We start from the raw sequence: 57,671 nt of genomic DNA on the forward strand, positions 1-57,671 counted from the left end.
GATCAAAACAACAATGAAACGAAACTGACTGACCCATTGAAAAAATTGAAAGGCTTTGACCGTGTGTTCTATAAATATTTGATTTCTGGTCAAACCTATACGTTTGATTTGTCTGTGATGGATCGTGAAACTGAAAAAGAGTTCCAAGACCCGAATGGAGAAATCGTTACAGGATCAATTACAGTGGTTGCAGGAGTTGATGGTGAAGTGACTTCGACCATCAATGCAAAAGAATACTATGAAAACCGTGCTAAAGAAGAAGCGGAAAAAGAAGCCGATAGTGAAAAAGAGAAAGAAGAAAGCAACGATTCGGATGAATCAAAAGAAACGATTAAACCCATGGCTGCAGAAGAAATTGTGGATGCAGAAGTCCCAGCAGCAGAAGAGGAGCAAGAAGAAGCAACGGAATTCTCAGCACTGAATGAGGTTGAACTACTTGAAGGCTATGTCGATGTGCCATTTGAGGCGGACTTGTCAGCAGCGAATGGAAAAATCTTGGTCGCTTATGAGCAGCTTTCAACCAATGACACCCCAATTGCGGAAGAGAAGACGATTGATAATGAGAAACAAACAGGGAAAGTAAGAAATCCTAAGATCGGGACAAAGGCGCTGGTCAATGGTGAAGTAGAAGTAACTACTGACGGCAAAGTAACATTAACTGATGAAGTCGGGTTTGAAGATTTAACGCCTGGTGTGGAATATGGACAAAAAGTTATCTGGATGGACCCACGGACAAAACAACCCGTCATGATCGATGGGAAAGAGTTGACTTCAACCATCAAATTTACGCCAAAAGAATCAACAGGATCGGTTACGGTCACGATTGAAGATGTGGCAGTTCAACAATTATTCGGTAAGGACAATAAGATTCAATTGGTTGCTTTTGAGGAAACAACGTCCAATGATGAGGTTGTGGCTTCTGAGAAAGACTTCAACAACAAAGGCCAAACCATTACTATCAATAAACCCGTTGAGCCATTAAAACCAATGAGTCCAATAAAAACATTGCCTCAAACTTCTGGCTCACTAGGCGACTCAACAATCTGGTTAGTCTTAGGTCTTGTATTGATTGCAGGAGCTGTTTTTGTGGTCGTGAATAAGAAACGTCAAAACAAGAAATAAGAATCTTTCAAAGCGTCCTTTCTTTAGGGCGCTTGATTTTTTCTAAGGAGGAAAGCGTGAAAAAGATATGGGGAATCGTTCCTTTTTTATGGATTCTTTTGGGACTCATTGTTTTTGGGGCAAGCTATTACGGCTATCAGTTATTGCTTCATGCGAATGAGCAGGCAGAACAACTAACCTATCCTATTGAATACAATGGTGAAACGAAAGAAAAGCAGAAACGAAAAATAAAGAATGCCGTTTATTGTCCACGCCAAATTAAGCCCGTTACACCAAAAACTTATGCGAAAGCTCAATTACGCTATACAGAAATCGTGAACCAGTGGGGCATAGGTGCCTTGTTTATTCCGAGTGCAAATATTCACTCAAAAATTCTTGCCGGAATGGCGAATCAAAACTTGATGGTCGGTGTTGGAACCTACTACAAGGATCAACAATTATCCAGAGGTAATTATGTTCTTTTAGCTCACAATTTGGTCCAAGGAGGCGGAACTCTTGGAAACTTACCAAAGACTTCTTTGCAGGAAATCATTTATGCAACTGACTTTACGAATGTGTATGAATATCTAGCAACAAAAAATGACGTAGTGAATGAGACTCGTGGTGAGTTGTTGGCAATTCCAGATGAGGATGAACCAGCAGTTTTGACGCTTATTCGATGTGAAGGTGGGATCAATACGCCCAATCGTGCGGTTGTTCAAGGAGAATTTCTAAAGGAATATCCAGTAAGTGAAGCCAGTGATTCAATCAAACTGGGTTTAGGCCTAGTTGAAAATTATTCAGTCAATGACGATTCAGCGGTTAGCTCACAAAATAGTTCTAATAAACCTGCGTATCCATCAAAAAAAGACTGGAAGCAGAAGAAGCACCCCCCGATCTATTCGCCCATTCAAGCGTTGTGTATTTATCTATTTACGCTATTGAATGAAGTACCTGTGTTCATGGGTATCAGTTATTTGATGGGGCTTTTGGTTTTCACACATATAGCCACTCACAAACAGGCGGAGTTTTAACAACTACTTTTACACGAAAGGGGAACAAGGATGATTTGGATTCTTTTAGCTTTTATGGCAGGAGGCACAATAGGTGCACTGTTTATGGCAATGTTAAGCGTTGGGAAATATGACGACATCATGAACAATAGAATGGATGGGAAGGATGAGTAAATGAAGAAATTTTCAACCGTTGCTTCGGCGGTAATGCTTAGTTTGCAAGCATTTCTTTCAACGCCCTTAACGGTATTTGCCCAAGAAGGTCAATCGTTAAAGGCAAGAACAGGGCAGGTACAACGGGCAACGAAAGCTACGGATACAACCGACACAACTGAAACGAGCAGTGAATCAATCAAGGAGTCAACCAAAGAATCAACTACTGCAACATCAAATGAAAGTAGCACGATTTCGAGTAGTCAATCAAACTCAGAAGCTACGAGTAGTCCAACGAAATCCTCCGAGTCTACAACACCAAGCAATCAAGAACCACCAAAAAAAGAAGAATCCAAAGAGGAGCTAAAAGAAGAGGTCAAGCAAGAAACCCAACAGGAAGAACCAAGCAGAGAACAACCGATCCCAGCTACTGAGAGATCACAAGAATCACCGACACCACAAACCATGATTGATCAAGAAGCAACTATCGATTTATCCCGCGTTGTACCATCAAGTAGTGTCACTCAAGATGGAGCGATCTATTTTGAAAAAGATGAATCGGTTGATAGCTTTATTCGGAAAATAGGAGAGTCTGCTCGAGAAATTGGGCAGGAAAAGGACCTTTATGCCTCAGTGATGATTGCCCAAGCAATCTTGGAATCGGCATCCGGTCAAAGCCAATTGGCAAAAGCACCGAATTACAATTTATTTGGCATCAAGGGAACCCACAAAGGTAAATCGGTTTCAATGGCGACACAAGAAGACTTAGGAAATGGTACGCTTTATGCGACGCAAGCTGGCTTTCGAGTCTATGAGAACTATGAAGATTGTTTCAATGATTATGCCACACTATTAAGGGAAGGTTTGACAGGAGATTCTGAGTATTATGCAGGGGTGTGGAAATCGAATGCGAAAGCCTATCAAGAAGCAACGAAGTTTTTGACGGGTCGTTATGCGACAGACACGCAATATGATCAAAAACTAAATGGTCTGATTGAAACGTATGAACTGACAGAATACGACAAAGAAATTCAAGGTGCATCAATTAGTGCCACCGGATACAAAATTCCTTTGAATCATTACACCATTTCGAGCTCGTATGGAAACCGTGGATCAGAATTCCATCGTGGGTTGGATTTGGCTGCAGGTCGAGGCGAACCAATCCATGCGAGTAAAAAAGGAACCGTCATTATGGCAAAGTTTCATTATAGCTGGGGCAATGTAGTAGCTATTGAACATGATGATGGAATGACGACTCTTTATGCGCACCAGCAACAGTATCTCGTTCAACTTGGGGATCAAGTCGAACAAGGCCAGACTATTGGATTTGTGGGAAGTACCGGTAATAGTACAGGGAATCATTTGCATTTTGGTACGACACGTTTCTGGATAAGTGTATAAACGAAACCAGACACCTTCCGACAGGAAGGGAGAACTTATTTTTCAAGAAGGGGAATGAGACCATCATGCTGGTTGAAACCTTTCCTCTGAGACTCCTGCATGCAAATAAGAGTGATAGATCAAATTTGTGTGAAGTCAGGTGAAGTCGGCTGAGAGTTACCCTAACAGTTTAAGCTGAGGAATGTGTTCTGGAGGCAGAATATGTAACCTATAGGCCGGGAGGCTAAAAGCTATATATGATGAGAATGACATATGGATGTCTGACAAAGCAGCGAATGTACGAATCTAAAGCAGGACAGAGTGCGAAAGGCTCTGGCACACAAAGGTGTGGTAAATTACCGTTTAGTACGAATCGAGATTAGGAACAACGGTATCATTAGCAAAGAAATGATAAATTTACAGGTTCATAGCTAGCCATCTAAGTATAGTGAATAAAAGCTAGAAAAATAGGAACGTGGAAAGCAGAAAACTTCTATATCAACCAGCTATTACTGGGAAGGTTGATGGTAACATCATTTGTTTCTGTGATGGTAGGGACATAGTACCAATGAAACGTCTAATCAACGTGGAGGGATGGTCCCAAGTCTAAACAAATAAGATTAACAAGCGAAAGATGAAGCTCAGGATTCGAGTAAGACTAGGAGAATACCAAAGCAAGGAGGTATGCCTACTTGAGCACATTGGAAAGAAGTATTGAATATTACGGTCTGACAAATTTGTTTGATCAGTTATATGAAGAAAGTTCACAGGGAAAACAATTCAAGAAGTTGTATCAGTTCATTGTATTAAAACAAAATATTCTACTAGCATACCGCAGCATTAAACGTAATTCGGGTTCAAAAACACCAGGAACAGATGAAATGACCATTCATGAGATAGAAAATTTGAGTGAGAAAGAATTTGTCGAGATCATTCGACAGAAATTGGCTAATTATCACCCAAAAAGCGTTCGAAGAGTGTATATCCCTAAAAAGAATGGAAAGAAACGTCCGTTAGGTATTCCAAATCTTTATGATCGAATTATTCAACAGTGCATCAAGCAAGTTCTAGAACCGATAGCAGAAGCAAAATTTTTCAAACATAGCTATGGTTTTAGACCATCAAGAAATGTATCCCAAGCAATGGGGAGGATGCACAGTCTAATAAATAGTGCTCAACTGCATTATGTGGTAGACGTCGATATAAAAGGTTTTTTCGACAATGTGAATCATAATCTTCTCAAAAAGCAATTGTGGAACTTGGGTATCCAAGACTACAAAATAATTGCGATCATCAGCAAGATATTAAAAACTGAGATTGAGGGTGAAGGGTGTCCAACAAAAGGCACGCCACAGGGTGGGTTATGTGTAGCTTAGCATAAGCCTCCTAATGCACAGTAAAGAATAATGTAAAGTGAAAGCGTAGAAGCCGCATGGATAGGAGTTTTACGGCTAAAACACTACGCATAATAAATTGATTAATGAATTATATCCTGCCAAGATTATTTTTAGGGATATCCCTAAAAATACATTTTGGAGGCAAGAACATGAAAGAAAAAGTAAAGCTAAAAGAACTTATCAAACTGCTGGATCAAGAGCTTCAAAGGGTTGGTTATAAAGAAGCCACTCTAAATTATTATCGAAGTAACTGGAAAAGACTCACTGACTATTTTGATTCACAAAATGAATTTTATTTTTCAGAATCCGTCGCTATGCGCTATGTTGATGAGAAATGTGATTTCTTCGCTAAAGAACAAGCTGGCACACTCACTCAAAGTAATGTGTATTTATTCCGAATCGTCCGTATGCTAGGTGACTTCCAACAACACGGGATTGTTCTTCGGCGTTATAATCAAACTCTAAATAAAGTTAATCAGGCGAAACACTTAAAACTATTGGAACGGTTTGAAAGAGAATGTTATCTCGCTGAATATGCTAAATCTACACAAGAAAGTTATAGTAGAACCGCGGAAAATTTCTTGTACTTCATAGAGGGCAATGGGATTATTCTTGAACAAATAACAGCTTCTAACCTAAATGATTTTGTCAAAACACTATTAGGTTATCGTCCTAAAATGGTTGAGTTTGTTTTGTGTGGCACTCGATCCTTTCTACGCTTTTTGTATAAAGAAAATGTCTTAAAAACCGATTGTACCGTTCTAATCCCTACAATTCATGTTCCAAACCAAACGATTATTCCGTCAGTTTGGGATAAGGATGATCTCTATAAATTAGTAAACGCAATCGACAGAGAAAACCCTTCGGGTAAAAGAGATTACGCGATTATTCTTTTAGTCGCGCGTTTGGGGCTTCGATGTATAGATATTAAACACTTAACTTTTTCTAGTTTGAACTGGGATGAGAATTATTTAGAATTTGCACAATCAAAAACGAATAATACTGTTCGATTACCGCTTTTGAAGGACGTGGGTTGGGCAATCATTGATTATATTAAAAATGGCCGTCCTATCAGTGATTCGCCTTACATCTTTCTTCGCCATCTTGCACCTATTGGAGCTTTTTCGGATAATGATCATCTCCATCAGATGATTGTCAAACATATGAGAGTTGCGAAGATTCCAGTTACAAAAGAGAAAAAAATTGGTATGCATTCTTTGCGTCATACCTTAGCTACAACATTGCTTGAAAATCATACGCCTATCCAAGAAATTTCAGATATTCTCGGACATCAAAGTACTGAATCTACACCTATTTACCTAAAAAGCAGCCTTCGGCTACTTAGCGAATGTGCGCTTAGTCCGGAGGTGGAATAGTGTTGTTTTCCTCAAGGTTTGCGTCTTATATCATAGGATTAATTGAACAAAAAAGAGCATTAGGCTACAAATACGAATCTGAAGTACAGATTCTACGTCGTTTTGATAAATTTTGTGTTGACTATTATCATGATGAAAAAAATTTAACAGTTGATTTAGTGATGGATTGGTCAAAGAAACGACCCACAGAAAAGGCAGCTACTTTGCAAAATCGTATTACACCAATCAAAGAACTAGCTAAATATATGACTCGACTTGGTCTTGATGCATTTATCTTTCCAAGAGGAATGATGCCAAGACCTACACGTTACATTCCTCATATCTATACAAATCAGGAATTAAAGAAAATATTTTTTCAAGCAGATCAATGTCACTATTGTTCTCAAGTTCCCTATCGACATTTGGTAATGCCAGAATTTTTCAGATTACTTTACAGCTGCGGTATGCGATTGTCAGAAGCACGATTACTGAAAGTTCAAGATATAGATTTAACAATTGGTGTGATTAAGATAGTAAATGCTAAACTGGGAAAATTTCGACAATTACCGCTTTCTCCAGAAATGTTAAAACGACTAAATAGTTTTTTTCAGACCGTTCACCTATTTTCTCAACCCGAAGATTGGTTTTTCCCGGGTTACCACGGTAAACCGATGACCAGGGGAAATGTAGAAAAAAACCTACGAAAGTTTCTCTGGCAAGCACGGATACCACATGGCGGACGTGGAAAAGGTCCGAGAGTTCATGATTTACGTCATACTTTCGCTGTTCATTGTCTTCGGAAATGGACCTTGGAAAGCAAAGATTTAAAGGTGTATCTTCCAGTTTTACAAGCTTATTTAGGACATGTATCACTGAGTGATACTGCTTATTATCTTCATTTGACAGCAGATGTGTTTCCAAATATCACTAAAAGAATGAATGAAACTTTTGTAAATGTAATCCCTGAAATTGGTGATTCTCATGAAGACTACTGATTTTGCCAAACACCTGACGGACTTCTTTACAAACTACTTACCGATTGTTAGAAATTTGAGTAGTAACACTATTTCTTCTTATCGAGATTCTTTTCGATTATTATTGAAATTTTGTCAAGAAGTTCAGGGGATAAAACCAGAAAAATTGTGTTTCAATATGATCAAAAAAGAGCTGTTAACAGACTTTTTGAACTGGTTAGAGACAGACCGTTACTGTTCTATCGCGACAAGAAATCAACGACTAATGGCTATTCATGCATTTTTTAAATACGTGCTAATACAAGAACCAGCTTACATGCATCTATGCCAGCAGATTCTGCAAGTACCCAGTAAAAAATGTCAGCGATCAACGATTGTTCATTTAACCGTTGAACAAACAAAAGAACTATTGCATGCCCCCAATCCACTAAAAGCAACGGGGAGAAGAGATAGAGCCATATTAAGTGTTCTTTATGATACTGGTGCAAGAGTTCAAGAGCTTTGCGATTTACAGGTTTGTGATGTAAGACTGGATCATCCAGAAATGATCACTTTGACCGGGAAAGGTCGTAAAACAAGAAACGTCCCTATTTTGGGAAATACTGTCAGTCTTTTACAACAATATATGATGGAAAATAATCTTTTGAAAAACGGCCGCCAAGCATTTCCATTGTTCTTTAACCAGCAACGAAAGAAATTAACTCGCGGAGGTGTCACGTATATTCTCCAAAAATACGAGACAGTCATAAAGCAAAATCACTCTAGCTTATCCAAAAGGTTAACCCCTCATATATTAAGACATTCAAAAGCAATGCATCTATATCAAGCTGGAGTAAACCTCGTATATATTCGAGATATTTTAGGCCATGTAGATATTTCTACAACTGATATCTACGCTCGCTTAGACATGGAGTCCAAGAGACAAATACTTGAAAAAGCCTATCCTAAAATTACTTCTGACGAATTACCAGAATGGAATCAAGACAATCAATTGCTTGATTTCTTAAATAGTCTTTGATTATTAATCAATTTATTATGCGTAGTGTTTTAGCCGTAAGACTCCTATCCATGCGGCTTCTACGCTTTCACTTTACATTATTCTTTACTGTGCATTAGGTGGAGTTTTATCTCCATTACTAGCTAATATTGTTCTGAATGATTTAGATCAGTGGGTATCTTCCCAATGGGAAAATTTTAATTCAAAGCATAAATACTCTAAAGGAAAACTACATCGAGCCTTAAAAGGAACGAAACTCAAAGAAGGATATCTTATTAGATACGCGGATGATTTCAAGTTGTTGACCCGATCTTACGATATGGCGAAACGCTGGTATATCAGTATAAAAAGGTATATAGAAAATCACTTGAAACTAGATATTTCACCAGAAAAATCAGGAATAACTAATCTGAGAAAGAAACGTTCAGAATTTCTGGGATTTGAAATCAAAGCGGTGCCTAAAGGTAAGAAGTGTACTGCCCGAACCTATGTTAGTAAAACAAGTAAACATACAATGATTGGAAAACTCAAAGATACTATAAAAAGAATTCAAAGAAATCCCGGATATGTCAATTTACTAAACTATCAAATATTAGGTATGCACAACTATTATCGAATTGCGACAACTGTATCAGCAACGTTTTGTGAAATAGATTATGTGCTTAAGAAGGCAATGAAAATTCGATTTAAGACAAAAGGAACATATAGTAAACCACTGTATGGAACTTCAGAAACCTTTACCAAACTTTACAGCAAAAACTATCGAACATGGAGAATTAATAAAATATGGGTGTATCCCATAGCAGATGTTCAATTTAAAATACCACTAAACTTTATTCCAGGGACAACTCCTTATACGTCCGAAGGACGACAGAAATTCTACAAGGGAATAGGCATCGATATAAAAATTGAAATGGCCAAAATGATTAAACGTCGCGACTCTGGTCGATCAGTTGAATATGTCGATAATCGTTTATCTAGGTATGTAATGGTTGGTGGAAAGTGTGAAGTTACAAGAAGGGTTCTAACGTCAGAAGAGCTACATTGCCATCATGTCCTTCCAATAACACAAGGAGGAACGGACAATTATCACAATTTAAAAATAGTACACGAAGATGTTCACAAATTGATCCACGCAACAAGCAAGCCGACAATACTTAAATATTTGGTTGAACTAAAATTGACAATTGAACAACTAGAAAAACTAAATTTACTTCGAACTAAGTGTAATCTAAAGCCAATTAATCTATAAATGTTTAGATGGAGCGCCGTGTGCGGTGAAAGTCGCATGCACGGTGTGGAGGAGGGGAAAAGTTGGAGATAGCCTCAAAAACTTACCTATTCCTACAAGTTTGTAAGGATCGCAGTTTGTCTCAAGGTATGTTGGTTGATCCGCACTATGTACTGTTTGGAAATTAATTTTGAATCGTTTGTCTAAAGAGTCTTTATCTAAGGCTTTTTTTTCATGGAGGTGAGGTTGTAGAAATGGAATTTATTGGAGAGCCAATCGTAGAAGAAGAGTTTATTGAACATTATCTCTATTTGTTTGAATCAGCGATTCGGCGCTTATGTTCGATTGATGAATTCTTTCCAAAAGAAAAAGAGTATCTGCAAGCAGAATATCGCTATGCGTGGCTGTTGTATCAACAATTTGAAGCAGAACAAAAGAGACCCCCTGATTATCGATTTTTGAGTGATAGTGTGACCAATGCGGTCATAGCTCGTGAGTACCTGTTTCAAGAACGAGAAAAAAATATCATGAATGCGGAACATTTTGCGGAAAGATATATCGAGCTATTACGCTCGCAAGGATTACTTTCAGTCACTGTTTTTGACTTATCCGATTATGCTTTTGTCTTGCAAAGTGAACAGCATCGAGCAATCAAATGGTATGAAGAGGAGGATCAATTTACGGAGGGCTATGAAATGATGCGTATTCAGAACAATCGGTTTCTGCAGAATTATGTGATCCAACAAATGGCAGATGACTTTCTTGATCGTTACTCTGTGTATATGAAGAAAAATCAAGAGGATTGAAACGATGAGCGGAACTATTGCTGTATTGGGCATGTTCATGTTTTTAACAAAAGTGATTCTGTATGCTTTAACATCCAAATTTGATTGGCTGCAGAGGAAAGACAAACTGACTTGGAGACGAGGGTTTAAGCGAAATCGTTATGAACTCCTTCTAAAATTTGAGGATGGTCGTTTAGCTTGTTATACCCTATATGCCAATTATTCAAAGTATCAAGCGGCAGACTTAGTAGCGAAACTATTTGACGGCCATTCTTTTGTCGGAATAGAAGTGAATCATCGTGCCTGTTATTACCATTCCTCTCAAATCATTAAAATTGAAACACAGAAGATGTCAGTGAATGAGCGAAAGAAAGGCTCTATGTAACATGGTAGATTTTCAAATTCTGTATGACCATCCTCAGTTTCAAGAATTTCGACAATTGATTGAGGATGTGTTAGCAACTATACAACCAACTACCCAACCCTTTGTCGGGTTGCCCAAAGAAATGAAGGTTCAATTTAAAAATAATCCAGAAGCGTATCAGCGGTATGTAAAACAACGGGTTCGCTATATCAACGAGCGAGAACAAAAGCGGCAACAGTTTATGAATTGGTGTACCAAAGAAGTGATTGAACAATGCAAAGAAATCTTTCCTGATGAAGCGTACGTTCAGCTTGTCACGGAAATGATCGCAGGATTGAATCAATTATTTTTAGCATGTTATGAATCCATGACACGCTATTCTTATGAAGTAAACTTTTAATGAATGGAGAAAATAAACAATGAAAAAAAGAACGATCACCTTATTAACGATCACGAGCATGACTGTATGTGGGTTACAGCTTGGAGAACAGAGGGCATTTGCCAATGAGTTGCATTCGACTACTGCAGAACAAGAAAAGCAACTAGTGAAATCAGAAGGTCTAGAAGAAGAACTACCAGGAGAACTGCCGACAGACCCTGAACTGCCGACAGATCCAGAATTACCAGTAGAACCTGAAACACCCGAAGTACCTGAACAACCAGAGATTCCTGAAACGCCGGAAGAGCCTGAGATTCCCGAAGTTCCTGAAACACCAGAGACACCCGAACAATCTGAGAATCCGAACAAGCCCGAAACACCAGCTCAACCAGAACAACCGGAAACACCACAGACTCCGCAAGAACCAACAACACCTGAGGAGGATGAGGGAGGAATCATCCATCAGCCGACACCAGAATCTCCTGTTGTGACGGATACGGGAGAACAAATTGTCTCTGTCAAAGATGGCGTGGCGTATAAACAAACACCTGCAGGCTTAGCACCTATTGATGGTGAAGTAACGGCTTTACCAGATGGGAATATTTCAATTAAAGCGGCAGACGGCACAACCAAAGTGTTGCCAAACACAGGTGAAGTATTAGCCAACGGTTTGTCTGCATTCGGTGTTGGTTTGGTTTCAATGATCGGCTTGATCTGGAAGTTTAAACGATAAAAAATTGATGAAGAGGGGTGTTAGTTGAACAATGAAAAAACAATCTCTTCGGAAAAAAGAAAAAACGACGAGTGAGAAAATTCCTAAAGTAAGAAGACTCCATACTAAAACAATGAAACGGCTGTTCTGGATGGGTATTTTTTTCTTGAGTATTTCGGGTGTTTTGGCTTTTCTTCAAACACAAGGCTTACGAATAAAAGTGAGTTTACTCGGTAAAGAAGTGGTCACGATCCAACAAGAAAGTAAAAAAGAAGCCCGCAGTTCAGTGATCCTGACACCTGAAATTGAATCGTTTATGAACCGCTTTGTCGCTTTGTACATAGCGGTTTCAGAAGATAGTGAAACACAAAAATTACGACAAGAAACACTCTTAAAGGAGTATTACGCCAAGGGAATCAAGGAAGGGGATTCTGTATTCTTTGGAAAACGAACGCTTAAAGCCGCCTCTTTTACCTCGTTGAAAAAAGTAGAAGGTGTTGCGACTGCCAGCTATAAAGTGACCTATATCATTGAAACAAAAGATGAAGAGGGTCAAGTAAAGGAAGTCACCGTTAGCCAGTTATTGAATATTCCTTTTCAGTCATCGAAAGTTGGAAGTCGTGTGATTTCTTACCCTTACTTTACAGCGCTAAAGGAAAATAGAGAAAAGGCAAACATCTTAGGCTATGATTCCAACAACTATGATTCAGTGGATGGGATGACCCGTGAGAAAGTAATGGACTATATTGAAGAGTTCTTAGAAAAGTATGCGGAAAACACATCAGAAGATATGCGTTATATGATGGATGATCCAGAAGGTTTAAATGGTTCAGCAACCATTGATCAAATTAGTGGGCAAGTGTTTCAAGAGAAGGATCACTTTGTTGTGAAGGTGGCAGTCAAATTTAAAGATAAAGGAACGGAACTGATTTGGCAGGAAAACATGTCGATTGAAGTTGTAAAAAAAGCGGATAAGTATTATGTTCAGAAATTGTCGCATACATGGTAACAACAAGGAGGGAACAACATGGGATTAAAAGAATTATCAGATTGGGTGTTGGAACAAGGAAAATACGTCATAATCATGTTGGTGGTGTATTTAGCTTCCAAGAACTTTGCGAAATCCAAAGTCATACAGATCGTTTCTGCTTTTGTAGGGGGCGCAGTAGCCTATTTCTTCCTTAACGATCCTCAGAAGGTTTTTGATGGCATGGGAAAGATCATTGGGAAGCTGTTTGGTAGCTGATCATGAAATGGGAACCGTACAATTATTACTCTGCATTTAAAGAACCATATCGGATACAAGACTTAGGTAATTTGGGACGCTTGCCTGCACCGATTGCAGCCGCAAACATTGGAAGTTTCTTATTAATACTTGGATTAATGTGGGGCATCTTCCGAGAAGTGATTCAAGGAATATCCAACACGCTGCCTTTCTTTCCAGCCTTGTGTTATATCGGATTACCAGCAGGAAGTGTGCTATTGATGAACAAGGTGCAACCAGATGGAAAGAAAATTTATTCCTATATTTTTGATCTAGTCGTTTATATAGTGACGATTCAATGGCGAGAGATTGTTTTTTACAATGGGAAAGCACATAAACGATCAGAAGCAGATGAAGAACTACGATTTAAATAGTCGAAAAGCACATATCTTGGGGTATGTGTCTTTTTATTGTGATAAAGGAAATTTTTTTAAAAGGAGAGGAATGATTGAGATTTTTAGATTTATTCGCAGGAATCGGCGGATTTCGCTTGGGTCTGGAACAAGCAGGACATACATGTGCTGGTTTTTGTGAAATCGATAAGTTTGCAAGAAAAAGCTACAAGGCTATATTTGATACAGAAAATGAGGTGGAGATGCATGACATCACAACCGTTTCAGATGAGTTTATTCGAGGACTCGGAACTATCGATCTTCTCAGTTCAGGATTTCCATGCCAAACTTTTTCAGTTGCAGGAAAAAGAAGAGGTTTCGCAGATACTCGAGGGACTCTCTTTTTTGAGATTGCACGCTTCGCATCTATTCTCAGACCACGGCTTCTTTTCCTTGAGAATGTCAAAGGACTTCTCAACCATGACAGAGGGGCTACGTTCGAGACGATCTTGCGAACCTTGGATGAACTTGGGTATGACGCTGAATGGCAAGTGCTTAACTCTAAAGACTACGTTCCACAGAACAGGGAGCGAGTTTTCATTATCGGACATCTTAGAGGAAAATGTACCAGAAAAATATTTCCTTTCGAAAGAGATGACCCAACGATTGATAAGAAATATCGCATTAAAAAAATAGGAAACATAAGGAAAAAAGGGAAATCTCAAAGTGGCGATGTGGTCTCAGTGGATAGTCTATCGCCATCCATGTGCAGTACGACCACTCAAAAGGACGCACTGAAAATTGCAATTCCTATTCTTAGTCCCGGCCGAATAGAGACAAGACAAAATGGACGGCGATTGAAAACTGATGGAGAGGACATGTTTACTCTTACTGCACAAGATCGCCATGGAATTGTCATTGCTGGAAATTTACCAAGTAGTCATGAGCAAAATTCGAGAGTCTATGAATCAGGTGGTTTAGCTCCTACTCTGTCAACCATGCAAGGCGGCGGCCAAGAACCAAAGATTTTGGTAAATGAGGCAACAACAAAAGGATATGCCGAGCCTGAACCTGGCGATAGTATCAACGTTTCACATTCCAACTCAGAGACTCGCAGAGGACGGGTAGGCAAGCAGATAGCAAATACACTTCTAACAGGTGAAATGCAGGCTGTGGTTACCGATCACTATAGAATTCGAAAACTAACACCTAGAGAGTGCTGGAGGTTACAGGGTTTTCCCGATTGGGCATTTGATCGTGCAGCCGTAGTAAATTCGGACAGTCAATTATACAAGCAAGCAGGAAACAGCGTGACTGTACCAGTAATTTACGATATCGCACGCCGTTTATAGAGAAAGAGGATCATTTTGCCGATGATATTTAAAACTTTTGAAGAGATAGAAAAGTTAACGGACAGTGAGGTGATAAAATACTCTTGTTATTTGATGGATAGAAAATTGGAACTTGCAAATTTGGTACTAACTAATGAATCAAGTGCAGAAGATGAACGTATTTGTGAGGTAAATAAAATCAGTGAACAATTACGATTATTAGCAGAAGCAAGAGGAAAAGGAGAAATCAGTCAGTAACACTCTGATTATTTCACAGATAAAGAAGCTAAAGAGAGTTTTCCAGAAATAATATTTTCCATTGGCAAGAAGAATGAAACAAGGGGGCATCAATGACCATTATTAAAAGTCCGATTCGGGCATTGAAAGAGAATCTTTTATTAACAAGTGACAATGATATCTGGGCATATTATCAGGTGTCACCCAAAACTATTTCACAAAACAACCCCAATGCTATTCAAGAAAACAAAGAGCAAATGGCAAATCTGATGCAGTTATTGGCACCTTATGAAGATGTGGAACTGATCATGTTTCCTCGAACGATGAATCTGTCTAGTAAGTTCACCAAATTATCTGAGGGATTCGATAAGGAGAATCCCGAATTAGGCAAGTATTATTCGAGTGAAACCGTTAATCTCTTGGAAAGAGAAGGTACGATTTATCGACCTTCTTTTTTGTTAGGAGTAAAAATAAAAGACCAATACATAGCTGAAAGCTTGAAAGAAGTATTCACTAAGCTGACGATAGAATTGGTTGATGAAGTGTTAGGCTTTGCTGGGTATGAGTGGATCAATGGCGAAGAAATATTGGGCTGGATAAGCGAAGTTTCAAATGAAGTGACCCAACTTTTATACTCGTTTTCGATCCGACCTTTAGAAAAAAAAGAAATGATTTATGTGAATCGGTTGCAATATATTCGTGGAATGTCCCATAAGATTGAAGATGAAAACCATTGGCAGGATATCGAGGATATTCAGTCGGCAGTGATTCGTCCAATCGATAAGGGAAAGGGAATTCTAAAAGTAGAAGATGAATTGGGAGAAAGTTTTTTATCTATTTTGCCAATTGGTAATTTTCCCGACAATATGAGCAACATGAATATCTTTCAGTTTGCGCAGGATTTGAACTTTCCTGTAGAATTTCGAATGAAACTTCATTATCCAGAATTAACGGGCTCTCAAGGACTCCAAATGAAAGCTGGATGGTTGAACAATCGTTTTAAGGACGAACAAACTGATCAAGAAAAACACGGAGATGAACCAACGGACCGTGTGCTGACAATTCGCTATTTATTGAAGCACATGAGGGAGCGAATGAACAATGGAGAACCCATCATTGATTGGCTAGGCTGTTTTGTGGTGTATGGAAATACAAGACAAGAAGTCCGACAACGCAGCTTAACTATTATCAAATTGTTGAGTCAAAGTGTGAAAGTTTGTCGTGGTAAGAATGATCAAATCAAACTATTTTACAAGTTATTAATGGGTCAATCGCTTGGAAATCAGACACACTGGAAACAGCGAACGAATGTGGATGCTATTGCCGAGCTTCTTTTTGGGACCATTACCGAATTAGGAATGGATTCAGGCTGGTACATTGGCCGACAAGATGTGGTTGGTTTGAAGGGATCAAAGGGAGAAAAAACAGAGTTAGAAGAATTGATCTATGCCTCAAATAAGTACATCTTTTTGAATCCGCTGGCAATTGCGGAAGGAATTAGGGGAGCTTTGTATGATGCGCCGCATATGGCGGTCACTGGAAAAACAGGAAAGGGAAAGACCTTTCTTGTCGGATTGATTTTTCTCTACAGTTCGTTTTTAGAAGCTCAAAGTCTGTTCATTGATCCAAAATCTGAAAAACGAACATGGTTTAATAAGCTGGTGAACAATCCTTATTACCAGAAGAATTATCCACTGTTTGTCCAGCACCTTAATCGGATCAATTATGTCACCTTAGATGTGAATAAGAAGAAAAACTATGGCGTGTTGGACCCGTTTGTTTACTTGGATCGAATCGAGGCAAAGCAAGTGGCTCAAGATATGATCGATGAATTGAGTCCACTAGGATCAGAACACAAATTGAAAGGAGCTGTATTAGAAGGGATTCAGAAAACACTGGCTCGTCGTGATAAAGGGGAACAGGTTGGATTGTTGCATGTAGTGGATTGGCTAGAAAAACATCCAGATGAAAAAATTCATGAATATGGGCGATTCCTAAAATTGAGTATTACCGATTCAATTCTACGTTTAGGCTTTTCTTATGGTGAAAATAATGGGCTAGATTTTAAAGAAAAGACAACTGTATTGGAAATTCAAGGCTTGACGCTGCCAAAAGATGATATTTCACCAGAACTCTATTCAGATGCCGATAGAAAAGCTCTGTGTCTGATGATCAGTTTGGGCCGTTTCTGTGAGATGTTTGGAAAACGAAATACTGAGAAAAAGACCGCTGTTTACTTCACAGAAGCTTGGATTTGTGCGAAACGTTTGTAGTTGAAAAGACTGCGCACGCTCTAGTAATTTGTCGCTTAGAAAACAATAAGCGAGAAAACTAATTTAAAAGAGCGGAGAACTCTTAACTTGAGAAGTGGAATGATAGAGTAACGTCTTGAAACGCTTCCTCTAATCCCCCGACATGCAATGATTTCGTGCAAAAAGTTATTGTATGAAGCTCGGTAAGGTCGGCAGAAGGTTACCGTAATGAAGACTTATCTTTATCGAAATTGTCCTAGAGGTAGGATATGTAACGGATATGCCGGGAGTCACAAAAAGTTGAATATGGTGAGAATGTCCCGTTCGGGACTGACGAACTGGCGAATGTACGCTCCAAACGCTAACGTATAGAAATATACGAACAATTGAATTGAGGATGAGTAAGAATAGATCCTATGAAAATCCTTGATGTGTTACAGGCACATGATAATTCAGTGGGGTAAAGTCAGCACCTAAGTTCAGCATTGATAGAGTTAAGGGAACGTTGAAAGCTAAAGACGTGGAGGGATGCACAACCAATGAAACGTAGAAAAGGAAATCATAACTTTTCATCATCTTTAGTGAGAGTAGTGGCATGACCAAAGAAGATTCTGTAATGGAATTGGAGGAATAGCCACAAGTCATTTATTTATTGAATAAAACTTAATCACTACTCATGGATTCTGGTAAGACTCAAAAGGTCACGAATCTGACGAGAGGAGTGATAAACCATGAAACAAACAGTAAGAGAAGAAGTTATCTTAAAAGATAACAAGCTGCGTTATGCAGAATATTACGGAATGACGGAGACTTTTGATGAATTATATGGAAAAAGTTGCAATGGAAATACTTTCCATCATCTTATGGATATTATTACCTCCGATGAAAATATTCAACTTGCTTATCGAACAATCAAAAGTAATAAAGGTAGCAGAACCAAAGGTATTGATGGTGTAACGATTAGAGATATCGAAAAACTCCGCTACGCAACTTTTCTGGATATTGTGAAAAAAAGATTCAAAAATTATTCACCAAGAAAAGTTCGTAGAGTAGAAATTCCGAAACCAAATGGTGGGAAACGCCCATTGGGGATCCCCTCAATTTGGGATCGAATTGCTCAACAATGTATTTTACAGGTAATAGAACCAATTTGCGAAGCAAAGTTTTACAAGCGTAGCTATGGATTTCGACCGCAACGTTCTACGGAGAACGCTCTAGCTATGTGTCTACATCGAATAAATAAAGTTCATATGAGTTATGTAGTAGATATTGATATTAAAGGATTCTTTGACCATGTTCATCATGGGAAACTAATGCGCCAAATTTGGACATTAGGTATCCGAGATAAACAATTATTGGTTATTCTTCGGAAAATGTTAAAAGCACCAATCGTTTTTCCTGATGGAAATATTAAAATTCCTACCCTCGGAACCCCCCAGGGAGGCATTCTAAGTCCATTGTTAGCAAATATCAATTTAAACGAATTTGATTGGTGGATTGGCAAGCAGTGGGAAGAACGTACGTGTCGGGAACTTAAACCTTATTTTAGCAAAGAGGGGCATTTAAACAAAGGGTATTGTTTTACTAAATTACGTAAAACAACTACTTTAAAGGAAATGTATATTGTTAGATATTGTGACGACTTCAAAATCTTTTGTAGAAACAGATCAGATGCACATAAAATATTCCACGCTGTTAAATTGTGGCTAAAGGAACGATTAAAGCTTTCTATCTCAGAAGAAAAATCGAAGATCACCAACCTAGAAAAAGAACCAAGTGAATTTCTTGGTTTCACACTTAAACTTGTTTCAAAAGGAGGCAGGAAAATCTGTCATTCCCATATTTCGCCAAAAGCACTAAAGCGTATTAAATTGGGCCTCAAGAAACAAATGAGAAAAATTGAAAAGGTTGGAACACGGTCATATATCGTCAAAGAAATTCAGAAATACAATTCTATGATAATTGGTATTCACCAATACTACAGCATGGCAACTCATATAAATATCGACGTTATGCCAATCAATTATCAATTAATGGTTAGCTTTTACAACCGTTTCCATCTCCATGGGCTAACAAAAATTGGTGTATATAAAGGTCATGACAAAGGAATCAAGAGATATCTAAAGTCAAAGCAAGTAAGATACCTACAAGAATATCCTATCTTACCTTTAGGCTATGTTCAAATGCGAATACCTATGCTAAAGAAACATGCCTACAATAAATATACGCCAGAAGGGCGACGTTCGATACACAAAGAACAACAGTCTGTTCCAGCTTGGAAAATACACTGGTTGCGTCAACATCCTGTGATAAATAAGAGAGCAAGTATTGAACTCAATGATAATCGCATTTCACTATTTGTCGCACAAAAAGGAAGATGCGCAATAACAGGAAAAGAACTGTTTCTGGATGACTTCCACTGTCATCATAAAAAAACTTGGAAAGAGACAAAAAACGATTCCTATCGGAACCTAGTTCTTGTAACAAAAGAAGTCCATATGCTTATTCATGCAACAAAAGGTGAAATAATCAGACGATTGTTGAAGCAATTAGCATTGCCATCAGACCAATTGGAAAGACTAAATAAGCTTCGCGAATTAGTAAATAATCCTGAAATACCAATACCCAATGAAATAGTAATGAGCAATTGACTCTTCTTTTAACTGATTCAAAGATTAAGAAAAATGAATTCAATAAATAAACGATAGAGCGCCGTATGAGGTGAGAGTCTCACGTACGGTGTGGAGCGGGGGAAAATCTGAAGATAACTTCAAAGGATTACCTATCGCTATTCAACAAATCGAATTCGGGTCGAGCCATCATTTCTTCAATGGCTCGTGTAGGTCGTTCGCAAATGAATCAATTGGTATTGGATACGCAATTCATTGATGACTTAGGAACGAAAGATGAAAAGGGCAATTATGGTGTTGTCTTTGCTTTTGATGAAGACAGTGAACGAGACAAAATTCTGAATCATTTAGGATTGGAGTGCAACGAGGAGAACCGAAAAGAAATGAAACGAATGATCAAAGGCCAATGTTGGATGCGTGACATTTATGGTCGAGTAGGCAAATTGAACGTCCATAGCCTGTTTGAAGAGTTTACGGAAGCCTTGAAAACGACGGAGAAGACTAGCAATAGTGAAGCAGAGGAACAAGTGGTTTAATTCAAAAATGACAGGGACAAATAAAAACATTTGTTGCTATACTATTAGTCAACGATTTGAAAGAGGATGGGTTGTATGAAAAAAGTTGGTTTGATTGTTGCATCAGTAGTGGTTTTCTTTTTGTTAGCTGGGTGCGGCAATTCATTGAACAAAATGGATGATGGGACAAAAGAGGCTGTGAAAACAGTGATGGATTTTAAAAACAAGTCTCATAAGAAAACAAATGAGAAACGTAAAAATTACGAATTTGATTCAGGCTATTTTCCGACTGATTTATCTGAAAAAGATGTCTTGCAAGTTTATTTGATGAAGGCAAAACAAGAAGAGAACAACATATATTATATCCGTTATAGCGAAACAGAGTTCTCTGATCCTGGTTTAAAAAAGAAAGTAAAGGATCACATTCGGGAGTCGGCGGCTACTTCTAACGGGAAAGAATTTGAGCCGATTTCTGAAATAGAGTTTAACAAAGCCATTGAACAAGAAAAAGTAAATAAAATTTTTGAAGTAAAAGAATAATTTGAGAAGGAGTCTGGAAACAGGCTCTTTTTTGGTGTCCAAAACTAGAAAAGAGGATTGATGTGAAAAGAATCAAAATCAATAGAAGAGCGATAGGAATTCTCTTTCTTTTTATTGTTTTAATGCTATTTCTATCGGTATCGGTGTATGCGAAGTCAGCTAAAAATGATCTTTATACAGTCGGGAAATATCACCTTGATACGTTTTCCTCTTATATAGGTGAGACAGAATACTCGCTAGGAAAAATGTTGTTTGGCAAAAATGGGACAGACTTCATTCAAATGATTACCAATATGATGTTTAGTTCCAATAAAATTGTTTGGCAGGTTTTTGATTTTATTATTGAGAAACTCTACAAAGGTGCCGCAATGGATGGTCTCATACATACCTTTTTTCAATTTTCTAAGAATATCTACGATAAGCTATTCAATGTTGTTGGGTTAGGACTAACCGGTCTATATGTTGTCTACATTTTTTATTTAAAGGTATGTAAAAGCGGCTACCAAGCCAAACGAGCATTGACTCGTTTCTTATGTGTGGTAGGATTTTCAATTCTATGGTTTGGCAATGGAACAGTGGCTAGTCAAGGAGAAAAACTGACCAAAGATTTAAACACCTATTCTACTGCAGTGGAAGGATTGATTTTTGAAGCAACCAACGGCATTAATGACTTGAGTGTTGCAACCACCAGCGAGGAGGCTATCAAACAGATTCGAGAAATGTATTACCAAAAAGCAGTCGTAGAGCCGTATCTATTATTAAACTATGGTACGACAGACATTGATGAGTTAGCGAAAGCAGGGATTGATCCCACCGAATTCCTTTCTGAAAACATAAAAAGTGAAGACTTGAAAACAATTTCTAATGACGTTACAGAGGCAGCAAAAGAAGAGGATGACAAGAAAGAGTCGTATCGAGCTTTCATTCAACCGACAAAAAGCATTTATAAGATGATCGTAGGAATCATGAGCCCAAGTTTAAATATCTCTCTTGGAATTCCGATTTTAATGATCGGGATGGTGCGCTTCTTATTCCAGGTTGGTGCTTTATTGATGTTGTTAGCATTGGCTTTTATGTTGTTCGTTTCTTTTTTTCCTGGAATGGACTATCTGATTTTTCGAGGAATAAAAACATTTGTGGGCTTTCTTTTTCAAAAATCGATTTATAGCGTATTGATCCTTGTAGCTTTTCTTGTCTTCAATATTATTGATGAGTTGATTCCAATGAATACCATTGCAGGCTTTATTGGCAATATGATTGTTCGAGGACTCGTCTCACTGATTGTCTTTCTAAAGCGGAAAGCCATTCTTGAGAAATTAGGATTAGGCCAAGCGGATCGAACGATGACAAAAGCCAAAACTAATGCACAACATACGAAAAGAGAAGTCACTCAAACTGCTCGTAGAGGTAAAGTGTTGACTGAACAACTCATTTTGAAAGGAACGGATATTGCGGGGAAGGTCCATCCAGGTATTCTTGCCGCCAGTCAAATGTATCAACGAACAAAGCAGCAACATTCCACCCCTACTAGAAACACGAAAGAGAAACCATTAGAAATTGCGGATGGTCGAAGAAAACAATTGCCGTTTGACGACAAGCAAATTGTTAGTAACGTGCAATCACCTCTAAAAACTTCACCAGTAGCCAACACTCGTCCAAGAAAAACTGTAGAGCCGATAAATGATTCTGTAGCTCCAAAGCTCAATGGAACTATCCCTTTAACTGTTTCATCTTTGCCTTTTCAAACCAGAAATTTTTCACAAGGGAATACTCAAAAACTATCACTCGTTCGACCATCCATGAAGCATATCGGACAAACCATTCCTTTGCCACAAACTGTTCCACGATTGATTGCGAATGATTCATTAACTCAACAAGTGACTCAGTTGAAACAATCACGGGCATTAATCACCAATCAAAATAGAGTGCAGTCCTCAAACCAAGCAACTGTACATTCGCAAGAGATTCGAACCATAGAAGAGATTGGTAGTACAAAGAAATCTATCGAAACGACTCAAGGTCTAAATGATTCTAACGATAGTAACGTACAAAGAAAAACGATTGACGCACAGTTGGGCAGAGACTTCATTTTGCCAGAAGGAAGAAGCCCACAACAAAGATAGAATTTCTGTAGCTCTAGAGAAAATACTCTCTAGGGCTTTTTTCATTTAATAGGAGGGAGCGCTGGAATGGAAGAGACGAAGAAAAACAGAGGATGTGGATGTGGTTGTTTAGGGTGCTTGATCCCTCTATTGATTGTTGGATTCTTTTTCATGCTAGGCATGTATATTATGGGCGTAGACGAAGAAGATCACTGTCAGGATAGATCAAATATGGTATCTGTTGAGATTGATAACGCTGGATCAGAAGAAAATGCGAAAGTAATCTATGATTTTTTCATAACTGAATTGAATGCCACACCGCAAGGAGCAGCAGGCCCAATGGGATGTATGGATTTTGAATCTGGTGGTTTTAATCCTGGAATTGAGAACTCTTCCAGTGGTGCCTTTGGGTTAGCCCAATGGTTAGGTTCTCGCAAGGAAGCGTTGCGAGCATTTGCGACTGAAAAAGGAAAAGAAATGTCCAATTTGGGTGTTCAATTAGAGTTTCTAAAAAAGGAATTAGAGAATCCATATTATGCAAAAGCCAAAGCAGCGTTACAGCTAACCGATGTTCATGAAGCGCAGCATCAATGGTTATTGTGGTTTGAAGGGCTTAGCCAAGATTCTTCTCAATGGCATTCTGAGGAGCGAAATGCCAGAGCGGATAAATGGTTTGCGAAACTCGGAAATAGTAATCCAATTTCAGGGGCTGCTATGGAAAATGCAGCAAAGGGACAGTTAGAAAGTTTGGCTGCAGAATGTGCGACAGCAACTCTTGGTGATGGTGGGGATATCCTTGAAGTAGCAAAAAGTCTGATCGGGTATTTTACTTATTCGCAAGCGAATCGAACCTCTTTTGGTGATCCAATGAATCCAGATAAAAATGGGCAGGCGGATTGTTCTAGTTTTGTTTGGCTGGTACTCACGAAAGCAGGATATAAAACACCAAAAACCGCATGGGCAACACCAACGATGACTTCTGACGCACGAGGACTAAAACAGTATCTTCAAGAAATACCGGAAAGTGAGGCAAAAGCTGGTGACATACTAGTGGTCAATTTAGGTGCAGGATTCGGAAATGATGGTCATACGTGTATTTTGGCCGAAAATTGGCACGGGAATACCACGAAAATCATTGAAATGGGCGGCTATGGAGCGAATGCTGTTCATGAAGGACAGGTGGATACCTCTTTTGGCTATTTATTGGCAGGTGATATCTGTTTTGCGCGAGCGGTGGGTGCACCAGCAGCAAAAGGACAGAAGGGATCGTTCCAAGCACTAAACCAACTGAATCAGTCTGCAGGGAAAGTAGCTTATGGTGTTTACTATTTCACTGATAAAAAATACTTGTCGAATAATAATAACGATCCGATGATTTCAGCCTCAGTTATAAAAGTGTTTATCATGGAATACCTTTATGACAAAGGAAGAACAGGTGAGACTGCAGGTGGACAATCGGTGCAAAGCTTAATCGAGCAAATGATCACAGTGAGTGATAACCATGCGACCAATATTCTGATCGATCATATTGGAATGGATACATTGAATCATTATTTTTCAGGAAAAGGCTATTCTAGTACAAAACTACAACGAAAAATGTTGGCACAGGGCAATGAGAACAATACGTCATTACAAGATTGTATGAAGTTTCTTAGAAAGCTTTACGAGAATCAAGGCAATCCTAAGTATTCGGCTATGTTGGAAATCATGAAGCAGCAGCAAGTAAAAACAAAAATTCCAAGTCAATTAACTGTTCCTGTAGCAAACAAAACAGGTGAGTTAGCAACCATTGAAAATGATATCGGAATCGTATTTAGTGACAAACCCTATGCGATTGTGGTGTTAACGAATGAAGTTTCAAATTCTCAAGAAGTACGAAATGGAATTGGAAGTCTAGCAAAAGAAGCAATGAAATAAACTGTATAGAATGGAGACTCAGGATGAAAAAACACATGATGATTGAATTAGTTTTGGTTATCCTATTTGGTGTAATGAGCTTTTTTAATATTCAGCAACAACAAGAAACTGTTTCTCAAAAGGAAGCCATAGCTACTATAAAAAAGGAAAATAAAGAGTATAAAACAAAGGAGCAACAACTATTATCCGAGAATGAACGTTTATCTGATCAAGTAACAACTGCTTCAAATTCACTAAAAAAAGTTCAGCAAAAATATGTCAATTCTGGAACCGATGCAGATTTAAACTCGGAATTTATCGATGTTGTCACTAAGTTATTTGAAGCCAATTTAAACTTTACTCCTGAAAATTATGAAGATAGAAAGAAAGAAGTTTCTAACTATTTATCTGAGGAACTTAACAAAGAGTATTTTGGACAAAGTAGAAATACGTATCAGGATGCGAACGGAACATTTTCTAAGTTAGAGTCTTTAGAAGTTTATCCTAAAGGAATGCAAAGTAATAAAGCAGAAGGACTAGTAGTTGTTTATTATAAAAGTAAGCAAAACAAACAAAACTGGATTAAGGGGATGAATACTTTCAAAGTTATGTTCGATGTTGACAAAAAGAAAGTTATTAGCATTCTAAATCTAGGAAGTTGATATTCTGATAACCGTAATTTGTAGTTTTGTTCTACTACTATATCCTTGTTTTAGATAATTCCATATTGACATAACCGCCCTTATGCTCTATGATACCTGTTGTTAGACAACGAGTTGTTGATAATTTACGCAAATAGCATTTGAAAGGAAATCAATCCAATGAAAAGGTTTTTATGGCAAGTTATTGAACAATCATTGACCAGTAAACTTTTTACACCAAAAGATATTTTAAAAATAGCCTTGCCTCTTATAGTCGATCAAGGATTTATAATTGGTCTAGCGACTGTAAATACATTAATAATTAGTGTTAATGGTGTAGATGCTATAAGCGCAGTTAATTTAGTAGATACAGTAAATATATTTTTTATAAATATATTTATTGCAATGGCTATGGGAGGGACCGTGCTGATAGCACAATCGAAAGGTAAAAATGATCAAAAAATGATTCGAAACTTTACGACTGCTACTTTACAAACTATCTTTTTGCTAACTTGTATTTTAGCATTTTTAGTAATTCTTTTTCGGAGGCAAATTTTTGCAATTCTTTTTAAAGGATCTACCAATTCAGTGATTAATCTTTCGAATATATATTTAGTAGGATTGATGCTAAGTTATCCAGCACAATCAATAGTAGAGGCATCTTGTGGTATATTACGTGGGATGGCCGATACGAAAGGTTCACTCTTTTTATCCTCTTTAAGTAATTTGATATATGTTTTTCTGAATTTCTTTTTTGTCAGAATATTTTCTTTTGGGATAGTAGGTATGTGTATTTCAGTGAATATTGCACGTTTATTAGGTGCTATATTCTCAATAAGCTACTTGTGCTCTCGAAAATCCTCTTTAAACTTTTCCTTATCTCAATTGAAAAGTGCTTCAGGGCAAACAATTCAGAAAGTAATAAGAGTTGGTATTCCATTTTCTTTAGAACAGATTTTTTTTAATGGTGGTAAAATTGTAGTTCAAACTTTCGTGGTGCGCTTCGGCATTCTTGCTGTCACGGCTAATGCAGTTAGCAATTTATTAACAATGCTTATAGAAATTGTTCCAGGAGGTTTCATGTTGGCACTAGTTCCAATTATTGCTCAATCCATTGGGGCCAATGATATCATGTGTGTTAAAAAATTTTGGAAATCTTTTTTGGTTATTTCTTCTATTACTGCTTTAATTTCATCATTAGCTATATTAATCAATTTCAACGTAATTATTAGATTCTTTAATATTCCTGTTTCGGTTGAAATATTAGTTCTCCGCATTTTTATTATAGTCGCTGTTGGTAGAATTTTGATTTGGCCTATAGGTTTTATTACTCCATCAATTTTAAGAGCAGCAGGAGATGCAAAATTTACTTCGCTAATTTCATTAGTTACTATGTGGGGAATTCGTATTGTTGTAGGATACTTTTTAAGCATAACTTTCAATTATGGCATTATAGGTGTTTGGATTGCTATGTGTATAGAATGGTGCATAAGAGGAGCAGTATTTTCTCGAAGATTAGTTAATGAAAAATGGATTGAAAAAGACTTATTATAACAGGACACAATCTTGTTTACAATAAGTCTTTTTTATCATCTATTGGAGTAGAAAAAGATCATTATGTATATTCATGTTATTACGTATTCTTTTATTCATTTCAATTTAAATACGTTTTCCCTTGTAAAAATTGAAAATCTTTCTGTATTGAGATGGTGAAATACCTTTTATTTTTTTAAAAATTTTACAAAAATAGCTATTTTGAGAAAAACCAACACTTTGACTAATAATAGAAATACTCATAGTAGTATTAGATAGTAGTTCCTCAGCCTGCATTATTCTAACGTGATTAAGATATGATATAAAAGTTAAGCCAGTTTCTTTTTTAAAAAGTTTACCGAAATAATACGTGCTGAAATAAACATGTTTTGCTGTTTCTGCTAGGGTAATGGAACGATGAAAGTTACTTTTAATATATTTAATAGCTTGTTGTATTTGATAATTTTGAATTGAATTTTCATCCTCAATTTTTGAATAATTATTGAAACATTTAACGGTAAAAAATAAATTGGTTGTTACTTCTTTCTCTAAAAAAACGGTTCTTGATGATGAAATGAATAAATCAAAAATATATTTTATTCTTTTCTCATTAAAACTTGAATCTCTAACTTTATTTTTTGAAGAGTTAGTATCTGTTTTTTGCGATGCTTGACTATTCAATTTTTTTTCAAAAGGGCCAAATAGTACATAGCCAATCAAATGATTGTTATTGTTAAGAGCTAGTGCGAAAAAGGAGTGTTCTTTTTCAGATAGAAATAGTTCATTTGGACCACCTTCACTAAATTTTTTAAAAAATTTAGTTAGTTTCAAATTTTTCATATCCGAATAAAAATTTTGATTCTCTGTAAACTCTGAGAAAATTAGCTTAGAAGTAACATCAAAAAGGCTAATATTTATATCTGTAGCAATTGAAAACGTTCTAATAAAGTCGTTCAGTAAATTTAAATGGTTATTGTAATAAATCTTTGTATCTAAAACCCCCATAAAATAACGTACCTCCTCCGATAAATCTGCTAGTTGTTCTCTTCAATATGAAATCTCAAATTTGTAAAAAATATAGACTGCTTTTATAAAATTATAAAGAAACAAGGAAATAGCAATTTTATTAATTAAGCACTAGATATTCAGGACAAAAATATCAGTATTTTCCTTTTAGAAACACTTGTTTAGATGGTAGTGATTGATGATGTAAATACATATATTACTATTTTTAAATAACTTTTTTTATTAGAACTAGAGATTATTTGTTTTGAATGAGGATAACGAATATTACTGTTAGATACTGATTTACAAAAATGGATAATTTAATATAACGGAAAGATCGAGTGATAATCGAATTATACTGGCAAACTAAGATAAAATCCATAGAAAATGTTAATGCTTCAAAAATATTTGTTGATCATACAAAAAAAAAGAATGATAGAAAGGAATAATAGCCAATAAAAAGTACATAAGTTATTGATTGTGAATTATAAAACAAAAAAATATAATTCTTTTTTGTTTTACTGAGATACTCTAATGCCTGAAATTTAAAAAATATATAGCACAAATAGGCGTTAAATAGGGTTTTTTACAAAAAACACCTCTTTTTGTCAGACAACAAATATGACTTGACAACGAGTCTGTCTGTGTATAAAATGAATTACGAATCACAAGTGAATTAGAGACTTAAATATGTTTTGGAAGACTATTGAGGATTAATTGGAAAAGATGAGGAAAAATCAACATGAGAGCTAGAAAAATGTTTAGAACAGTAGAGACACATACTTTAGGGCAGCCAACTAGAAACGTTGTAAGCGGATTCAACAGAGTTCCTGGAAAGACTATGGCAGAAAAATTTAATTACATGAAAGAACATGAAGACTGGTTTAGAAAGTTGTTGTCATATGAGCCTAGAGGAAGCGAAATTATGTCAGGGACTCTTATTACAGAACCATGTACCCCAGGAACTGATGTCGGCGTCTTATATTTTGAGGCGAGTGGATGGATGCCGATGTGTGGACATGACACAATGGGCGTTACAGTTGCTTTGATTGAATCTGGACTAGTTGAGGTATTAGAACCTGTTACAACAATTCATTTAGATACTGCAGCAGGAGTTGTGAGTGTAGAAGCTAAAGTAGAAGAAGGAACAGTCACAGAGGTTTCTTTTCTCAATGCACCCGCATTAGTGTTAGAAAGAGAAGTTGTTGTTCATACTAGAGAATATGGTGAATTAACTTTAGATATCTCATGGGGTGGAAATGTTTATGCAATTCTTCCGGTTGATTCTGTAGGATTAACAATTACCCCTCAAAATTGCGATAAGTTAATAGAAATTGCTCAATCAATTGGGAAAGACATAAATGATCAAGTTAATATTAAACATCCTGAATTAGATTTTGTAGACAGAGTTACTCATATTGAATTTTCAGCAGCTTCAATGAGTAAAGAAGCAGATATTCAAAATTGCGTAGTAGCGTTACCTAAAGTTGTTGATAGATCACCTTGTGGAACAGGTACTTCAGCAAAAGCTGCATTGCTATTTGAAGAGGGAAAGATAAAAGTTGGGCAAAGCTTTGTTCATGAAAGTGTGATTGGTTCTCTATTCAAGTGTGAGATAGTAGAAGAATTAGAAGTGAATGGAGTGAAAGCTATACGACCTAAAATTACTGGTAACGCTTGTGTAATAGGGTTTGCAACGTGGATCTTAGATCCAAAAGATCCGTTCCCAGAAGGTTTTATTCTCGATGATGAAAATTAAAGTATTGCTTAAATATAGAAGGAAATTGTTCAAAAGTATCTCCTTTTACGGTGAATTTTTAGAATCAATTTATAACCAGAATTAAGGAAGGGAGAACAAGGATGATATTCAATATTCAGAGGTGTTCAGTTCATGATGGTAGTGGGTTAAGAACATTGGTGTTTTTAAAAGGATGTCCATTGAGATGTCTATGGTGTGCAAATCCAGAGTCACAATCTTATGTGTATGACATCATGGAGTTTCCTGCAAGATGTATCAGTTGCGGTGCATGTGAAAGAGTATGTCCTGAGAAAGCAATTTCTGTTGTTGATGGAGAGTATAGGATTGATAGGAAAAAATGTAAACGTTGTTTTAAGTGCGCTGATGCATGTTTTGCCGAGGCTAAACGAATTGTAGGTCAAGAAAATTCAGTTGAAGAGCTGTTTAATGAAATTAAAAAAGATCAACCTTTTTACTCTCTATATGGAGGCGGTGTAACTTTTTCTGGTGGAGAACCATTAACTCAGCCGAAATTTCTTTCAGAAATTGCAAAAAAATGCCAAGAGAATGGTATCAATGTTGCCATTGAAAGCTGTGGATATGGAAAATATGAGGATTTCAAATGTGTGCTCCCTTATGTGGATTATATGTTTTTAGATATAAAGCACATTGATTCGAAACAGCACAAAAATTTAACGGGGATTGGAAATAGAGTAATACTAGAAAATGTTCGTCAAATTGCTGAATATGGAATTCCTATTACAGTACGTACTCCGATTATACCTGGCTATAATGATTCACCTGAAAATATTATTGGGATTTCAAAGTTTTTATGTACATTACCTGCAGTTAAGGAATACGAGTTATTGGCTTATCATAATTTAGGGGAATCAAAATATCGATCTTTAGGAATTCCATATGAACTAAAAGAAGTTAATCCACCAAGTGATACTGAGATGGGAAGTCTGACTAGAAAGGCTAATCAAGTGCTTAATGAATTCGGTAAAGAATGTTTCTTTACTAAAGATAACGAAAAGGAGATAGTGAAATGATATCTGAAAGAATTGAAAGATTGAATGACAAAGTAAGAAACACCCCTGCAACAATCTGTTTAGATCGTGCACGACTAGCAACAAAGTTTTACAAAGAATTATCGATGGATTCATTTATTTTAAAAAGAGCAAAATCATTTAAATATGTTTTAGAGAACAAAGAAATTTTTATAGATGATGATTCTATTTTAGCTGGACATTTGGCCTCTAGGCTTCATGCTGTACCAATTTATCCAGAAGTAACGGCGTGGCTTACTGATGATTTAGACACACTTGATACTAGAAGTTCTGACCATTTTGAGTTTCTTCCTGGAGAGAAAGATGAATTGCGTGAAATCGCTCAAATGTGGAAAGGAAAAGCCTTTGGTGATATCACTTTTCATGAATTAGACGAAGATATGAATACGATGATTGACATGGGAATCTTTACAAAGGGTGTGTCCAATCTATCTACAATGAATCACGCACCTGATTATGACAATATGGTTAAATATGGCTATCGTCATTACATCAATGAATGCAAAGAAAAAATTGCAAACATAGATAGCATGGATATCAACAAAATGGAATCTAAAATTACTTGGGAAAGCATGATTATCGTAATGGAGGCAATTATTGATTTTGCTCATCGATATGCGGATCTTGCAGAAAAAATGGCTAACGAGTGTTCTGATTCTCAAAGAAAAGAGCAATTATTAACACTAGCAAAAACTTGTCGAGTAGTTCCTGAAAATCCACCTCAGAATTTTTATGAAGCAACTCAATTCGTTTGGTTTACACACCTTGCTTTAATGATGGAAGTAAATGGAGGAGATCATTGTTTAGGACGTTTTGACCAATATATGTATCCATTTTATAAGAATGATTTAGCTAATGGTGTAAGCGAAGAGTTTTTAACAGATCTAATTCATGAGTTCAAATTAAAATTTGAAGAGCTTTGGGTTTTGAGAACTGAACGCGAATCGAAAGCTTATCCAGGATGTCCGCTATGGATTCATATGATGATTGGCGGGATGCTTCCAAATGGAAAAGATGGATGTAACGAGTTAACCAATCTGATTTTACATTGCATGGAAGATCTTCAAACAAAAGAGCCTTGTGTATCATTCCGTTACCATAAAAATATTAATCAAGATACGTTTCGTTTAGCTTTAGCTGTTGCACGTAAAGGAGGAAGTCATCCAGCTTTCTTCAATGATGAAACTGCTATCTCTCATCTTTTAGGTCTGGGCTTTAGTCTGAAAGAAGCAAGGAATTGGGGGATTTGTGGTTGTATCGAACCAATTGTTCAAGGGAAAACAGATTTCCAATCCAATACAGGATATTTTAATCCGATTAAAGTATTTGAAATTATGCTTCATGATGGAATGGATCCAATGACAAATCAACAAATTGGACCACATACGGGTGATGTAAGAGAATTTATTTCTATTGACCAATTTATGGAAGCTTATGAGAAACAACAAGCGTTCTTTATGGATAAATTTATTGAAGTGTTTAATCGCATAGTTTCGTGCCATGCTCAAGTTTTACCGACAATTACAGGTTCATGTTTTACAGATGGGTGTATTGAAAAAGGTCGTGTATTACAAAGAAAAGGAGCAGATCATCGCTATTCAGCAGTAGCAATTTCAAGTGTAGCAAATGTTGCTGACTCTTTAGCAGCTATTGAAGAATGTGTTTTTAACAAAAAATACTTAACAGTAGCAGAACTGATAGATTTGATTGAAACTGATTTTGAAGGTAGAGAAGATTTGAGACAAATGCTAATTAACAAAGCACCTAAGTATGGAAATAATATTGAGTCGGTAGATGATTATGCGAGCTGGTTAGTTGACTTATGTGATGAACAAGCAAAAGCTTATAAAGATGGTCGTGATGGTGAGTTTACTACAGTCATAGCTTCTCAATCTTATAATGTAGTCTTGGGACGGTTGATTGGAGCAACACCAGATGGAAGAAGAGCATACGGAGATTTAGCAGATAATGCTTCACCTATGATTGGGATGGATGTAAACGGGCCTACTGCTGTTGTTAGTTCTGTTGCAGCACTCGATCCATTAATCCCACAGAGCGGAATTTTGTTGAATCAACGATTTGACCCAGCGATTGTAAAAGGTGAAAAGGGATTAGATATTTTAGAAACAGTGATTCGAACATTTTTTGATAAAACTGGTCAGCATATACAAGTTAATATTGTGGACACTGAGACATTACTTGCTGCAAAAGAAAATCCAAAAGATTTCAAACATATCTTGGTACGTGTTGCTGGCTACTCGGCATACTTTGTCGATCTAGAAGAAGATATTCAAGACAATATTATCGCAAGAACGTTACAAACTTCCTTGTAATTTGATTTCACAAGAGTGGTGATAAAAGTCTCACCACTCTGTGAATTAATTCTTTGAAGTTTTAAATAAGAAAAAGTATTCAATATGATTAAATTGAATCTTTGGAAAGGGGCGCAAAGAGAAAAGTTAGAGTACAGGGAAAGTTTTTTTATGCAACATGATTTGTGAAGTGTGTATCAAAAAAAGGGAAGAGTAGTAAAGGAGGAGCAACATGAGTGAAAACAACCAAGTAACAAAAAGTGTTACGGAAAGCACTGAGAATAAAGATGGTTTTGGTTCTAGGCTTGGATATATCTTCTCAACGCTGGGAATGTCTGTAGGGGTTGGAGCTGTCTGGCGTTTTCCAATGATGACAGGGCAATATGGAGGAGGAGCATTTGTTTTAGCTTTTATCATTATCACAGTGCTTATCGTTCTTCCAGCAGGTTGGGCAGAAAGCGCTTTAGGAAGGAAATATGGAAAAAGTGTTATTGGTACACTAACTGAACTTGCAGGAAAGAAAGGACGGATTTTTGGCTATTTTATGTCCCTAATTCCGATTGGACTTTTAGCATATTATCCAGTTATCATTGCTACTGTAGTAATGTATATTTTTTACACAATTGCAGGTTCTCCGTTTTTATCTAACACGGAAGCTTTCTATAATCAAGTGAGCGGAAACCGTGTAGCGATCTTTGCAGTAGTTTTAGGTATTAATTTGTTAACAGCTTTCATCAGTACTAGAGGAATTAAGCAAGGGGTTGAAAAAGTTTGTAAAATTATGCTTCCTTTAATGCTTATATTTGCATTAATAGTTTCTATACGGGTGTTGACACTGCCTGGGATTTCTGTAGGTGTGGAATATTACCTGAAACCAGATTTTTCTCAATTAGCTAATGTAGATGTTTGGGTTGCTGCTGCTGGGATGGCACTGTTTGCGGTTGGTTTAGGACCAGGTTTCCTTTTAACTTATGGTAGTTATTTGGACAAAAAAACAGATATGGCAACAGACTTTTTAGTGGTAAACATTGCTCAACTTTTCACCTGTATTTTGTGTGGATTTGCAATCATTCCAGCAGTAGTTCTTTTCGGAATGGATCCAAACATCGGAAAAGGGATATTATTCCAATCACTACCATTAGTATTTTCAAAAATACCTGGCGGAATGATTTGGTTTGGTTTATTTATGGTAGCTCTATTTTTCGCTGGATTATCAACAACTATTGCACAAATGGAAATTCCCGTTTCAAGTTTTATGGATGACATGAAAATATCAAGAGAAAAAGCTATTCTAATGGTATTAGTTTCTTCTACGTTGCTGTCAATTCCATGTATTTGGAATGATACATTCTTCGCATTTTTTGACAATTTAGTTGGAAACGTATTCTATACTATTACTGCAGGAGTTTTAGCAATTTATTTAGCTTGGAAAGTAGGCGCCAAAAAAATCAGAGAAGAATGGTACAATCCAACATCGGCAATTAAGTGGGGATCATGGGTTGATTTCTTATACAAATTTGTTGCTGTACCAGCATTCATTTATTTTTCAATCGTAGCAATAATCTCATTATTTTAAAATTATACTGATTTGAGGGGATATCTTTGATGTACGATTACGCTGTACTTGTTGATTTTGGTAGCACCTATACAAAAGTAGTATGTGTGAATTTGAAGGAGCGCAAGGTAGTTGTTACTGATAAGTTTCCCTCAACTGTTCATTCAGATGCTGCAATAGGTTTAAATCAATGTTTTGAAGTTGCAATCAGAACGATAGGAAAAGAGAAATTTGGATCAGCTCTTAAATTGGCTACAAGTAGTGCTGCTGGTGGGTTAAGAATGGCAGTTGTAGGACTTACTAATTCAATTAGTATTGAAGCGGGACGAAACGCTAGTTTTAGCGCTGGAGCGAAAATAGTATGTAATACCGCTGGAATTTTGTCTAAGTCCGATATATTAAAAATCGAAGAGTCTAGAGCTGAAATCCTTTTACTATGTGGAGGTCACGAAGGTGGAAATACCTATTCGTTACTAAAAAATGCTGAAATTTTAAGTGAAAGTAATTTGACCATTCCTATAATATATGCTGGGAATTCTCACATTGAGCAAGAAATAAGAAGAATATTTATGATTACTGGCAAAGAATGTTTCTTAGCTGAGAATATTATTCCTGCTGTTGGTTCGTTAAATACCGAACCAACAACAGAAATAATTAGAGAACTTTTTATGAAACGAATTACTAATATGAAAGGTGTCGGTTTTGTTCAAAAAGAAATGAATGAAATGATTGTTCCAACTCCTGCAGCCGTTTTGGCCGCTGGAGAACTCCTTAGTCTTGGTACTAAAAATCAGAAAGGTCTCGGACCACTAATGATGGCAGACATAGGGGGAGCAACAACAGATATATACTCATATTTAGATAATAAAAGTTTCTCTGGAGCAAAGCGTATAGGATCACCAGAACCTTTTGCAAAAAGAACAGTTGAAGGCGATTTAGGTATGAGAGAATCTTCAATATGTCTTGTAAATGAACTTGGTACAGAGAATTTTGCCAAAAAGTGTGGAATTTCTGAATCAAAACTTAACAAAGCTATAGAAAAACGTATAACTACTACTGAATATATTGCTTTAGGAAGTGGACAAAAACACATTGACTATTGTATTGCTTGTGGAGCAATTTCTCTTTCTGCAAGACGACATGCAGGAACTGTTTCGAAAGAATTCAACGATGGATGCCGACTAATACAAAGAGGGAAAAACCTCACAGAGATAAAAACAGTTATTGGTACTGGTGGAATAATCGTAAATGAAAGTAATGCATTTGATATTTTAAAGAAAGTAGAGATTGAATCGTCGGAAGTGGATCAAGTTTTGCTTCCGGAGAAGATTGATGCATTCATTGATCAGGATTATGTTCTATTTGCTGCTGGACTTCTTTGTAAGTATGATGAGGAAGCTGCATTAACCATAATGAAAAAGAGTCTGAACTTGACTTAAAGAGGAGTGGAAGAAATTTATGGACGTTCAAATCAAAAGGAGATTTGATGAAAAAGAATTGATGGATATGAAATCAGTTCTGGCAGAAGCAAAAAAAATCGCTTCTGAAACCAGTATCGGAGAGACACTGTTCATGAAAAAGCATGGAATCAAGTCTGAAAAGGAATACAAGCTCAAAATGATGTCAGAAGGGAAAATAATGAAACATTCTGTCATCGGTTGGAATTCTTGGGATGTGACTGAGCAAGGATTTAAAAAAGTATACGAGGGATTGAAAGAGTCAGGCTCTTCAATCGATCGTTTAGGCGTTTGTTTAGACTGGGTTATGGGGGTTCCTGAAAAGTATCGTAACGATTTCCAAGCTGGCGGAGGTCTTATTTTCCAAACTCAAGAAGAGTGGAACGCAATTGGACAAGTTATTCCAGTTCAGCCGCATCTTGGAGATCACATGATTGGCTCTCTTAATGCAGTTGAGAATACAGTTAGAGGTCTTCGTGCGGGTGTTACAGCAATTGGGAACTTGGCTCAATATTTTACTTATGAATACCCGGGTCTTGATATGGAAGCCTATCGTACTGAAGAATACATGAAATCAATTGCTATCATGGGAGCATTCCGGGATCAAGGTGCGATAATTCATTGCAATTTAGATGATGGTTACGGAGCTCAATTTCATGATTTATCAAATCTTCTTGGTTGGGCAAAATTGGAAAGATACATTGCAGAAGATCTTTTAGGAGGAAGAGTCGCTCACACTTATGGGAATTTATTCAGTGATTCAACCTTAAGAATGGTTTTCAACCGTGCTTTGAGCATGATTGACAAGTATAATACGCCTGGATCTTTTGTAAATGGAAACACGATTGACTATGGACTAGATATTCAGAGAAACTATGGAGCATTGTGTTCTTACTCGCTTGCTGATATTATTTGTCAAATGAAATATCCAGCTGGATATGCAATTGCTCCGGTTCCTTTGACAGAAGCAATCAGGGTGCCATCTCCTGAAGAGATGGTGGAAGCACACCGAGTGGTTGATATGATGATTGAAAAAGCTGAATTCTATGTTAACTTTATGAATTGGGAAAAAATTAATGCAGAAGCAGAAGTACTTGTTACTGGCGCGAATTGTTTCTTTGAAAAAGTATTGAACGCTCTCGATGATCTTGGTGTGGACATTAAACACGCAGGTCAAGTTGCGTCAGTTCTTAAAGCGATTGGTCCAAAACGATTGGAGATGGCGTTTGGTGCTGGTCTGAGTGATGAATTTGCAATGCGAGGAAGAGTTCCTGTTCGACCTACTAGCATAGTAAAAACAATTAATAATATTCAAGAAGCAGCTATGGAAAAAATGGATCTTAAAGATGATTTCCCTTTAAAAGGCATTAATGTAGTAGTTGGTTCTACAGACGTTCATGAATTCGGCTTAGAAGTAGTTGCAAATGTAATCAAGAAAGCTGGAGCAAATGTATTTAATTTGGGAACTACTGTTTCTGTAGCTGAGATTGCTGATACTTTGGTTGAAACTGGAAGTAATATTGTATTAATGAGTACTTATAATGGAATTGCCTATAGTTTTGGACGTGATTTGATTGAAAGTCTTAGTGAGGCAAAATTAGAAAATGTTCACATTCTAATGGGCGGGCGATTGAATGAGCCAATTGATGGAAATGATGTCCCTATTGATGTTTCTGATAAATTAGCAGAGATGGGAATTAACGTAGATAATAATGTAGATACTTTGGTTGGAACGATTGCCGCATACGACTAGGTTAGACATCTCAGAAATAAAAGTAAAAGAGGAGAATGAAAATGAGTAAAAAAGTATTATTTTGTGGTGGCGGCAATATGGGAGAAGGTATTCTAAAAGGACTAATTGCAAATGAAGCTGCAGATAAACAAAATATCACAATAAATGAACTAAATCCACAACGACGTGATTATTTGAGTGAAACCTATGAGGTTAGTGTTGTTGAGGATGCTACTGATGCAATGAAAGAAGCAGACTTAATTATTATTGCTGTTAATCCTCATCAAGTGGGATCTGTTACAAGCAATCTGAAATCATTGATCAATGAAAACACAATTGTATTGTCCATTGCTGCAGGTATTACAATTGAAAGCTTGGAAAATCAATTAGGTTCTGATAAGAAAATTCTTCGTGTAATGCCTAATACATTGATTCAGTCAGGTAACGGACACAGCGCAGCATGTATTAATTCTAATATTAATGATGACGATAAAACTTTCATCACTAAAATTTTGAATGCTTTGGGTCAGACGATGTTCATTAATGAAGATATGTTTGATACCTTTACAGCATTTAGTTGTTCAGGACCACTATGGTTATACAAAACGGTAGAAGCTTTAATTAATGCAGGGGTCTATTCTGGATTTAGTCGAGCTGATGCTAGGAAAATTGTTATCAGAAATATGATGGGAGTATCTCAAGTTCTTGAAGAATCTGGGGAACATCCTTCAGTAAAAATTGATGAAATGTGTTCTCCAGGAGGAGTAACTATAGAAGCTCTTAAAATGATTGAAGATCAGGGAATTGCATCAGGATTCATGGCATCGGTGGATATTGCAGTGAAAAAGGCAAACTCTATCAAATAGTAAAGTTTAATTAACTGAGTAACTAAATTTGTTACTCAGTTAATTTATACTTTAAATTAACTGTAAATAATTGGAAGAGGCGAGGCAAAACAAATGAATGTATTAGTCATAAACTGTGGTAGTTCATCATTAAAATTTCAGTTAATTGATACTGAAACCGAACAAGTTTCAGCGAAAGGTCTTTGTGAAAGAATCGGCATTGATGGTCAGCTTATTTATCAGAAAAATTCAAATGAAAAAGAAGTTATTGCTCAAGAAATGCCCACTCATGCTGAGGCGATTCAGGTAGTCATTAATATTTTGACAGATAAAGATCTAGGAGTAATTTCAAGCTTAGACGAGATTGATGCAATTGGTCATCGAGTTGCTCATGGTGGAGAAAAATTTTCGAAACCAGCATTCATTACAGAAGAAGTTTTTAATGAACTTGGGGCTTGTAACGAATTAGCGCCGTTACACAATCCTGTCAATTTAATAGGTATTAAAGCTTGCGATGAGTTTATCCCAAATACGCCTATGGTAGCAGTTTTTGATACTGCATTTCACCAAAGCATGCCGGAAAGAGCTTACCTTTATGGTTTACCAAGTAGATATTACGATCAATACAAGATTAGACGTTATGGGTTTCATGGAACAAGCCATAAATTTGTTTCTGATAGAGCATCCGAATTATTAAGTGTTCACAATCCCAAAATTATTGTTTGCCATTTAGGTAATGGATCTAGTATATGTGCTGTTAATAATGGAAAATCAGTTGATACTTCGATGGGTTTCACTCCTTTGGAAGGATTAGTAATGGGGACTCGTTCTGGAGATGTTGATCCAGCAATTCTATCTTATATTGCAGAAAAGGAAAATATGAGTATCTCTGAAATAATGGAAGTACTAAATAAAAAGTCTGGTGTTGCAGGAATTTCTGATGTTTCAAGTGATTTTAGAGATTTAGAAGAAGCTGCGAATTTAGGTAATAGAAAAGCAAAAATTGCTTTAGATATATTTTCTTATCGAGTTGCAAAATATATTGGAGGATATGCGGCTGCTATGAACGGGGTTGATTCTATCGTATTTACTGCGGGTATTGGTGAAAATGCTATTACAATTCGAAAAGAAATTTGTAGCTATCTAACATATTTAGGAGTAGTTTTTGATCAAGAAGCAAATAATACTAGAGGTTCAGAGAGAGAAATATCAAAAAAAGGGTCGAAAGTGAAGGTATTTGTTATCCCAACTAATGAAGAATTGGCTATTGCTAATGAAACTGCTGCAGTAATTCAACTTTAATAATGAAAAAACTGAGTAAACCTTTAAATGAAATTAGAAGTATAAAAGTAAAAATTAAGAATTTGAATCGCAGTTTAAGATTAAATACGTGTTGCAATTGAAGAAGTTGAGAAAATTGTAGGAATCTACTTTAACACTTGAGTTCGGTAAGAATGGAATATCGATTGCAAGAAGAATGGTTTCGACAAGGAGAATTTTTTCCATAGTAGGATGAACTCGTTTCCTGTTCTGTATAACCTATAAAGAATACTGAGTTAGTATAAGAAGTACTGAACTAAACGGTTAAGGATATGAAAGAACGTGCAAAAAGATTATGAGGAATTGGCAAAAAATAGATAAACAGGAAACTATTTTTCGTTAATTTAAATTATAATTACTTTATTTATATTTATCATTAAAAATAAATTTGAATAAGGTCAGTTAAAGTGCGGCGTAAATCTATACGCCGTATATTTTTGAACAAAAAAGTACCTCTTTGAATAGTTATTTTTAGAATTGGATCAAACATTATAAATAGTAATGTATTAGTTGATAATGTATTTAATTGATAGTAGTTCTTTAAGGATATAGAAGTAGAAAAACTCTTTTCTACAATCTTATTAATAGATAGGAATACTGAGGCAATAAGATTAATCCAGGGGGTTGATGTATGTATAAAAAACTTCAATATCTATACATGGCGATTCAATCAATCTATTGGCTCTCCACTGTGGGATCGGTTGGCTTTGTTGTTTTAGTGTTACAAAAACAAGGATTCGATGTTGTAATGATAGGCATTTTGTTAACGATTCGCGCTGTTATTAGTGTATTCTGCTGTCAATAGCGGTTTATCGTCGCTATTTACATTCTGCCAACCTATTTTTGCTAATCTATTTGATAAATATGCACAAAAAATCTCTCTAAATAGCTTTATTGCCGTAATGATAATTGTTAGCATTATCACTACGGCAGTTCAGATGACAGAACCTAGTGTTAGTGGAATGATAATCTTATTCATATTATATGGAGTGTTTACTTTTGGAATGATTACCTTTATTGATGCACTTTCTTCACTATATTTTCATCAAGGAAAAAAAATTCATTATCCAATAGCTCGATATGTAGGTTCATTAAGCTATGCTGTTTTTGCTTTATTTGCAGGTTATCTAGCTTCAGCAAAAGCTATTTTAACATCACAAGTCATTTTCTATATCATCATTTTACTAATCTTAGTTTTGAAAATTGACAAGGCATACGGTGTTGTTGATATTAAACCTGTACAAACAAACTCAGAAAAAAGTTTTTTTAAAGTATTGAGAGCATATCCAATGTTTCTTTTTTTGTTGCTAGCAACTTGTTCATCTTTTATAGGAAAAGAAATGGTGGCTAATTTCTTGATTGATGTTTATCGGGGAGTTGGAGGTACAAGTAAAGATTATGGGCTGGGGATATCGTTGTTAGCTTTCTCTGAGGTCCCTATCATATTTGCATTCGAGAAGATATTAGTTCGTTTAGGAATTGAAAAATTAATGATAATGTCATTTCTGTTTGCTGCGATCAGAATTTTTATCATTATGATTGCACCAAGTGTTTTTTGGTTGAATTTTGCTCAGATTTTTCAGTTTTTAGGAACAGGGCTCTTTTGGGCAGGGAATGTCCAGTTTGTTCGAACCATACTTCCAGCAGAATACTTTGTAAAGGCTCAGAGTGCGATTGGAATTTGTTATTTGGGAATTGGTAGTGGAGTTGGAAGCTTGTTAAGTGGTACTATTCTTGAATACACAAATCTATTTAACTTACTAGCTGTTTCGTTTTTATTCTCTTTTTTGGGAGTTGTTTTTATGGTCATCGGTAAATATATTACTAAAAAAGTATAACTAATTCACCCGTGGTGCTAGTTGATTAGAAACTGAGAAAAATAAAAACTTTGCGATAGAATAAGCTCAAAACAACGACGAAATGAGGGGTTATTCTATGCAAAGTCAAACTAAATATATCGAAATTTACACAAATACTCAACTAATGTTTTCTGAAATTCTAGAAATCATTCAGTCACTTTACAAAAGATACGTTCCTGCGAAAATAAAAAATCGAAAGAACACTCATCTGTTAAAGCAACCTGATACCGTCATCATTTCTTGTGTTATATGGGGAATGATGAATGGATTAACTACTCAAAGAGCTATATATCGCTCCGTACGGAGCGTTTTAGCATTAGAACATTTTCCTGATCGATCAAGATTTACTCGATTATGTGTCAACCTAACCACAGCTATTAAACTCATTCGTTACCGTTTTGTGATTGAACATGCCAATCCTAAAGATCAACTTTTTGCAATTATTGACAGCTTTCCTAGCCCATTGTGTAAACCCGTAAGAAATCGAAGAGCAAAAGTTTTGTCTGAAGTAGCTGATATCGGCTACAACTCAACTAAAAAGTTATATTTTTACGGATTGAAGATTAGTGTTATGGTTACCAAAACTGGCTTTCCCTTAACTTACACAGTCACTAAAGCTTCAATTCATGATGTGAATATGGCTGAAACACTTGCCTTTGATTGTCCTATTGAAAAACTATTGGGCGATAAGGGCTACGTTAGCTCGGACATGCAAGAAAGACTGTTGAATAAAGGTATAGAGCTATCTACTCCAGTAAAAAAAAAATGCCAAAAAATAACAACAAACTTAACGATTCATTATTATCTGAACACCGCAAGGTGATTGAAACGGTGTTTTCTAGTTGGGAAAATTTTGGGATTCAGAATTTTAAAAGTAGGTCATTATTAGGGTTTGAAAGTCGATTAGAAAGCATCTTGCTTGTCTACTGTTTAATGCTGTGACTGCTAAAATAAAGTTCCACTTGACGGTGACAAATGCTTTCTAAGGCACAAGAACGTTATGGAGAAACGTTAAAATACTCTTTGGGGCGTTTCTAAAATCAACTAGCACCACGGGTAACTAATTCATAAAGGTCAATAAAAACAGATATAATTAGTACTGAAGTTCCTCATCAAACTATTAGAGTTATGATGAGGAACTATTTAGCAAAAAAATGAATTTATCTATAACGTAACTCGTGTGCTCGAATATCATCTAATAAATGTTGAAAAGAAATTTTCCTTGCTTTGTCAGAATCACCATTTTTAAGAGCAGAAAAAAGTTCTCGGTGTTGAGCAAGAGCATTTGTTCTAAACTCTACGATGCTAATATTTGAAGAATAAATTTTCTCAACAATTTGATCGTTAAAAATATCGTAGTATGCAGCAAGAGCACTAGTGATCAAATTATTTTGAGCCCATTCTCTAATGTAAGTATGAAACTGGTAATTTTTTTCCATTAACTCATTTGAATCATGAGCGGCTTCTTCACATTCTAGTAAAAGTACTTTAAGCTTTTTGAGCCCTTCTTCATCAATTTTTTTTGCAGCAAGAGCAACAGCCTCTGGTTCGAGAGCACAAACAAATTCCAACATTTCACGTTTATCAGCTAAATCTAAGCTAGCTACAAAATCCCCTTGTTTTGCAATGTCAGCTCGGCTTTTCACATAGGTTCCATGTTTAGTGATTCTAATAAATCCTTGAGTCGTAAGGACTTTATAAGCTTCTCTTAAAGTAGTTCGACTTACATTAAGTTTTTTACTAAACTCCATTTCGTTTGGAAATTTGAAATTATCATCTAATTCCCCAGAAATAATCATATTTCTAATTTTGTCCGCTAGATAGTCGGATTGTGTTTTAATTTCAGTAACAACTAATTTTTCTAATAAATCTTGCTTTTTCATAATTTCCTCCTTGATTACTTATCATATTATACATAAATTTACTTTGTATTAGTATTATAGATGCTATATTTTACTAGTTTAGTTCATAATCTCTAATTTTTCTATATAAAGATGCAATACTAATATCTAAAGCGTTAGCCGCAGACTCTCTTCCTTTTTTTGATTTTCCGTAGCGTGATAATACATCATTTATAACTTCCTTTTCTTTCATAGCTAGAAGGGCCTTTAGCGAGTAATTGTTTTTAGAGTCTAATTGATGATCATTAGCACGAATATGTTCTGGTAAACTATCAAATTCTATTATCGAATTTGTTTCCATATTCAACATATATTCGACAGCATTCTCAAGTTCTCGAACATTACCAGGCCAATCATAAGAAATGAGTGCATCTTTTGCCCCATTAGATAATTTAGAAATTGGTTTATCAAAGTGTTGACCATATTTATCCATAAAGTATTCAATTAAGGCTAAAACATCAGCGCTTCCTCGTTCTCGTAAGGGTGGAATATAAAGTGGAATTACATTCAATCGATAAAATAAATCCTCTCGAAAACTATTATCAGCAACCATTTTCTCTAATTTTTTGTTTGTGGCAGCAATTATTCTTATATCAATTTTTTTTTCTTTCTCACCACCAACTCGTTGTACTTTTTTTTCTTGTAAAACACGCAATAGCTTTCCCTGTAAGTAGAGTGGCATGTCGCCAATTTCATCAAGAAAAATTGTTCCAGTATCAGCCAGTTCGAAATAACCGGGTTTCCCACCCTTTTTAGCTCCTGTAAACGCGCCAGATTCATATCCGAAAAGTTCACTTTCTAAAAGTGAATCAGGAATTGCAACACAGTTTAAAGCAATAAATGGTCCAGAAGAACGTGAACTCATATTATGAATTGCGCGAGCAAACATCTCTTTTCCAGTACCACTTTCACCACGGATCAAAACTGTGGAGTCTGTGTTACTAACTTTTTTAGTTCTAATTTTGACTTTTTGAAGTGCCTCGCCAACGGAAATGATATCACTACTGGATAAAACATTATTAGTTCCAATAAAACCACTCACAAATCGATTAACTTTGCTAATTTCTTCGATAATCAAAATAGTTCCAGTTATTTTGTTATCACTAGTAATAGGATGAGCAGTCATATAAGAAATTTGCCGGTTTCCATAGTAATCAAAAATTTCAATTTCTTGTTTGCCATTAATTAGATTTTCTCGTTCTTCCTTGAATTTCGGACAAAATAGTGAGATGGATTTATTCACAATATATTTGTCTGAGGTAGATAGGAGTATTTCTGTAAAACGATTGCAAAAAGTTACATATTCATTATTATTCAAAGCGATAATACAATTGTCTACGGAATTGATGATAGTTGATAACTCTGCGTTCATGACACTTAATTTTTCTTTTGCTTTTACTTCCTCAGCTCGACTTGCCAATAAAGAACACATCTGCAATAAAAAATCTGTATAGGAATCTGTTTTTTCTAAGATTCTTTTACGCTGTTTTTCATCGTAACAAGTAATGCTTATAATTCCAATACATTGATTTTTTATTACTATGGGAGCTGCTAGTTCAATCAATTCATTACAATTTCCATAACTTGAACACCCGATACAGAGATCATTAGAGCCGGGGTCTTTAACCACAACGAGTTCTTGATTATTAATAACATGGTTATAAATATGACTTAAGTGGTAGCCTTTTTCAGAAGATGCAGTACCGCTAATCACTCTACCTTTATCGTCAAGAATCATTATTTCAGCATCCATCATCGCAGATAATGATTTTGCTACATATGAAATTGTTTTCTCCACATCAGTATGATGTAACATAGTTTTATCACCATTCTATTATCATATTTGATAACATGGTATCACAATTGATACCGCTTGTAAACGTTGTTAGACAACAAGTGTCTGAGGGAAGATGTGAAAAGTTATCAAAAATGATAATTACAATGAATATAAATTGTAATTATCTCTTGCGAAGCCCTATGCAGCGCTATTTCTAGTAATTTTTTTTACAATTAAAGTTGGCATTAAAATTGCTTATATTCTTAGTAAGAAAGTGTTCTACTATTCTAATTTGAAGGGGTGATAAAAGTGTCTTATGCAAAAAAAGATGATTGGGTACAAATCAGCAAAACAGTTTTAAAAGCAGGAGAACGTGCTCCGCAAGTTCCTGCGGATACACAGGATTGTGATCTTAAGATGTGGGTAAAGGGATTTATTCAAGAAGATGCTGAAATTGGTGATGAGGTTGAAATTGTAACAGCTATCGGAAGGCATGTTGTTGGAGAACTTTGTGAGGTTAATCCTAAATATACACATACTTATGGCAATTTTGTTCCAGAACTTGTTCAAATTCAAAGACAAGTCCGTGAGCTTACGTTTGGAGGGGAGAATAATGAATAAAGAGAAATCTTATTCTGCAATTAATCAGAGAAAGAACGAAATCATGCAAGCGGCCATGGGAGTGGATTATAGCAAATTCGAATCACCTGGAATCGGTTTTGATTATGAACAAATGATGCGCGAAGCAGCCTACTCAATGGATGAGATGATTGAAATCCAACGTGGTCATGCCGTAGGAAATACTCCATTAATTGAGTTGCGCAATTTAACTAAATTAGCGAGAAAGTATTCACCCAAAGGTAACGGAGCTCGAATATTTATTAAAGATGAAGCATGCAATGCATCGGGGAGTTTTAAAGCTAGACGCGCTTCAATCGCAGTTTATGAAGCGAAAAAGAAAGGGTATAAAGGAGTAATCTGTGCTACTTCGGGGAACTATGGAGCAGCGGTAGCTGCACAAGCTGCTATGTATGGACTAAACTGTATCGTTGTTCAAGAGTGTTATGACAGTAGAAAAGTAGGACAACCAGAAATCTTGGAAAAACAAAGAATCTGCGAAGCTTTTGGAGCAGAAGTAGTACAATTGACTGTTGGTCCAGAACTATTCACTACTCTTCTTCAATTACTTGAAGAAACTGGGTATTATAATGCATCGTTATATACGCCACTAGGAATTGCGGGTGTGGAAACACTCGGCTATGAATTGGTAGAACAATGTCGTAATACAATTAATCGTGATCCTGATATGGTGCTAATTACGAATGCAGGAGGTGGCAATGTTTCTGGAACCGCAAGAGGAATGAAAAAGGCTGGATGCGATGCAAAAGTTGTAGGTGTTTCCATCGATCTTCATGGATTGCATATGGCTTCTGATAAGGATTTTAACAAGAAATCCTTTACTACAGGTCATACAGGTTTTGGTATGCCATTTATGAGCTGGCCAGATCGTAGTGATTGTCCTAGAAATGCTGCACGGATGCTTAGACATATGGATGAGTTTTATACAGTGAAACAAGGTGAAACTTTCTATATTACTGAAGCGCTCGCAAGCTTAGAAGGGTATGAAAGAGGTCCTGCTGGTAATACTTCGCTTACGGCGGCATTTGCTCTAGCACAACAGTTAGATCAAGACCAAGTAATTGTTGTTCAAGAAACGGAATACACAGGAGCCGGTAAACACCCGATGGCTCAGCTTTCATTTGCTAGAGAAAATAACGTGGAGGTTCTGTTTGGCAATCCTGATGATGATATTCCAGGTAAGAATATCGTCTTACCAGAAAATCCTTCAATGATTAAAGCAAGAAAATACGACTTAGAAAAAGTTCGTCGTTCTTATATCAAGAACTGTGTTAAAAACTATCAAATGACTGAGGCTACTTTGGATGATGTTCGATTTATTATGGAGGATTCAAAAGCCGATTATGATTTTGTTGTAAGTGAATTAGTCAACCATGGTGTCAAAATTTATCATAGTAAATGAGAGAATGAGAGGATGAAAAAAATGATCGTAGGTGTAGTGAAAGAAATCAAGAACAATGAAAACAGAATTGGGTTAACTCCAGATTCAGTAGCGGAGTATGTATCAGCAGGGCATCAAGTCTTAGTTGAAAATAATGGAGGACAAGGAGCAGGCTTCCCGAATGAAGATTATGTTGCTGCTGGGGCAAAGATTTTGGATACAGCAGCAGAAGTTTGGGAACAGTCAAATATGATTGTCAAAGTCAAAGAACCAATTCAATCTGAGTATAAATATCTACGAGATGACTTAATTTTATACACATATCTTCATTTGGCTGCTGATAAACCTTTAACAGAGGCTCTTCTTAATGCTGGTACTACTGCGGTTGCTTATGAAACAATCGTTGACCCTCAAGGTGGCCTTCCATGTTTGGCACCAATGAGTGAGATTGCTGGTCGAATGGCAGCTATGGAAGGAGCAAAATATCTTGAAGGAACTTTTAGCGGTAAAGGAGTGCTTTTAGCTGGGGTTCCTGGTGTTAAAAAAGGGAAAGTGACAATTATTGGCGGAGGAAATGTAGGTACTAATGCTGCAAAAATTGCAATGGGATTAGGTGCAGATGTTACTATTTTGGATATTAGCGCTCGGAGATTAGCTTATCTAGATGATATTTTTGGTAGCCGTATTCAGACTCTATATAGTAGTCGTTCTAACATTTTGAATAGTATTGCAGAAGCAGATGTTGTTATTGGGGCTGTTTTGATTCCAGGAAAGAAAGCACCAAAATTACTAAAAGAAGCTGATCTAAAAGTAATGAAAAAAGGAACTGTTTTAGTCGATGTAGCAGTCGATCAAGGTGGTTGTTTTGAAACAACTAAAGCAACGACACATCAAGATCCAATTTTTATTGTGGATGATATTGTCCACTATTGCGTAGCTAATATGCCTGGAGCTGTCGCTAAGACTTCTACTCAAGCGTTAGTTAATACTACATTGAAATTAGGACTTGATATTGCTAATAAAGGGCTTTCTCAAGCGCTTGAGGACAACAAAGGGTTAGTACCTGGAGTAAACTGCTATCAAGGAAAATGCACATTTGATGGGGTAGCAGAAGCGTTTGGTTTAGAGACATATAGCATTATGGAACTTATCTAAAAGCTTTCATAGAGCCATCAGTAGATTTTATAAAGATTAGTATGATCGTACTCCTTTCTTATTAAACTGATGGCTCTATTTGATAGCCGATTTTATCAAGAATCTGATAAAGAAAATGTTAGAATTGAGGGAATTTTTTTATGAATGATAAAAAAAATCGAACATGGATCGAGGTCAATCTAGATAATCTTATACATAATTTTATGATCTCACAAGAAAGAGCACAGTTTAAACCTACCATGTGTATCATTAAAGCAGATGCATATGGACAAGGAGCAGTTGCTGTTGCGAAAGCTCTTAGTGGGGCTGGAGCATCATATTTTGGTGTAGCTACAGCTGAAGAAGCTTTGCAATTAAGACGTCATCAAATTACAGAAGATATTTTGTTGCTTGGGACGACTTCTCCAAATAATATAGAAGAATTGATTGATGCTGATATTACTGTCACTGTGAGTAGTGAAAAAGTGGCGGAATCATTTAGTCTGGTTCAAAGAAACTGTAATAAAAAATTAAAAATTCATATTAAAATTGATAGTGGCATGGGTAGACAAGGAATTTGTTTAGATCATGCGGTAGAGCAAGTTCTTAGAATTAGCGAGTTTTCAGGCTTTGAGGTTGAGGGTATATATAGTCATTTCGCAGCAGCAGATGATTCATTAGAGGACGATTTTACTAAACATCAGTATGAAAGTATGTTGCAAATTGTTCGTACTGTTAGAAACTTAGGTGTAAATATTCCGATTTTTCACATTTCAAATAGTGCTGGTATTATTTCACAAGCTTATAGGGATACAGATATGGTGAGACCGGGAATTATGCTATACGGCTCAAATCCGTGTACAGATTTTCCAGTAGATCTCAAGCCTGTGATGTCACTTAAATCTAGAGTGTCAAATATCATACATATAAAAAAAGGGGATACTGTCGGTTATGGGAGGAATTGGAAAGCAGACGAGGATTCTGTGATTGCCGTACTTGGTATTGGCTATGCTGACGGTTTGATGCGAAATTTGTCAGGTAAACTTTCTGTGCTAATTGATGGAAAAAGAATGCCGCAAGTAGGTCGTATTTGCATGGATATGTGCATGATTGATGTGACTAATTTAAAAGGGATAGAGATCGGTGATATAGTGACTATCATTGGAAAAGATGGGGATGAAGAAAATACTGTTGATAAGGTAGCAGAACTATCTAACACAATTTCTTATGAAATACTGTGTGCAATTGGAAAACGAGTCCCACGAATTTATTTAAAAGATCAACAAAAAATAATGGATGCTTGTTATATTGATTTACTGTAATTAAATACATGGAGAGTAGGTAAATTCTTTGAAAAAGAGAACAGGTTTGATTCATATCTATTGTGGAAACGGAAAAGGTAAAACAACAAGTGGAATGGGACTTTGTGCTAGGGCAGCTGGCAACGGGTTTAGAGTATTGATTTATCAATTTATGAAAGATAATACAACAAGTGAAAGAAATGTTCTAAATTTAAGTGAAAATATTACAATTGTAGATGGTTTAGATAGAGAAAAATTTAGTATTGCTTTGTCGGATAAGGAACGACAAGAACGATTCGATTTTTATTATTCTCAGTTTGAAAAAGTTACTCAACAAGCAGAGGAGAATTTTGATGTTCTTTTTCTTGACGAAATTCTTTATACAATTCAAGCTGGTTTATTAGATGAACAACCTGTTTTGGATTATCTTAAAAATAAACCTGAAAACTTAGAAGTGATTTTGTCAGGTAGTATGCCAAGTGACGAAATGATTGCTATAGCAGATTATGTATCAGAAATAAAAAAAATAAAACACCCTTACGATCTAGGGCAACAGGCTAGAAAAGGAATAGAATTTTAAAATAAGTAGTTCATATTCCGTTTAGTAAGGGTATTTGGATAAGAAATACTTACTCAAGAGAAATTGATAGAGATCATAATCAGAAACTAATTGTTTGCTCATTGTTGTGAATAACGTAACAAGAAATTAGATATTTGAATGTCAGAATTACTTGAATGGTTTATTTTAAAAAGATAAATGAAGATACTTTTAGATGAGATATTAAATATGATTATTGATTATTAGAATTAAGATCATGATATTTGAAATCAATAGCAAGTGGTACTTAAGTTTGTGCCACTTAGTTATAAACATTTAAGAATTTTTGAAAGTTAAATTTCTTAAATCAGATTAAAAGAAAGGAGGTAAATAACAATAGAAGGAGGTGTGAATATAGAAGTTTAAACAGTTACAAAGAATTGAAAACCCAACCATTTTTTATTAATGTAATAGGGATAAATAAAATCACCCCAATTTTTTTGTTTATTCCTATTCATTTTTGCTTAAAAATAGACTAAGTACATTTATACTTACATAAAAAAATGAGTAGATTAGTGTCAACGGACATTGCTAAATGGTTTTTGGCCACTTGAAAATGGATCTTTCCCTGAATTGTTGATGGAAGTCATTTTTCAGATAATAGAACCTTCATTTTTAATGTTTGAAAGTGACAACGGCCGAACATCATTCGCTTTATCTTCTTCAATTTATTTATTTTACCTTCGGCTAAACCATTAGAGAGTTCCGGAAAAATTAGTGCATTTTGAATGGCATCTTTATCTCGTTCCAATCCATTTAGAAATGTGTTGAGGTGTTTGTTATTCAGCCTTCGTACGATACTTATCCACTGATCTAGCGCATTCAAACTGCAATCAGATAAAATTTTTCGAAATGTTGTTACCAATTGAAGAATTTCTAAAATTTTTGGTTCTGATTTCAGTACGTATTGAGTCGTTTCATCCAATTCACGTTAAAAAAACTCTTTCACAAATAGACATTTGATGATGGGCCTACGTAGCACTTTTTTTGTAATCGTTCGACGGTTGTTGTATGTTTCTAGAGCTTGTTTATAGGATTTTCGGAAAGTCGAAAAAGCTCTAGAGTAACCTTCGTTAACTAAAACCTTGTACACATCATGTAATTTTTCATGTTGTAGTAACAGCTGTTGTAATCGTGCCACGTAAGAATTGATTTCAGTAACGGAATCTTTCTGTTGGTGGTCCTCTAATGCATCAATAGTCGGATCGCAGTAACGTTTAACCGTCCGATAATCTAGCTGGAATAACCGAGCAATTTCAGCATATTTCCAACCTTCGGTTCGTTTTTCCCGCACGAATGAAATAAGCAACTGTTTTTGATTTTGAGCGAAAGTTAATTGTTTTGAGACTGGTTTCGTTTTCTCTTTGTCTAATTCAATTTTCTTTGGGATTAACGATCGAAGTGCTTTGGTTGCATGCTCAGTTAACGATTTAAGAACATGAAACCGATCAGCAATCTGTATAATATCCGGAGATACTTCAGAAATGGCACTTCTAAAAGTGTGTGAGCCATCACGAATGACAAATGTTAGATTCGGAAAATTTTGAAGCCACTTTTGAACATCGGAAAGTTTTCTAGATGGAATAAGATCGACCACTTTTCTAGATTGTGCATCAATCAAAATAGAACCATAAGATTGACGTTTTCGCACGGCAAAGTCATCTAAACAAGCTACAGAAATCGATGAATCAATGGAAAGAAGTACTTTTTTTTAAAAGTCTAGAAATGGCACTTTTACTGGTTTGTATACCCATGTTTCGCAAAATATAGGTGGCTTGAAGGAGACTTGTATGAGTGGCTACATCAATAATCAATTCTTCTAGTCGGTTTGTTTTCGTTGCCCCAGTCGTTGTAAAATCACTGGTTTGAGTAAAATAAATCATCGAACATTCATTGTTCTTGCACTTGAATCTTCTGACATTAACAACAACGAATACTGGTTTCCCGCTGATAGGTAAGTCTTGAACTGTTTTAGAATACAAAGAATGAACAGTGACCGATTCCGTTTGGCACGTAGGGCATAAGCAACTGCTAGGTTTTAGTTTCCCTCTAAAATAGTAGCAGCCATCTTTCTCTTTGTAAGACGTACAGTGAAAATTTGGAAGCGAAAACTCCATAAAGCCTCTCTCCTGACTGAAATGTTCTTTTTGTTAGTATAACAGTACTTTCAACAATTCAGGGAAAGATCCATTTTAAAGCTGCCGTTAACACATAGATTAGTATTGGAAAAGGTGCGATAAATAAATATTTTATCGAAAGTAGTGACTAGATCATTGCTTAACATATTGGCTATATTTAATAACTTAGATGCTAGCCAATATTGAATTAGTGAGAAATAGGGGAATTAGATTGAAATAAGACGCCTAACTTCAATATTCTATGTGAGCAATTACATAATATAGATGGATATAATATGCAACTTTTTTGATGGAGTTGCTTAATTTAATTACAAGATTGATTCTTTAAGACCCAAATATAACAGGATAATAAACTGCTATGGTTATTTAAAAATAGGTTTTGGAAAGATTTAATTGTATGAAAGAGGGTGGAAAAATGGAAGTTTACTTAGTTCGTCATGGTGAGACAATTTTAAATCAATTTGGGAAAATACAAGGATGGTGCGATTCATTTTTAACTGAAAAAGGAAAAGAACAAGCATATCTTTTAGCAAAAAAAATGGAAGATATTAAATTTGATTGTTTCATTTCTAGTGATTCAGGAAGAGCTATTCAAACAGCAAAAATTATTTCTATGAGAAATAAAAAATCCTTGAATTTTAATGTTTATCCTTATCATTATTTTAGAGAATACTATTTTGGAAGTTTTGAAGCAGAAAAAATTGAAACTGTTTGGAAGCCGATATTGGATTATTTTGGATATAAAACTATGAAGGAGATGGAGCACAGAGAAACAATGATGACAATCATGAATACTTTGAAAAGATTTGATCCTAGTGCCGAAGCGGAAAATCATGAGGATTTTTGGCATAGAGTGGATAAAGGATTTGAGAATCTTCTTGAACAATTTGAATCTAATTCTCGTATTTTTCTTCTGAGTCATGAAAATTTCATTAGATCTTTCAAAGAAAGGTATGATAAGACATATAATCTGTATGATGATATACCAATACTTAATGTTGATGTTTTTAGACTATTTAAGTGTTCAGGTGAAATAATGATTGAATTTTAAAAAGATTTGATAATGTACTAGCTTGTTCAATTTTAGATAACTGATTATCTTACTAGAGTCTGCCTTTTTATTAGTTTTTTTTTATATACTATCTTTCGATAGTTCAAGAAAGTGTTTATTAAATTCTTATTATTAGAATAGATTTTAAAAATTTTTTTCTAAGTTGAAAATCATAAAACAACGAAAGGGAATATCTTATAATAATTTAAGTTTGAATTTTGAACAGGTATTTGAAGGGAAAACTAAATTAGTCACAGATGTCTAAAGAGCTTGATTTTTTTTAAGAATGAATCCAAGGAAGTATCAATTTTTTATTTTATATAGATTACTTAAATAGAGAAGAGCGAATTAATGAGAAAGTTGATGATATTTGATTTAGAAAATCCAGATGGGGAGTTGCTTTATGAAGATCTTTTGGTTGTTGCTAAAAAACATGGAGTTTTAAGTGAGTATCACGAGGTTTTAAATAGTAAGTTACAAAAGGGAAATTTGACAATTGATCCAGCTAAAATGGTTGTTTACAAGAATTCAAAGAAAATTGACCTAACATATAAGGAATTTGTATGTCTTTATAAATTGGCTAGCCATTCAGGAATCGTCTATCAATCTGATTCTTTATACGAACTAATTTGGCAAGATAAAAAGATTATTGGAAACAAGAGTAGCGTTACTTCATTAATTAGTAAACTACGAAAAAAGATTGAAGATGATTCAAAACATCCTCAATATATTTTGACAGTTCGTGATGTTGGATATAGATTCAATCCTGATTTGTAAAAAAGTTAATTTTCATGATTTGGAGGAATTGCAAGATTTTATAGAGTAATTAAGTAGTAGTTTTAAATTGAGGAACAGTTTAGTTCATCTCCCCCTCAAGAAAATAAGTTGAATAAGAAGCACATGACTGTTGAAACTAGACTGTTCATGTGCTTTTTGGCATTTTTTCAGAACTTTTCCTCTTAATAAAAAATCAAAACAAGTTATAGATTTCTTTCATGTTTTTATGCCAGTCATTCATAAGCCTTAAATACTCTTTTTTCCGATAACAATGCATGATAAAAATTAATTAACAAGTATTGAGGGAAGTGAGAAAGATGATTCCAATCAAAAATGTTCAGTATTTAGATAGAAGTAAGAAACCAGTTCATTTATCTGAAACGAATAACGCTGCTCTCTTGATCCATCAAGTGAAGAGAGAGGATCAAACGGAACCATCCATCTCATTTTCTTTGGCTTGTGATCCGAAGCAAAAGTTAGAGAATAATGAAGATTCTAAAGATGAGTTATTGAGAATTTTGCTAGACATCCAATGTGGTTCCTTGCCATTTGATTTTACAAATTTGCCATTAAAGTCCACAGAGGAAATCAACCAGCTATGCTATTTGCTCTTTTCTTATTACGAAACTGAAAATCTGACGTATCCGGTGGATGTTGTGTTGGAATCTTTAGTCAATAAACTATGGGTCTTAAATTCGCAGTTATTGAGAGGCGAACATTCTTTTCTATCTTTGCTAGTATTTATGTATGAGCATCGATACGAGCATTTGACGATGGATGATTTTTGCTCCGGAATCCATGTTAGTGAGTCTACCTTGACAAGACAGTGTAGAAAATATGGGAAGGACACACCCTCTAATTTATTTAGACGAGTGAAGTGTGCAGAAGCTAAAAGGTTGCTAAATGAAACAACTCTCTCTCTTGAAGAGATTTCTGAAAGGCTCAACTTTAAGAGTCCTCAACATTTTTCAACCGTTTTTAAAAAGGTCGAAGGTATCTCGCCGCTGAAATTCCGAAAGAAAAATCTTAAAAGACATCAAATAACGATGAAGGAGTGTTTTGGGTGAAATCGAAAGAAGAAAGCAAGCTTACGGATCAATTAGAAGAAATGTTATCTAGAATTGGCGAACTATTGGATAAGTATGAGGAATGCAAGTTCTTCTTGCTAGAAAATCTATTTGTCTCAAAAAACAAACTTACAGTTTCTTCAAGAATCCCTAAAAAAGAAATCGAGTTGCAAAAATATCGAGAACAAAAAGAAAAAAGTCAGAATCAACATTCTTTTGATATTATCGCAACTAAAATCGCTTCATTTTTAAAGGCAAGTCCAACACCTAAAACAACGGGACAAATTTATAAATGGTTAGTAGAGTCAGAAAATATCAATATTTCGTATGGTAATTTGTCTTCTAATATTTTAAGTCGAATGAATCAAGAAAAACGATTCAATGTGGAGAGAGTTCAGAGGGGATATTGGCAATATAGATTTATGCACATTTGAAGATGATTGATTGGTTTCTTAAAGAGCCTTTTTTAAAGACTCTTTAAGAAGTGAGTGAAATTACTTCAACTTTTGAAAATTCACCGAAACAAATGAGTGAAAAAATGTGAACTTTCAAAAGTAGCGTTCTTTGAAAACTGAATAATAATTTGTCAGGCACGTTTATTTCTAAGAAGAGCTAGGACAAACTATCGCAATGAATTGATGTTAATCAAGGAGCGATCAAATAGTTATGTTCAACTGTTGAAGCTAAAACAGGCGCAAAGACACTTAGAAAGATAATGGTACTTCCGTGAGGCTCGGCGTAAATAGCGGAGAGGTGAAATTCCTATGTACTCAGTAGCAATGAGTAGCTTGACAAAATTGTATAATCAAAATGTTTACAAAAAAAGGAACAGCATAAACGTTTTCTAAATGCTTTCGCACCAACGTTTATCTGTTCCGTGGGTTTGGCACCCAATGGGCTGTGAGGGGCTCGAACCCGCGACCCGATGATTAAGAGTCATCTGCTCTACCAACTGAGCTAACAGCCCGAATTTTTAATACTTAGATAGTTTAGCATTTACGAAAAAAAAATGCAATTAAAAAAGGAACAGAAAATGACAAAAAATTTCCTGCTTTCTGTAGAACATGTAAGGGGAGTGAAGAATGAGAGAATACTATGAGAATATTTTTTCTCAGTACACGGATATAGTAGGCATTGATGATATGAGAATCATGCTGGGGAATATTGGACGAAACAAAGCTTACACTCTACTTAAGACAAACGAAATAAATCATCTAAAAGTTGGTCGGAAGTATAAGATTCCTAAAAGATATATTATTGATTTTCTATTGGAATCTGATTCAGCGCATTGTAAAATCTGATACTATGTTATAATTAAGGAGTCAGATTTGATATCAGTTGCTGACTTTTTTCAATTTTTAGGAGGAACAGAAAATTGAAATTACGAGCAAATATCGTCGAAAAAAGAGGTACATTACATGTTGTTGTCACTTTCAAAGATGAAAATGGAAAGTCTAGACAAAAGTGGCGGGATACCAAATTAAAGAAGAAAGGAAACAAAAAAAGAGCAGAAAAAATTAAAGAAGACTTCATTAAAGAAATTGAAAATCAGTTATCTCAAACAAACACACTAGGAAAAGTTGATCCACTATTGGATAGTAGAAAAGATTTATTATTTTATGACTATCTTGTTGATTATCTAAATGTGATAAATAAGGAAGTGTCTTATGCAACATATATTGGATACAAGAAATATGTTGAGAAAAGAATTAAGTCTTTTTTTGAATCTAGCAAATTACTTCTAGTTGATTTACGTCCTGTTCATTTACAAAAATTCTATCAACAGATACTTAATGATGGTTGTACCACAAATACAGTTATTCATTACCATGCTTTTTTGAGAAAAGCTTTGCAAAATGCAGTTGTTAATGAGCTTTGTGTTGTAAATGTTGCGGATAGA

General features: G+C 35.8%; 53 protein-coding genes, 1 tRNA gene and 1 pseudogene (2 of these 55 running past the window's edge). 48 read left to right on the top strand and 7 right to left on the bottom strand.

Annotated features, from left to right (window positions below):
• The 26 genes from IGI52_RS19370 to IGI52_RS19495 form a co-directional block, all read left to right on the top strand.
• A protein-coding gene (locus IGI52_RS19370; RefSeq protein WP_438782133.1) for a VaFE repeat-containing surface-anchored protein crosses the window boundary here: on the top strand, positions 1–1,122 show its 3' portion. It extends 2,157 nt beyond the left edge of the window; only the last 1,122 of its 3,279 coding nucleotides appear in the window; the start codon falls outside the window, past its left edge; the stop codon is at positions 1,120–1,122.
• A 56-nt stretch (positions 1,123–1,178) separates the two neighbouring features.
• On the top strand, positions 1,179–2,135 hold the full coding sequence (locus IGI52_RS19375) for a class A sortase (RefSeq protein ID WP_438782134.1): 957 nt from the start codon (positions 1,179–1,181) through the stop codon (positions 2,133–2,135).
• A 30-nt stretch (positions 2,136–2,165) separates the two neighbouring features.
• Positions 2,166–2,288 carry a hypothetical protein gene (locus IGI52_RS19380; protein WP_438782135.1) on the top strand — a complete coding sequence of 41 codons (123 nt, stop codon included), beginning with the start codon at positions 2,166–2,168 and terminating at the stop codon, positions 2,286–2,288.
• The gene (locus IGI52_RS19385) at positions 2,289–3,668 is read left to right on the top strand and encodes a glucosaminidase domain-containing protein (RefSeq protein WP_438782136.1); all 1,380 of its coding nucleotides are present in this window, start codon (positions 2,289–2,291) and stop codon (positions 3,666–3,668) included.
• Positions 3,669–4,339: 671 nt separating this feature from the next.
• Entirely contained in the window at positions 4,340–5,023 is a 684-nt protein-coding gene (locus IGI52_RS19390; protein ID WP_438782137.1) for a reverse transcriptase domain-containing protein, read from the top strand.
• A gap of 170 nt (positions 5,024–5,193) precedes the next feature.
• Positions 5,194–6,420, top strand: a complete 1,227-nt coding sequence (locus IGI52_RS19395) for a tyrosine-type recombinase/integrase (protein ID WP_438780297.1) — start codon at positions 5,194–5,196, stop codon at positions 6,418–6,420.
• Positions 6,420–7,394 (top strand): tyrosine-type recombinase/integrase, encoded by a 975-nt coding sequence (locus tag IGI52_RS19400; RefSeq protein ID WP_438782138.1) that lies wholly within the window; start codon positions 6,420–6,422, stop codon positions 7,392–7,394. The genes IGI52_RS19395 and IGI52_RS19400 overlap by 1 nt, the downstream gene beginning before the upstream one ends.
• Positions 7,381–8,391, top strand: coding sequence for a site-specific integrase (locus tag IGI52_RS19405; protein ID WP_438782139.1), 1,011 nt, complete (start codon positions 7,381–7,383; stop codon positions 8,389–8,391). The genes IGI52_RS19400 and IGI52_RS19405 overlap by 14 nt, the downstream gene beginning before the upstream one ends.
• Positions 8,392–8,470: 79 nt before the next feature.
• Complete coding sequence (locus tag IGI52_RS19410) at positions 8,471–9,622, top strand: reverse transcriptase domain-containing protein (protein ID WP_438782272.1); 1,152 nt, start codon at positions 8,471–8,473, stop codon at positions 9,620–9,622.
• 233 nt (positions 9,623–9,855) lie between these two features.
• Positions 9,856–10,407 (top strand): hypothetical protein, encoded by a 552-nt coding sequence (locus IGI52_RS19415; protein WP_438782140.1) that lies wholly within the window; start codon positions 9,856–9,858, stop codon positions 10,405–10,407.
• 4 nt (positions 10,408–10,411) lie between these two features.
• Positions 10,412–10,771, top strand: coding sequence for a hypothetical protein (locus tag IGI52_RS19420; RefSeq protein ID WP_438782141.1), 360 nt, complete (start codon positions 10,412–10,414; stop codon positions 10,769–10,771).
• The gene (locus IGI52_RS19425) at positions 10,746–11,150 is read left to right on the top strand and encodes a hypothetical protein (protein ID WP_438782142.1); all 405 of its coding nucleotides are present in this window, start codon (positions 10,746–10,748) and stop codon (positions 11,148–11,150) included. The genes IGI52_RS19420 and IGI52_RS19425 overlap by 26 nt, the downstream gene beginning before the upstream one ends.
• 19 nt (positions 11,151–11,169) lie before the next feature.
• Positions 11,170–11,862 carry an LPXTG cell wall anchor domain-containing protein gene (locus IGI52_RS19430; protein WP_438782143.1) on the top strand — a complete coding sequence of 231 codons (693 nt, stop codon included), beginning with the start codon at positions 11,170–11,172 and terminating at the stop codon, positions 11,860–11,862.
• Positions 11,863–11,893: 31 nt separating this feature from the next.
• Positions 11,894–12,850, top strand: a complete 957-nt coding sequence (locus IGI52_RS19435) for a conjugal transfer protein (protein WP_438782144.1) — start codon at positions 11,894–11,896, stop codon at positions 12,848–12,850.
• Positions 12,851–12,868: 18 nt separating this feature from the next.
• Complete coding sequence (locus IGI52_RS19440; RefSeq protein ID WP_438782145.1) at positions 12,869–13,087, top strand: TcpD family membrane protein; 219 nt, start codon at positions 12,869–12,871, stop codon at positions 13,085–13,087.
• A gap of 2 nt (positions 13,088–13,089) precedes the next feature.
• The gene (locus IGI52_RS19445) at positions 13,090–13,479 is read left to right on the top strand and encodes a TcpE family conjugal transfer membrane protein (RefSeq protein WP_438782146.1); all 390 of its coding nucleotides are present in this window, start codon (positions 13,090–13,092) and stop codon (positions 13,477–13,479) included.
• 74 nt (positions 13,480–13,553) lie between these two features.
• Complete coding sequence (dcm, locus tag IGI52_RS19450; RefSeq protein ID WP_438782147.1) at positions 13,554–14,789, top strand: DNA (cytosine-5-)-methyltransferase; 1,236 nt, start codon at positions 13,554–13,556, stop codon at positions 14,787–14,789.
• A 15-nt stretch (positions 14,790–14,804) separates the two neighbouring features.
• Positions 14,805–15,026: a hypothetical protein gene (locus IGI52_RS19455; protein WP_438782148.1), complete on the top strand. Its 222-nt coding sequence runs from the start codon at positions 14,805–14,807 to the stop codon at positions 15,024–15,026.
• Between the two features lie 92 nt (positions 15,027–15,118).
• Complete coding sequence (locus tag IGI52_RS19460; protein ID WP_438782149.1) at positions 15,119–17,278, top strand: ATP-binding protein; 2,160 nt, start codon at positions 15,119–15,121, stop codon at positions 17,276–17,278.
• Positions 17,279–17,988: 710 nt separating this feature from the next.
• Positions 17,989–19,908 (top strand): group II intron reverse transcriptase/maturase, encoded by a 1,920-nt coding sequence (ltrA, locus tag IGI52_RS19465; protein ID WP_438780261.1) that lies wholly within the window; start codon positions 17,989–17,991, stop codon positions 19,906–19,908.
• A 107-nt stretch (positions 19,909–20,015) separates the two neighbouring features.
• A complete protein-coding gene (locus IGI52_RS19470; RefSeq protein ID WP_438782273.1) occupies positions 20,016–20,423 on the top strand; it encodes an ATP-binding protein in 408 nt (135 codons plus the stop codon).
• Between the two features lie 75 nt (positions 20,424–20,498).
• Complete coding sequence (locus tag IGI52_RS19475) at positions 20,499–20,942, top strand: hypothetical protein (protein ID WP_438782150.1); 444 nt, start codon at positions 20,499–20,501, stop codon at positions 20,940–20,942.
• A gap of 62 nt (positions 20,943–21,004) precedes the next feature.
• Positions 21,005–23,065 (top strand): CD3337/EF1877 family mobilome membrane protein, encoded by a 2,061-nt coding sequence (locus tag IGI52_RS19480; protein ID WP_438782151.1) that lies wholly within the window; start codon positions 21,005–21,007, stop codon positions 23,063–23,065.
• Between the two features lie 66 nt (positions 23,066–23,131).
• Complete coding sequence (locus tag IGI52_RS19485; RefSeq protein WP_438782152.1) at positions 23,132–24,961, top strand: phage tail tip lysozyme; 1,830 nt, start codon at positions 23,132–23,134, stop codon at positions 24,959–24,961.
• A gap of 35 nt (positions 24,962–24,996) precedes the next feature.
• On the top strand, positions 24,997–25,602 hold the full coding sequence (locus IGI52_RS19490; RefSeq protein WP_438782153.1) for a hypothetical protein: 606 nt from the start codon (positions 24,997–24,999) through the stop codon (positions 25,600–25,602).
• Between the two features lie 159 nt (positions 25,603–25,761).
• Positions 25,762–27,135, top strand: a complete 1,374-nt coding sequence (locus IGI52_RS19495) for an MATE family efflux transporter (RefSeq protein ID WP_438782154.1) — start codon at positions 25,762–25,764, stop codon at positions 27,133–27,135.
• Positions 27,136–27,240: 105 nt separating this feature from the next.
• Here IGI52_RS19495 and IGI52_RS19500 read toward each other — a convergent pair whose 3' ends face one another.
• Entirely contained in the window at positions 27,241–28,119 is an 879-nt protein-coding gene (locus IGI52_RS19500) for a helix-turn-helix domain-containing protein (protein WP_438782155.1), read from the bottom strand.
• 757 nt (positions 28,120–28,876) lie between these two features.
• Here IGI52_RS19500 and IGI52_RS19505 point away from each other — a divergent pair.
• From IGI52_RS19505 to IGI52_RS19555, 11 genes and pseudogenes are all read left to right on the top strand, one after another.
• Positions 28,877–29,878 (top strand): proline racemase family protein, encoded by a 1,002-nt coding sequence (locus IGI52_RS19505; protein ID WP_438782156.1) that lies wholly within the window; start codon positions 28,877–28,879, stop codon positions 29,876–29,878.
• Between the two features lie 101 nt (positions 29,879–29,979).
• Positions 29,980–30,909: a glycyl-radical enzyme activating protein gene (locus IGI52_RS19510; RefSeq protein ID WP_438782157.1), complete on the top strand. Its 930-nt coding sequence runs from the start codon at positions 29,980–29,982 to the stop codon at positions 30,907–30,909.
• Positions 30,906–33,260, top strand: a complete 2,355-nt coding sequence (locus IGI52_RS19515) for a glycyl radical protein (RefSeq protein ID WP_438782158.1) — start codon at positions 30,906–30,908, stop codon at positions 33,258–33,260. The genes IGI52_RS19510 and IGI52_RS19515 overlap by 4 nt, the downstream gene beginning before the upstream one ends.
• 211 nt (positions 33,261–33,471) lie before the next feature.
• Positions 33,472–34,815, top strand: a complete 1,344-nt coding sequence (locus IGI52_RS19520; protein WP_438782159.1) for a sodium-dependent transporter — start codon at positions 33,472–33,474, stop codon at positions 34,813–34,815.
• Positions 34,816–34,844: 29 nt separating this feature from the next.
• Positions 34,845–36,233 carry a glutamate mutase L gene (locus IGI52_RS19525; protein ID WP_438782160.1) on the top strand — a complete coding sequence of 463 codons (1,389 nt, stop codon included), beginning with the start codon at positions 34,845–34,847 and terminating at the stop codon, positions 36,231–36,233.
• A gap of 19 nt (positions 36,234–36,252) precedes the next feature.
• Positions 36,253–38,004, top strand: coding sequence for a cobalamin B12-binding domain-containing protein (locus IGI52_RS19530; RefSeq protein WP_438782161.1), 1,752 nt, complete (start codon positions 36,253–36,255; stop codon positions 38,002–38,004).
• Between the two features lie 41 nt (positions 38,005–38,045).
• Positions 38,046–38,849: a pyrroline-5-carboxylate reductase gene (gene proC / locus IGI52_RS19535; protein WP_438782162.1), complete on the top strand. Its 804-nt coding sequence runs from the start codon at positions 38,046–38,048 to the stop codon at positions 38,847–38,849.
• A 93-nt stretch (positions 38,850–38,942) separates the two neighbouring features.
• Positions 38,943–40,130, top strand: a complete 1,188-nt coding sequence (locus tag IGI52_RS19540) for an acetate/propionate family kinase (protein WP_438782163.1) — start codon at positions 38,943–38,945, stop codon at positions 40,128–40,130.
• A gap of 649 nt (positions 40,131–40,779) precedes the next feature.
• Positions 40,780–40,953 (top strand): hypothetical protein, encoded by a 174-nt coding sequence (locus IGI52_RS19545; RefSeq protein WP_438782164.1) that lies wholly within the window; start codon positions 40,780–40,782, stop codon positions 40,951–40,953.
• The gene (locus IGI52_RS19550) at positions 40,934–41,986 is read left to right on the top strand and encodes an MFS transporter (RefSeq protein ID WP_438782165.1); all 1,053 of its coding nucleotides are present in this window, start codon (positions 40,934–40,936) and stop codon (positions 41,984–41,986) included. Before IGI52_RS19545 ends, IGI52_RS19550 begins: the two co-directional genes overlap by 20 nt.
• A 280-nt stretch (positions 41,987–42,266) precedes the next feature.
• A pseudogene (locus IGI52_RS19555) lies at positions 42,267–42,949 on the top strand (IS982 family transposase).
• 218 nt (positions 42,950–43,167) lie between these two features.
• Here IGI52_RS19555 and IGI52_RS19560 read toward each other — a convergent pair.
• Both IGI52_RS19560 and IGI52_RS19565 read right to left on the bottom strand, forming a co-directional pair.
• The gene (locus IGI52_RS19560) at positions 43,168–43,890 is read right to left on the bottom strand and encodes a FadR/GntR family transcriptional regulator (RefSeq protein ID WP_438782166.1); all 723 of its coding nucleotides are present in this window, start codon (positions 43,888–43,890) and stop codon (positions 43,168–43,170) included.
• A gap of 73 nt (positions 43,891–43,963) precedes the next feature.
• Positions 43,964–45,724: a sigma-54 interaction domain-containing protein gene (locus tag IGI52_RS19565; RefSeq protein ID WP_438782167.1), complete on the bottom strand. Its 1,761-nt coding sequence runs from the start codon at positions 45,722–45,724 to the stop codon at positions 43,964–43,966.
• A 270-nt stretch (positions 45,725–45,994) separates the two neighbouring features.
• Here IGI52_RS19565 and ortA point away from each other — a divergent pair, with 270 nt between their 5' ends.
• From ortA to IGI52_RS19590, 5 genes are all read left to right on the top strand, one after another.
• Positions 45,995–46,306, top strand: a complete 312-nt coding sequence (gene ortA / locus IGI52_RS19570) for a 2-amino-4-oxopentanoate thiolase subunit OrtA (protein ID WP_438782168.1) — start codon at positions 45,995–45,997, stop codon at positions 46,304–46,306.
• Positions 46,299–47,726 (top strand): 2-amino-4-oxopentanoate thiolase subunit OrtB, encoded by a 1,428-nt coding sequence (gene ortB, locus IGI52_RS19575; RefSeq protein ID WP_438782169.1) that lies wholly within the window; start codon positions 46,299–46,301, stop codon positions 47,724–47,726. The genes ortA and ortB overlap by 8 nt, the downstream gene beginning before the upstream one ends.
• 21 nt (positions 47,727–47,747) lie before the next feature.
• The gene (gene ald / locus IGI52_RS19580; RefSeq protein ID WP_438782170.1) at positions 47,748–48,860 is read left to right on the top strand and encodes an alanine dehydrogenase; all 1,113 of its coding nucleotides are present in this window, start codon (positions 47,748–47,750) and stop codon (positions 48,858–48,860) included.
• A 140-nt stretch (positions 48,861–49,000) separates the two neighbouring features.
• Positions 49,001–50,161 carry an alanine racemase gene (gene alr, locus IGI52_RS19585; RefSeq protein ID WP_438782171.1) on the top strand — a complete coding sequence of 387 codons (1,161 nt, stop codon included), beginning with the start codon at positions 49,001–49,003 and terminating at the stop codon, positions 50,159–50,161.
• A gap of 28 nt (positions 50,162–50,189) precedes the next feature.
• Positions 50,190–50,720, top strand: coding sequence for a cob(I)yrinic acid a,c-diamide adenosyltransferase (locus IGI52_RS19590; protein WP_438782172.1), 531 nt, complete (start codon positions 50,190–50,192; stop codon positions 50,718–50,720).
• Positions 50,721–51,324: 604 nt separating this feature from the next.
• On the opposite strand, the gene IGI52_RS19595 is transcribed toward IGI52_RS19590, so the two are convergent.
• From IGI52_RS19595 to IGI52_RS19605, 3 genes are read right to left on the bottom strand one after another with little or no spacing between them, the layout of a single operon-like run.
• Positions 51,325–51,663 (bottom strand): transposase, encoded by a 339-nt coding sequence (locus tag IGI52_RS19595; RefSeq protein ID WP_438782173.1) that lies wholly within the window; start codon positions 51,661–51,663, stop codon positions 51,325–51,327.
• 6 nt (positions 51,664–51,669) lie between these two features.
• Positions 51,670–52,431, bottom strand: coding sequence for a transposase (locus IGI52_RS19600; protein WP_438782274.1), 762 nt, complete (start codon positions 52,429–52,431; stop codon positions 51,670–51,672).
• On the bottom strand, positions 52,427–52,855 hold the full coding sequence (locus IGI52_RS19605) for a transposase family protein (protein ID WP_438782174.1): 429 nt from the start codon (positions 52,853–52,855) through the stop codon (positions 52,427–52,429). The genes IGI52_RS19600 and IGI52_RS19605 overlap by 5 nt, the downstream gene beginning before the upstream one ends.
• 436 nt (positions 52,856–53,291) lie before the next feature.
• Between IGI52_RS19605 and IGI52_RS19610 the strand changes: the two genes are divergently transcribed.
• From IGI52_RS19610 to IGI52_RS19625, 4 genes are all read left to right on the top strand, one after another.
• Positions 53,292–53,927 (top strand): histidine phosphatase family protein, encoded by a 636-nt coding sequence (locus IGI52_RS19610; protein WP_438782175.1) that lies wholly within the window; start codon positions 53,292–53,294, stop codon positions 53,925–53,927.
• 351 nt (positions 53,928–54,278) lie between these two features.
• Positions 54,279–54,704, top strand: coding sequence for a winged helix-turn-helix domain-containing protein (locus tag IGI52_RS19615; RefSeq protein ID WP_438782176.1), 426 nt, complete (start codon positions 54,279–54,281; stop codon positions 54,702–54,704).
• A gap of 317 nt (positions 54,705–55,021) precedes the next feature.
• Positions 55,022–55,771, top strand: coding sequence for a helix-turn-helix domain-containing protein (locus IGI52_RS19620; RefSeq protein WP_438782177.1), 750 nt, complete (start codon positions 55,022–55,024; stop codon positions 55,769–55,771).
• Positions 55,768–56,205, top strand: coding sequence for a hypothetical protein (locus tag IGI52_RS19625; RefSeq protein WP_438782178.1), 438 nt, complete (start codon positions 55,768–55,770; stop codon positions 56,203–56,205). The genes IGI52_RS19620 and IGI52_RS19625 overlap by 4 nt, the downstream gene beginning before the upstream one ends.
• Before the next feature lie 460 nt (positions 56,206–56,665).
• On the opposite strand, the gene IGI52_RS19630 is transcribed toward IGI52_RS19625, so the two are convergent.
• Positions 56,666–56,738, bottom strand: a tRNA-Lys gene (locus IGI52_RS19630).
• A gap of 115 nt (positions 56,739–56,853) precedes the next feature.
• Between IGI52_RS19630 and IGI52_RS19635 the strand changes: the two genes are divergently transcribed.
• Together IGI52_RS19635 and IGI52_RS19640 are read left to right on the top strand one after the other, a co-directional pair.
• The gene (locus IGI52_RS19635) at positions 56,854–57,072 is read left to right on the top strand and encodes a helix-turn-helix domain-containing protein (protein WP_438782179.1); all 219 of its coding nucleotides are present in this window, start codon (positions 56,854–56,856) and stop codon (positions 57,070–57,072) included.
• 74 nt (positions 57,073–57,146) lie between these two features.
• Positions 57,147–57,671, top strand: partial view of a tyrosine-type recombinase/integrase gene (locus IGI52_RS19640; RefSeq protein ID WP_438782180.1) — the 5' end (the start) only. The gene runs 663 nt beyond the window's last position; the window shows 525 of its 1,188 coding nt (coding positions 1–525); it begins with the start codon at positions 57,147–57,149; the stop codon falls past the right edge of the window.

It is taken from the genome of Enterococcus sp. DIV0187, from assembly GCF_051713785.1.
Classification (GTDB): Bacteria; Bacillota; Bacilli; order Lactobacillales; family Enterococcaceae; genus Enterococcus_A; species Enterococcus_A avium.

Coding starts and splice junctions, on each gene's coding strand:
- IGI52_RS19440 (WP_438782145.1), top strand. CDS start 12,869: ATGGGATTAAAAGAATTATCAGATTGGGTGTTGGAACAAGGAAAATAC.
- IGI52_RS19530 (WP_438782161.1), top strand. CDS start 36,253: ATGGACGTTCAAATCAAAAGGAGATTTGATGAAAAAGAATTGATGGAT.
- IGI52_RS19475 (WP_438782150.1), top strand. CDS start 20,499: ATGAAAAAAGTTGGTTTGATTGTTGCATCAGTAGTGGTTTTCTTTTTG.
- IGI52_RS19520 (WP_438782159.1), top strand. CDS start 33,472: ATGAGTGAAAACAACCAAGTAACAAAAAGTGTTACGGAAAGCACTGAG.
- ortB (WP_438782169.1), top strand. CDS start 46,299: ATGAATAAAGAGAAATCTTATTCTGCAATTAATCAGAGAAAGAACGAA.
- IGI52_RS19420 (WP_438782141.1), top strand. CDS start 10,412: ATGAGCGGAACTATTGCTGTATTGGGCATGTTCATGTTTTTAACAAAA.
- IGI52_RS19460 (WP_438782149.1), top strand. CDS start 15,119: ATGACCATTATTAAAAGTCCGATTCGGGCATTGAAAGAGAATCTTTTA.
- IGI52_RS19605 (WP_438782174.1), bottom strand. CDS start 52,855: ATGGAGTTTTCGCTTCCAAATTTTCACTGTACGTCTTACAAAGAGAAA.
- IGI52_RS19395 (WP_438780297.1), top strand. CDS start 5,194: ATGAAAGAAAAAGTAAAGCTAAAAGAACTTATCAAACTGCTGGATCAA.
- IGI52_RS19540 (WP_438782163.1), top strand. CDS start 38,943: ATGAATGTATTAGTCATAAACTGTGGTAGTTCATCATTAAAATTTCAG.
- IGI52_RS19510 (WP_438782157.1), top strand. CDS start 29,980: ATGATATTCAATATTCAGAGGTGTTCAGTTCATGATGGTAGTGGGTTA.
- IGI52_RS19490 (WP_438782153.1), top strand. CDS start 24,997: ATGATGATTGAATTAGTTTTGGTTATCCTATTTGGTGTAATGAGCTTT.
- ald (WP_438782170.1), top strand. CDS start 47,748: ATGATCGTAGGTGTAGTGAAAGAAATCAAGAACAATGAAAACAGAATT.
- proC (WP_438782162.1), top strand. CDS start 38,046: ATGAGTAAAAAAGTATTATTTTGTGGTGGCGGCAATATGGGAGAAGGT.
- IGI52_RS19545 (WP_438782164.1), top strand. CDS start 40,780: ATGTATAAAAAACTTCAATATCTATACATGGCGATTCAATCAATCTAT.
- IGI52_RS19495 (WP_438782154.1), top strand. CDS start 25,762: ATGAAAAGGTTTTTATGGCAAGTTATTGAACAATCATTGACCAGTAAA.
- IGI52_RS19415 (WP_438782140.1), top strand. CDS start 9,856: ATGGAATTTATTGGAGAGCCAATCGTAGAAGAAGAGTTTATTGAACAT.
- IGI52_RS19405 (WP_438782139.1), top strand. CDS start 7,381: ATGAAGACTACTGATTTTGCCAAACACCTGACGGACTTCTTTACAAAC.
- IGI52_RS19380 (WP_438782135.1), top strand. CDS start 2,166: ATGATTTGGATTCTTTTAGCTTTTATGGCAGGAGGCACAATAGGTGCA.
- IGI52_RS19505 (WP_438782156.1), top strand. CDS start 28,877: ATGTTTAGAACAGTAGAGACACATACTTTAGGGCAGCCAACTAGAAAC.
- IGI52_RS19525 (WP_438782160.1), top strand. CDS start 34,845: ATGTACGATTACGCTGTACTTGTTGATTTTGGTAGCACCTATACAAAA.
- IGI52_RS19385 (WP_438782136.1), top strand. CDS start 2,289: ATGAAGAAATTTTCAACCGTTGCTTCGGCGGTAATGCTTAGTTTGCAA.
- IGI52_RS19615 (WP_438782176.1), top strand. CDS start 54,279: ATGAGAAAGTTGATGATATTTGATTTAGAAAATCCAGATGGGGAGTTG.
- IGI52_RS19610 (WP_438782175.1), top strand. CDS start 53,292: ATGGAAGTTTACTTAGTTCGTCATGGTGAGACAATTTTAAATCAATTT.
- IGI52_RS19435 (WP_438782144.1), top strand. CDS start 11,894: ATGAAAAAACAATCTCTTCGGAAAAAAGAAAAAACGACGAGTGAGAAA.
- IGI52_RS19560 (WP_438782166.1), bottom strand. CDS start 43,890: ATGAAAAAGCAAGATTTATTAGAAAAATTAGTTGTTACTGAAATTAAA.
- alr (WP_438782171.1), top strand. CDS start 49,001: ATGAATGATAAAAAAAATCGAACATGGATCGAGGTCAATCTAGATAAT.
- IGI52_RS19500 (WP_438782155.1), bottom strand. CDS start 28,119: ATGGGGGTTTTAGATACAAAGATTTATTACAATAACCATTTAAATTTA.
- IGI52_RS19515 (WP_438782158.1), top strand. CDS start 30,906: ATGATATCTGAAAGAATTGAAAGATTGAATGACAAAGTAAGAAACACC.
- IGI52_RS19635 (WP_438782179.1), top strand. CDS start 56,854: ATGAGAGAATACTATGAGAATATTTTTTCTCAGTACACGGATATAGTA.
- IGI52_RS19620 (WP_438782177.1), top strand. CDS start 55,022: ATGATTCCAATCAAAAATGTTCAGTATTTAGATAGAAGTAAGAAACCA.
- IGI52_RS19430 (WP_438782143.1), top strand. CDS start 11,170: ATGAAAAAAAGAACGATCACCTTATTAACGATCACGAGCATGACTGTA.
- IGI52_RS19445 (WP_438782146.1), top strand. CDS start 13,090: ATGAAATGGGAACCGTACAATTATTACTCTGCATTTAAAGAACCATAT.
- ltrA (WP_438780261.1), top strand. CDS start 17,989: ATGAAACAAACAGTAAGAGAAGAAGTTATCTTAAAAGATAACAAGCTG.
- IGI52_RS19565 (WP_438782167.1), bottom strand. CDS start 45,724: ATGTTACATCATACTGATGTGGAGAAAACAATTTCATATGTAGCAAAA.
- IGI52_RS19425 (WP_438782142.1), top strand. CDS start 10,746: ATGAGCGAAAGAAAGGCTCTATGTAACATGGTAGATTTTCAAATTCTG.
- IGI52_RS19485 (WP_438782152.1), top strand. CDS start 23,132: ATGGAAGAGACGAAGAAAAACAGAGGATGTGGATGTGGTTGTTTAGGG.